General features: G+C 69.6%; 74 protein-coding genes and 1 tRNA gene. 60 read left to right on the forward strand and 15 right to left on the reverse strand.

Going from position 1 to position 52820, the window contains the following annotated elements:
* Window positions 1-30: 30 nt before the first annotated feature.
* On the reverse strand, window positions 31-1227 hold the full coding sequence (locus AWQ70_RS31755) for a serine hydrolase domain-containing protein (protein ID WP_157530688.1): 1197 nt from the start codon (window positions 1225-1227) through the stop codon (window positions 31-33).
* Window positions 1228-1503: 276 nt separating this feature from the next.
* Here AWQ70_RS31755 and AWQ70_RS31760 point away from each other — a divergent pair, with 276 nt between their 5' ends.
* Window positions 1504-1968, forward strand: coding sequence for a MaoC family dehydratase (locus AWQ70_RS31760; protein ID WP_067184483.1), 465 nt, complete (start codon window positions 1504-1506; stop codon window positions 1966-1968).
* 432 nt (window positions 1969-2400) lie between these two features.
* Here the strand turns inward: AWQ70_RS31760 and AWQ70_RS31765 are convergent, their stop codons facing one another.
* On the reverse strand, window positions 2401-2652 hold the full coding sequence (locus AWQ70_RS31765; RefSeq protein ID WP_067184485.1) for a winged helix-turn-helix domain-containing protein: 252 nt from the start codon (window positions 2650-2652) through the stop codon (window positions 2401-2403).
* A 269-nt stretch (window positions 2653-2921) separates the two neighbouring features.
* Complete coding sequence (locus AWQ70_RS39455) at window positions 2922-3278, reverse strand: hypothetical protein (RefSeq protein WP_157530690.1); 357 nt, start codon at window positions 3276-3278, stop codon at window positions 2922-2924.
* A 251-nt stretch (window positions 3279-3529) separates the two neighbouring features.
* Here AWQ70_RS39455 and AWQ70_RS38165 point away from each other — a divergent pair, with 251 nt between their 5' ends.
* Together AWQ70_RS38165 and AWQ70_RS31770 are read left to right on the forward strand one after the other, a co-directional pair.
* Window positions 3530-3727 carry a GntR family transcriptional regulator gene (locus AWQ70_RS38165; RefSeq protein ID WP_245647241.1) on the forward strand — a complete coding sequence of 66 codons (198 nt, stop codon included), beginning with the start codon at window positions 3530-3532 and terminating at the stop codon, window positions 3725-3727.
* Between the two features lie 489 nt (window positions 3728-4216).
* Entirely contained in the window at window positions 4217-4516 is a 300-nt protein-coding gene (locus AWQ70_RS31770; RefSeq protein WP_067184489.1) for a hypothetical protein, read from the forward strand.
* Here the strand turns inward: AWQ70_RS31770 and AWQ70_RS31775 are convergent.
* Window positions 4513-5103, reverse strand: coding sequence for a hypothetical protein (locus AWQ70_RS31775; protein ID WP_157530692.1), 591 nt, complete (start codon window positions 5101-5103; stop codon window positions 4513-4515). The genes AWQ70_RS31770 and AWQ70_RS31775 overlap by 4 nt on opposite strands.
* A 199-nt stretch (window positions 5104-5302) precedes the next feature.
* On the opposite strand from AWQ70_RS31775, the gene AWQ70_RS31780 reads away from it, so the two are divergent.
* The 22 genes from AWQ70_RS31780 to AWQ70_RS31880 all read left to right on the forward strand — a co-directional run bounded on the left by AWQ70_RS31780 (window position 5303) and on the right by AWQ70_RS31880 (window position 17836).
* Window positions 5303-5542, forward strand: a complete 240-nt coding sequence (locus AWQ70_RS31780; protein WP_067184495.1) for a helix-turn-helix domain-containing protein — start codon at window positions 5303-5305, stop codon at window positions 5540-5542.
* On the forward strand, window positions 5539-5835 hold the full coding sequence (locus AWQ70_RS31785) for a hypothetical protein (RefSeq protein WP_067184499.1): 297 nt from the start codon (window positions 5539-5541) through the stop codon (window positions 5833-5835). The genes AWQ70_RS31780 and AWQ70_RS31785 overlap by 4 nt, the downstream gene beginning before the upstream one ends.
* 76 nt (window positions 5836-5911) lie before the next feature.
* Window positions 5912-6160: a hypothetical protein gene (locus AWQ70_RS31790; protein ID WP_067184502.1), complete on the forward strand. Its 249-nt coding sequence runs from the start codon at window positions 5912-5914 to the stop codon at window positions 6158-6160.
* Complete coding sequence (locus AWQ70_RS31795; RefSeq protein WP_067184506.1) at window positions 6157-6672, forward strand: hypothetical protein; 516 nt, start codon at window positions 6157-6159, stop codon at window positions 6670-6672. The genes AWQ70_RS31790 and AWQ70_RS31795 overlap by 4 nt, the downstream gene beginning before the upstream one ends.
* Complete coding sequence (locus AWQ70_RS31800; RefSeq protein WP_067184510.1) at window positions 6672-7055, forward strand: hypothetical protein; 384 nt, start codon at window positions 6672-6674, stop codon at window positions 7053-7055. The genes AWQ70_RS31795 and AWQ70_RS31800 overlap by 1 nt, the downstream gene beginning before the upstream one ends.
* Complete coding sequence (locus AWQ70_RS31805; protein ID WP_067184514.1) at window positions 7052-7300, forward strand: hypothetical protein; 249 nt, start codon at window positions 7052-7054, stop codon at window positions 7298-7300. Before AWQ70_RS31800 ends, AWQ70_RS31805 begins: the two co-directional genes overlap by 4 nt.
* Window positions 7300-7656, forward strand: a complete 357-nt coding sequence (locus AWQ70_RS31810; protein ID WP_067184516.1) for a hypothetical protein — start codon at window positions 7300-7302, stop codon at window positions 7654-7656. Before AWQ70_RS31805 ends, AWQ70_RS31810 begins: the two co-directional genes overlap by 1 nt.
* The gene (locus AWQ70_RS31815; RefSeq protein ID WP_084518046.1) at window positions 7653-7889 is read left to right on the forward strand and encodes a hypothetical protein; all 237 of its coding nucleotides are present in this window, start codon (window positions 7653-7655) and stop codon (window positions 7887-7889) included. The genes AWQ70_RS31810 and AWQ70_RS31815 overlap by 4 nt, the downstream gene beginning before the upstream one ends.
* The gene (locus AWQ70_RS31820; protein WP_067184530.1) at window positions 7886-8425 is read left to right on the forward strand and encodes a RuvC family protein; all 540 of its coding nucleotides are present in this window, start codon (window positions 7886-7888) and stop codon (window positions 8423-8425) included. Before AWQ70_RS31815 ends, AWQ70_RS31820 begins: the two co-directional genes overlap by 4 nt.
* Complete coding sequence (locus tag AWQ70_RS31825) at window positions 8422-8835, forward strand: hypothetical protein (RefSeq protein ID WP_157530694.1); 414 nt, start codon at window positions 8422-8424, stop codon at window positions 8833-8835. The genes AWQ70_RS31820 and AWQ70_RS31825 overlap by 4 nt, the downstream gene beginning before the upstream one ends.
* On the forward strand, window positions 8832-9206 hold the full coding sequence (locus tag AWQ70_RS31830; protein ID WP_067184537.1) for a YfdP family phage-associated protein: 375 nt from the start codon (window positions 8832-8834) through the stop codon (window positions 9204-9206). The genes AWQ70_RS31825 and AWQ70_RS31830 overlap by 4 nt, the downstream gene beginning before the upstream one ends.
* Window positions 9203-10054 (forward strand): DUF2303 family protein, encoded by an 852-nt coding sequence (locus AWQ70_RS31835; protein WP_084518037.1) that lies wholly within the window; start codon window positions 9203-9205, stop codon window positions 10052-10054. Before AWQ70_RS31830 ends, AWQ70_RS31835 begins: the two co-directional genes overlap by 4 nt.
* The gene (locus tag AWQ70_RS31840) at window positions 10051-10269 is read left to right on the forward strand and encodes a hypothetical protein (RefSeq protein WP_067184541.1); all 219 of its coding nucleotides are present in this window, start codon (window positions 10051-10053) and stop codon (window positions 10267-10269) included. The genes AWQ70_RS31835 and AWQ70_RS31840 overlap by 4 nt, the downstream gene beginning before the upstream one ends.
* The gene (locus tag AWQ70_RS40045) at window positions 10262-10678 is read left to right on the forward strand and encodes a hypothetical protein (RefSeq protein ID WP_067184543.1); all 417 of its coding nucleotides are present in this window, start codon (window positions 10262-10264) and stop codon (window positions 10676-10678) included. Before AWQ70_RS31840 ends, AWQ70_RS40045 begins: the two co-directional genes overlap by 8 nt.
* Window positions 10675-10965: a MerR family transcriptional regulator gene (locus AWQ70_RS40050; RefSeq protein WP_067184545.1), complete on the forward strand. Its 291-nt coding sequence runs from the start codon at window positions 10675-10677 to the stop codon at window positions 10963-10965. Before AWQ70_RS40045 ends, AWQ70_RS40050 begins: the two co-directional genes overlap by 4 nt.
* A gap of 159 nt (window positions 10966-11124) precedes the next feature.
* Window positions 11125-11586, forward strand: a complete 462-nt coding sequence (locus AWQ70_RS31855) for a hypothetical protein (protein ID WP_157530696.1) — start codon at window positions 11125-11127, stop codon at window positions 11584-11586.
* 2 nt (window positions 11587-11588) lie between these two features.
* Window positions 11589-12365 (forward strand): hypothetical protein, encoded by a 777-nt coding sequence (locus AWQ70_RS31860; protein ID WP_084518039.1) that lies wholly within the window; start codon window positions 11589-11591, stop codon window positions 12363-12365.
* Between the two features lie 26 nt (window positions 12366-12391).
* Window positions 12392-12937 carry a hypothetical protein gene (locus AWQ70_RS31865; protein WP_067184555.1) on the forward strand — a complete coding sequence of 182 codons (546 nt, stop codon included), beginning with the start codon at window positions 12392-12394 and terminating at the stop codon, window positions 12935-12937.
* 173 nt (window positions 12938-13110) lie between these two features.
* On the forward strand, window positions 13111-13551 hold the full coding sequence (locus tag AWQ70_RS41665; protein ID WP_067184558.1) for a hypothetical protein: 441 nt from the start codon (window positions 13111-13113) through the stop codon (window positions 13549-13551).
* A complete protein-coding gene (locus tag AWQ70_RS31875; RefSeq protein ID WP_067184561.1) occupies window positions 13548-16103 on the forward strand; it encodes a phage/plasmid primase, P4 family in 2556 nt (851 codons plus the stop codon). Before AWQ70_RS41665 ends, AWQ70_RS31875 begins: the two co-directional genes overlap by 4 nt.
* Before the next feature lie 634 nt (window positions 16104-16737).
* Entirely contained in the window at window positions 16738-16941 is a 204-nt protein-coding gene (locus tag AWQ70_RS39460; RefSeq protein ID WP_169808777.1) for a hypothetical protein, read from the forward strand.
* A 196-nt stretch (window positions 16942-17137) separates the two neighbouring features.
* The gene (locus tag AWQ70_RS31880) at window positions 17138-17836 is read left to right on the forward strand and encodes a hypothetical protein (RefSeq protein WP_067184563.1); all 699 of its coding nucleotides are present in this window, start codon (window positions 17138-17140) and stop codon (window positions 17834-17836) included.
* Between the two features lies 1 nt (window position 17837).
* On the opposite strand, the gene AWQ70_RS31885 is transcribed toward AWQ70_RS31880, so the two are convergent.
* On the reverse strand, window positions 17838-18062 hold the full coding sequence (locus tag AWQ70_RS31885) for a hypothetical protein (RefSeq protein ID WP_067184566.1): 225 nt from the start codon (window positions 18060-18062) through the stop codon (window positions 17838-17840).
* 97 nt (window positions 18063-18159) lie between these two features.
* Here AWQ70_RS31885 and AWQ70_RS31890 point away from each other — a divergent pair, with 97 nt between their 5' ends.
* The 9 genes from AWQ70_RS31890 (at window position 18160) to AWQ70_RS31930 (ending at window position 25552) form a co-directional block, all read left to right on the forward strand.
* Window positions 18160-18384, forward strand: a complete 225-nt coding sequence (locus AWQ70_RS31890; protein ID WP_067184568.1) for a hypothetical protein — start codon at window positions 18160-18162, stop codon at window positions 18382-18384.
* A 92-nt stretch (window positions 18385-18476) separates the two neighbouring features.
* Window positions 18477-18947: a hypothetical protein gene (locus tag AWQ70_RS31895; RefSeq protein ID WP_067184569.1), complete on the forward strand. Its 471-nt coding sequence runs from the start codon at window positions 18477-18479 to the stop codon at window positions 18945-18947.
* A 145-nt stretch (window positions 18948-19092) separates the two neighbouring features.
* On the forward strand, window positions 19093-19542 hold the full coding sequence (locus AWQ70_RS31900; protein ID WP_067184573.1) for a hypothetical protein: 450 nt from the start codon (window positions 19093-19095) through the stop codon (window positions 19540-19542).
* Window positions 19535-20794 (forward strand): PBSX family phage terminase large subunit, encoded by a 1260-nt coding sequence (locus tag AWQ70_RS31905; RefSeq protein ID WP_067184576.1) that lies wholly within the window; start codon window positions 19535-19537, stop codon window positions 20792-20794. Before AWQ70_RS31900 ends, AWQ70_RS31905 begins: the two co-directional genes overlap by 8 nt.
* A 76-nt stretch (window positions 20795-20870) precedes the next feature.
* Entirely contained in the window at window positions 20871-21206 is a 336-nt protein-coding gene (locus AWQ70_RS31910; RefSeq protein ID WP_084518047.1) for a hypothetical protein, read from the forward strand.
* The gene (locus tag AWQ70_RS31915) at window positions 21206-21403 is read left to right on the forward strand and encodes a hypothetical protein (RefSeq protein ID WP_067184583.1); all 198 of its coding nucleotides are present in this window, start codon (window positions 21206-21208) and stop codon (window positions 21401-21403) included. Before AWQ70_RS31910 ends, AWQ70_RS31915 begins: the two co-directional genes overlap by 1 nt.
* A gap of 11 nt (window positions 21404-21414) precedes the next feature.
* Window positions 21415-22959: a phage portal protein gene (locus tag AWQ70_RS31920; protein WP_067184586.1), complete on the forward strand. Its 1545-nt coding sequence runs from the start codon at window positions 21415-21417 to the stop codon at window positions 22957-22959.
* Window positions 22960-23012: 53 nt separating this feature from the next.
* Window positions 23013-25199, forward strand: a complete 2187-nt coding sequence (locus AWQ70_RS40345; protein ID WP_067184589.1) for a phage minor capsid protein — start codon at window positions 23013-23015, stop codon at window positions 25197-25199.
* Between the two features lie 11 nt (window positions 25200-25210).
* On the forward strand, window positions 25211-25552 hold the full coding sequence (locus AWQ70_RS31930; protein ID WP_157530701.1) for a hypothetical protein: 342 nt from the start codon (window positions 25211-25213) through the stop codon (window positions 25550-25552).
* On the opposite strand, the gene AWQ70_RS31935 is transcribed toward AWQ70_RS31930, so the two are convergent.
* Complete coding sequence (locus AWQ70_RS31935) at window positions 25530-26063, reverse strand: hypothetical protein (RefSeq protein ID WP_157530702.1); 534 nt, start codon at window positions 26061-26063, stop codon at window positions 25530-25532. The genes AWQ70_RS31930 and AWQ70_RS31935 overlap by 23 nt on opposite strands.
* A 175-nt stretch (window positions 26064-26238) precedes the next feature.
* Between AWQ70_RS31935 and AWQ70_RS31940 the strand changes: the two genes are divergently transcribed.
* The 21 genes from AWQ70_RS31940 (at window position 26239) to AWQ70_RS32030 (ending at window position 41047) form a co-directional block, all read left to right on the forward strand.
* Complete coding sequence (locus tag AWQ70_RS31940) at window positions 26239-26856, forward strand: hypothetical protein (protein WP_157530704.1); 618 nt, start codon at window positions 26239-26241, stop codon at window positions 26854-26856.
* 9 nt (window positions 26857-26865) lie between these two features.
* Window positions 26866-27870: a major capsid protein gene (locus AWQ70_RS31945; protein ID WP_067184604.1), complete on the forward strand. Its 1005-nt coding sequence runs from the start codon at window positions 26866-26868 to the stop codon at window positions 27868-27870.
* An 11-nt stretch (window positions 27871-27881) separates the two neighbouring features.
* The gene (locus tag AWQ70_RS31950) at window positions 27882-28112 is read left to right on the forward strand and encodes a hypothetical protein (RefSeq protein ID WP_067184613.1); all 231 of its coding nucleotides are present in this window, start codon (window positions 27882-27884) and stop codon (window positions 28110-28112) included.
* Window positions 28113-28128: 16 nt separating this feature from the next.
* Window positions 28129-28533, forward strand: a complete 405-nt coding sequence (locus tag AWQ70_RS31955) for a hypothetical protein (protein ID WP_067184618.1) — start codon at window positions 28129-28131, stop codon at window positions 28531-28533.
* Complete coding sequence (locus AWQ70_RS31960; protein ID WP_067184620.1) at window positions 28533-28847, forward strand: hypothetical protein; 315 nt, start codon at window positions 28533-28535, stop codon at window positions 28845-28847. Before AWQ70_RS31955 ends, AWQ70_RS31960 begins: the two co-directional genes overlap by 1 nt.
* Before the next feature lie 10 nt (window positions 28848-28857).
* A complete protein-coding gene (locus AWQ70_RS31965; RefSeq protein WP_218004735.1) occupies window positions 28858-29211 on the forward strand; it encodes a minor capsid protein in 354 nt (117 codons plus the stop codon).
* Window positions 29208-29639, forward strand: a complete 432-nt coding sequence (locus tag AWQ70_RS31970) for a minor capsid protein (protein ID WP_067184622.1) — start codon at window positions 29208-29210, stop codon at window positions 29637-29639. Before AWQ70_RS31965 ends, AWQ70_RS31970 begins: the two co-directional genes overlap by 4 nt.
* A complete protein-coding gene (locus tag AWQ70_RS31975) occupies window positions 29636-30118 on the forward strand; it encodes a phage tail tube protein (RefSeq protein ID WP_067184625.1) in 483 nt (160 codons plus the stop codon). The genes AWQ70_RS31970 and AWQ70_RS31975 overlap by 4 nt, the downstream gene beginning before the upstream one ends.
* Window positions 30115-30504, forward strand: a complete 390-nt coding sequence (locus AWQ70_RS31980) for a hypothetical protein (RefSeq protein WP_067184630.1) — start codon at window positions 30115-30117, stop codon at window positions 30502-30504. The genes AWQ70_RS31975 and AWQ70_RS31980 overlap by 4 nt, the downstream gene beginning before the upstream one ends.
* 59 nt (window positions 30505-30563) lie before the next feature.
* Entirely contained in the window at window positions 30564-30713 is a 150-nt protein-coding gene (locus AWQ70_RS39480) for a hypothetical protein (protein ID WP_157530706.1), read from the forward strand.
* Window positions 30714-30740: 27 nt separating this feature from the next.
* Complete coding sequence (locus AWQ70_RS31985) at window positions 30741-33923, forward strand: phage tail tape measure protein (protein ID WP_067184632.1); 3183 nt, start codon at window positions 30741-30743, stop codon at window positions 33921-33923.
* 33 nt (window positions 33924-33956) lie between these two features.
* A complete protein-coding gene (locus tag AWQ70_RS31990; protein ID WP_157530708.1) occupies window positions 33957-34238 on the forward strand; it encodes a hypothetical protein in 282 nt (93 codons plus the stop codon).
* Entirely contained in the window at window positions 34235-34651 is a 417-nt protein-coding gene (locus AWQ70_RS31995) for a hypothetical protein (RefSeq protein ID WP_067184640.1), read from the forward strand. Before AWQ70_RS31990 ends, AWQ70_RS31995 begins: the two co-directional genes overlap by 4 nt.
* A complete protein-coding gene (locus AWQ70_RS32000) occupies window positions 34651-35094 on the forward strand; it encodes a hypothetical protein (RefSeq protein WP_067184643.1) in 444 nt (147 codons plus the stop codon). The genes AWQ70_RS31995 and AWQ70_RS32000 overlap by 1 nt, the downstream gene beginning before the upstream one ends.
* 12 nt (window positions 35095-35106) lie before the next feature.
* Window positions 35107-36912, forward strand: coding sequence for a phage tail family protein (locus AWQ70_RS32005; RefSeq protein WP_067184645.1), 1806 nt, complete (start codon window positions 35107-35109; stop codon window positions 36910-36912).
* A gap of 15 nt (window positions 36913-36927) precedes the next feature.
* Window positions 36928-38817, forward strand: coding sequence for a hypothetical protein (locus AWQ70_RS32010; RefSeq protein WP_067184648.1), 1890 nt, complete (start codon window positions 36928-36930; stop codon window positions 38815-38817).
* A complete protein-coding gene (locus AWQ70_RS32015; protein ID WP_067184651.1) occupies window positions 38810-39202 on the forward strand; it encodes a hypothetical protein in 393 nt (130 codons plus the stop codon). Before AWQ70_RS32010 ends, AWQ70_RS32015 begins: the two co-directional genes overlap by 8 nt.
* A gap of 429 nt (window positions 39203-39631) precedes the next feature.
* Window positions 39632-39874, forward strand: coding sequence for a hypothetical protein (locus AWQ70_RS32020; RefSeq protein ID WP_067184654.1), 243 nt, complete (start codon window positions 39632-39634; stop codon window positions 39872-39874).
* A 2-nt stretch (window positions 39875-39876) separates the two neighbouring features.
* On the forward strand, window positions 39877-40002 hold the full coding sequence (locus AWQ70_RS42160) for a hypothetical protein (protein WP_281197155.1): 126 nt from the start codon (window positions 39877-39879) through the stop codon (window positions 40000-40002).
* A complete protein-coding gene (locus AWQ70_RS32025; protein ID WP_067184657.1) occupies window positions 39989-40717 on the forward strand; it encodes a CHAP domain-containing protein in 729 nt (242 codons plus the stop codon). Before AWQ70_RS42160 ends, AWQ70_RS32025 begins: the two co-directional genes overlap by 14 nt.
* Window positions 40718-40777: 60 nt before the next feature.
* Window positions 40778-41047 (forward strand): hypothetical protein, encoded by a 270-nt coding sequence (locus AWQ70_RS32030; protein WP_067184660.1) that lies wholly within the window; start codon window positions 40778-40780, stop codon window positions 41045-41047.
* Between the two features lie 76 nt (window positions 41048-41123).
* On the opposite strand, the gene AWQ70_RS32035 is transcribed toward AWQ70_RS32030, so the two are convergent.
* On the reverse strand, window positions 41124-42104 hold the full coding sequence (locus AWQ70_RS32035) for a tyrosine-type recombinase/integrase (RefSeq protein WP_084518041.1): 981 nt from the start codon (window positions 42102-42104) through the stop codon (window positions 41124-41126).
* A gap of 140 nt (window positions 42105-42244) precedes the next feature.
* Here AWQ70_RS32035 and AWQ70_RS32040 point away from each other — a divergent pair.
* The 3 genes from AWQ70_RS32040 (at window position 42245) to AWQ70_RS32050 (ending at window position 44059) form a co-directional block, all read left to right on the forward strand.
* Window positions 42245-42320 (forward strand) — tRNA-Arg (locus AWQ70_RS32040).
* 216 nt (window positions 42321-42536) lie between these two features.
* On the forward strand, window positions 42537-43058 hold the full coding sequence (locus AWQ70_RS32045) for an RNA polymerase sigma factor (RefSeq protein ID WP_067184663.1): 522 nt from the start codon (window positions 42537-42539) through the stop codon (window positions 43056-43058).
* The gene (locus tag AWQ70_RS32050; RefSeq protein WP_067184666.1) at window positions 43055-44059 is read left to right on the forward strand and encodes a hypothetical protein; all 1005 of its coding nucleotides are present in this window, start codon (window positions 43055-43057) and stop codon (window positions 44057-44059) included. Before AWQ70_RS32045 ends, AWQ70_RS32050 begins: the two co-directional genes overlap by 4 nt.
* A gap of 227 nt (window positions 44060-44286) precedes the next feature.
* Here AWQ70_RS32050 and AWQ70_RS32055 read toward each other — a convergent pair whose 3' ends face one another.
* The 8 genes from AWQ70_RS32055 to AWQ70_RS32080 all read right to left on the reverse strand — a co-directional run bounded on the left by AWQ70_RS32055 (window position 44287) and on the right by AWQ70_RS32080 (window position 51457).
* Window positions 44287-44685, reverse strand: a complete 399-nt coding sequence (locus AWQ70_RS32055; RefSeq protein ID WP_157530710.1) for a hypothetical protein — start codon at window positions 44683-44685, stop codon at window positions 44287-44289.
* A gap of 141 nt (window positions 44686-44826) precedes the next feature.
* The gene (locus AWQ70_RS32060) at window positions 44827-46980 is read right to left on the reverse strand and encodes a peptidase domain-containing ABC transporter (protein ID WP_067184670.1); all 2154 of its coding nucleotides are present in this window, start codon (window positions 46978-46980) and stop codon (window positions 44827-44829) included.
* Window positions 46977-48119 carry a TIGR04500 family putative peptide maturation system protein gene (locus AWQ70_RS32065; protein WP_084518043.1) on the reverse strand — a complete coding sequence of 381 codons (1143 nt, stop codon included), beginning with the start codon at window positions 48117-48119 and terminating at the stop codon, window positions 46977-46979. The genes AWQ70_RS32060 and AWQ70_RS32065 overlap by 4 nt, the downstream gene beginning before the upstream one ends.
* Window positions 48109-49110, reverse strand: coding sequence for an MvdC/MvdD family ATP grasp protein (locus AWQ70_RS32070; protein ID WP_157530712.1), 1002 nt, complete (start codon window positions 49108-49110; stop codon window positions 48109-48111). The genes AWQ70_RS32065 and AWQ70_RS32070 overlap by 11 nt, the downstream gene beginning before the upstream one ends.
* A gap of 174 nt (window positions 49111-49284) precedes the next feature.
* On the reverse strand, window positions 49285-49434 hold the full coding sequence (locus tag AWQ70_RS39485; RefSeq protein ID WP_157530714.1) for a hypothetical protein: 150 nt from the start codon (window positions 49432-49434) through the stop codon (window positions 49285-49287).
* Window positions 49435-49940: 506 nt separating this feature from the next.
* Window positions 49941-50453: a DUF6461 domain-containing protein gene (locus AWQ70_RS32075; RefSeq protein ID WP_067184683.1), complete on the reverse strand. Its 513-nt coding sequence runs from the start codon at window positions 50451-50453 to the stop codon at window positions 49941-49943.
* Window positions 50454-50480: 27 nt separating this feature from the next.
* Entirely contained in the window at window positions 50481-50918 is a 438-nt protein-coding gene (locus AWQ70_RS42490; RefSeq protein ID WP_218004736.1) for a LuxR C-terminal-related transcriptional regulator, read from the reverse strand.
* A complete protein-coding gene (locus AWQ70_RS32080; protein WP_067184686.1) occupies window positions 50915-51457 on the reverse strand; it encodes a TIGR03086 family metal-binding protein in 543 nt (180 codons plus the stop codon). The genes AWQ70_RS42490 and AWQ70_RS32080 overlap by 4 nt, the downstream gene beginning before the upstream one ends.
* Here AWQ70_RS32080 and AWQ70_RS42290 point away from each other — a divergent pair.
* Together AWQ70_RS42290 and AWQ70_RS32090 are read left to right on the forward strand one after the other, a co-directional pair.
* A complete protein-coding gene (locus tag AWQ70_RS42290) occupies window positions 51456-51881 on the forward strand; it encodes a helix-turn-helix domain-containing protein (protein ID WP_084518044.1) in 426 nt (141 codons plus the stop codon). The genes AWQ70_RS32080 and AWQ70_RS42290 overlap by 2 nt on opposite strands.
* Window positions 51882-52207: 326 nt before the next feature.
* Window positions 52208-52711, forward strand: a complete 504-nt coding sequence (locus AWQ70_RS32090; protein WP_067184693.1) for a SigE family RNA polymerase sigma factor — start codon at window positions 52208-52210, stop codon at window positions 52709-52711.
* Window positions 52712-52820 lie beyond the last annotated feature (109 nt).

Below are 52820 nucleotides of genomic sequence, written 5' to 3' on the forward strand. Positions count from 1 at the left end.
ACGCGCGGCCGGGGCGGAGCGGCGCCGCCCCTATTCCGCGAAGGCCGCGGCCGCGATGCCGAGGCCGCGCTGGTTCTGGCCCGAGGCCTTGGCGTCCGTGGAGTTGATCGAGTAGACGACCGTACGGCTCAGGTCGCGGGTGGCGCCGACCCCGGCCGCGCTGCCGTACCTCGCACCGGTCTTGCCGAAGGCCACGATGCCGCCCGGCAGCTCGATCCTGGTGAGGCCGGAGGTGTAGTGCGCGGGCTCGTCGCTCCCGTACATCGCGACCCGCGGCACCGTGAACATGGGCGTGAGCTGGGCGGCCGGGACGACCTCGCCCCTGAACAGCGCGGTGATGAACCTCTCCAGGTCCGCGGTGGTCGAGATCAGATCGCCGGACGCCCAGGTCGAGGTGACGCTGGTCTCGGTCATGTCCACGACGTACTGGTCGCCGTACTTGATCGAGTCGGGGAACCCCTTCGGAACCACCTGGTAGCCCTGGTTGTGCCGCCCCCTGATGCGGATGGACGCGCCGGGCAGATAGCTCTCGCGCATCCCGACGGGCTTGAGGATGCGGGTCGTGACCTCGTGCTCGTAGGACCGGCCGGTGATCTTCTCGATCAGCAGGCCCGCCACGAACGTGTTGGTGTTGAGGTAGTGCTGCCGGGTGCCCGGCGTGAACTCGATCGGGTTCTCCACGGCCCTGGCCACGTACTCCCGCGGGGTCCACTTGTCGAACCTGGTGGCGTAGACCCGCTCGAAGCCTCCGTCGAACACCGGCGAGGGGAGCCCACTGGTGTGGTTGAGAAGCTGTCCGACCTTGATGGCCGGATAGCCGGCGGGCAGCAGGCCGGGCAGATACTCCTGTACCGTGCCGTCGAGCGAGACCTTGCCCTCGGCGACGAGCTGCAACACGACCGCGACGGTGAAGATCTTGGTGACGCTGCCCGCGCGGAACCTGGCCCCCTCCTTGGCCGGCCGCTTCGTACGCAGATCGGTCACCCCGGAGACGCCGTGCCAGGAGCCCTTCGAGCCGCCCACCCGCACCTCGGCGGCGGTGGCGTCGGGAGCGGGCAGGCCGGCGATGCTCCGCTTCAGGGCCGCCTCGTTGATCGGCGGCACCTCGCCCGGGGCCGTGGCCGAATGCGCCGTCACGACGCCGGTGCCCGCGAACGCCGGGGCGCTCACCGTCGAGACCAGGGCGGCGAGGGCGAGTCCGGCGGCGGCGATGCGGGTGCGCTTCATGTCGTACATCTCCAGGTGAGAGGGATTCCGGGTGATGTCTCAGATCCTGTCGACCGGGCCGGGCCGAGGGATCGCCGACGCAGGCGATATCCCGCCTCCCTCCCGCGGGGGAGCCCCTCACCCGCGCGACCGGTCGCGTTCACCGCGCCGAGACCACCCCACCCGCGCGGCACGCGAGATCAGCGCCGCCGCCGAGCCCGCCCGCCAGATGGTCCATGTGACCGCGAGACCCGGCGCCTTCGGCCGCCTCGAGCGGCAACCGTAAAGTGCTGGCTTATGCGAATCTTCACCAGTCTCGCCGAGCTGAAGGCCGCCAAGGGCGAACACCTCGGGCACACCGCATGGCGCCAGATCACCCAGGAGCAGGTCAACCTGTTCGCCGACGCCACCGACGACCACCAGTGGATCCACGTGGACGTCGATCGGGCGAAGGAGGGCCCCTTCGGCGGCACCATCGCCCACGGGTACCTCTCCCTGTCGCTGCTCCCGTCCCTGATGCAGGAGCTCTACCGGGTCGAGGGCCTGCGCATGGCCATCAACTACGGGCTGAACAAGGTCCGCTTCCCGCGCCCGGTCCCCGTGGGCGCGCGCGTCCGCGCCGGCGCCGAGATCCTCGACGTGAAGGGCACGCCGTCCGGCACCCTCTCCATCATTCGGGTCACGATCGAGGTCGAAGGCTCGGACCGGCCCTCCTGCGTCGCCGAGTCGCTCTCCCTCTACGTCCCGGCCGAGGACTCCTGATCTCCCGTCCCAGCCTCACGCCCGCCTTCGCGCTTCACCTGCCCGTACCTGTTTTCCGGTGCGGGCATCGGCGTACCCGATCCCCCGCCCACCCCGCTGACCAGCCCGGAAACCCCGCCCCGTACGGCCCGGCCCTGAGGACGGAGGGCACGCGGGGGCGGCCCGGAGACGACGCGCCGCAATTCCGGTTCGGAGCACGCGCCAGAACCCGCTATGCTTACTGACGTCAGCGAGCGGCCGTAGCTCAATGGATAGAGCATCTGACTACGGATTAGACCACATTTACCTGTGTAGAAACCGCATTTCGCCGAGATTCGCAGCCACCAGTATTCAAGCCGAATCAGATGGTTTATCTCCGGCGGTCTGATCAAGGACTGAAACCCCACGTCACCCCCGTTGCGGGCCCTCCGCACGGGGGTTTCTTCATGCCCTCTATTCCTCGCCGTCGTCCTCGGGTTCGGGGCCCACGAACGATCCGAGGTTCGGCCGCGTATAGATGAGCGCCTTCTCCTCGCGCAGCCAGACGATTGTCTTGCGAGCGGTATTGCGCGCGACGCCGAATTCCTGCATCAGGCCGTTCTCGGAAATGAGCCGGCCGGGCGGGTATTCACCGGACGTGATCCTCCGCTGGATCACGGTTGCGATCTGCCGCCATCGCGGGAGGTCGTCACGCCACTCGATCATGATCCGGAGCGTAGGTGATCAGCCGTAAGGGCCCTCAGGCGGCCGTACGCACGCGCACCTATGCCTCGGCATAGAGCGGGGTGAAGCGGCCTCCGTAGACTGCGGTCAGGCGCGGGGGTGCGACACCACTCGCATCCCCGCGCCATCGAGCATCAGAAGCAGTTGAAGGGCGGCCCCACTACGCGCGCTTCGCCCCCATGCGAAGCAGCGGGGCCGCCCGATCCAGCGCGACGGGCCTGCGCGCCCCGCCCACTGGACGATCGGTGAGATCAGCGTGCTCGTCCCGACAGCAACCGGTGCCACCATTCGTAGGCGTCACTCCGACGCCATCGCTCGGCGGTCCACGACAAGGCTGGTACACCAGCACGCGGCAGGGTGCGGCGGCAGATCTGGTAGACCCCGGCGTGGGAGATCAGTTCGTAGCTGGTCATGGCACAGCCGCAGGTGTGCTCGACGACACGGCCCGGCCCGAGGCTTTCCGTGATCCACCGGAACTCGTGACGGCCGACCAGTGGGATGGCGGGGTGAGGCGCTACCCCCGGGCAGTCCTCGCCTTCATCGACGATGCCGAGTGTGAGGGCTGAATCGGCCGGCGCGGAGGCTCGGCGGATGGGATGCACGGTCACGCGTCGCCCCCTCGGACCAGGGGCCTTGCCTGGCAGACCAGCGCGCCGAGTGGCGTGTTTTGGCTCGTCACCGGCACTGCGTCCTCCTACAGAGCGGCCAGACGGTGAAGCCAAGATACGTTCTACTCGTATCATACGTCTAGCCTGTATGATACGGATGGCCGTTGTGACCGGTTTAGGAGCGCCCTAATGTGATCGCATGCCCCTCGACCGGCTCGACCCGACTCCCCTTACCTGAGCAGCTCGCCGCCGTGGTCGAGGCAGAGATCCGCTCGGGCGCCCTGCGTCCGCGCGAGCCCGTACCGTCGGAGAGCGCCCTCCAGGCGGAGCATGGGGTATCGCGCGTCACCGTGCGGCGGGCGATGGCGCTACTACGCGATCAGGGCTGGGTCGTCACGATCCAGGGACGTGGGAGCTTCGTGGCTCCAGAGGAATCCTGGCCGGAGTAGGAGTTGGCTGGGATCTATCTGACGTGCTCGGCATGGTGATGGCTACCATGCGGTGAGTCGTCTCCTCGCAGGGGGTGTAGGCCCCGCACGGCCGGGTGCCCAGCGTTGCAGGCGACGGCGGCCCGGCCGTGCGGCCATCCCAGTCTCGGTCGCGACCCTGGTGGTGCAGGGTCGGGGCCCAGATTGGGGTTCCAGTCTGGCAGCTTGGGGCGCTTGGTATGGACCTATCCGCCGTAGTTAGGGTTCCGTACCCCGAAAACGTGTGCGACTTCTTGGGCAATTCGGGCATATCTATCCGACCCGATGCGCTCTCCGCTACCGTCTGTGAATCATTGGGTGCCTACTGTGCCTCTTGGGGCCTATGCCCGATTGGATCGCGCCAGATCCCCCTTCCACCGCGCCCAGCCGCGACCTAGAGTGTCCAGACCGTCGCCTGCAAACACGGTGTAGTGAGTCAAGTCGGGGGACGACTCACGGAACAGGACGCTCATGCTCAAGCCGCCCCTCAAGTACGTGATCCTCGTCGCCGCCACCCTCTGGGGGGTCAGCGCCGTCACCGCGCTGACCGATATCGGGTCCATGCGGCTGCATATCACGATCCTGATGGGCGCCCTCGTCGTCAGCTTCTGGGCGATCGCCGCCTCGTTCGCTGGCGCGATGAAGGGTCAGGTCCTCAACTTCGACCGCGGCTACACCATTGGAGCCAGGGGCATCGTCGCCGGCCTCGTCGACGCCGCGAATCAGCGTGAAGCCGAACTCCTCGACCAGAAGGCCAGGAACTACAACTAACCGTCTCGGCGCCGCATCGCCTCGGCGACTTCTTGTCGGAGGCTGCGGTACCCCTCCAGGAACTGCTGTCTCAGGTCCTCCGGGAGATCGGGGTCTTCCACGATCTCCCGGACGACCGCATCATGTGCGCCGGCCTCGAAGACGATCTTGCCGCCGCGCTCCTTGGCGAACTCCTCGAGGGCCCTGGTCAGGGCATCGGCTGTGCCGCCGTGCTCGAAGTGCTTGGCCTGGACGATGACGCGTTCTCCGCCGGGCAGTTGAATCACTGCGTCGAGGCCGATGTCCCCGCCGGTCAGCGGCGCGGTCGTTGGCGCGTCTACGAACGATTGGTAGAGCGCATCTTGGTTGTCGCTGCCGAGGATGTCGTCGATCGCGCCTGGCGGCCATAAGAGTGCGCGTTCTATGCCGCTCTTGGTGAGTGGCCGCATTGGGCGGGTCTCGAACCGCACGGTTCGTAGACCCTCTTTGGTGAGTCCGGCTCGTTTGGCGACGGCGTTCCACTGGAGGCCCAGGCGGGTGCGGCGCTGGTCCATGAGGTGGGCGAGTCGCTGCCGGGCGGTCATGTCGGTTTCTGTCTGCCCTCGCACGACCTATTCCTACACGACAGATGGGGACAGGTCTAGGCAGACGACGAATGATAGCGGCAGATCACACACGCTTTGCCCGACACGCTGACTCCAATTTCGCAGGCAGTCAACGGCAAACCGAGGCAGACACGGACAGGCAACTGTCTCCAATCGGACAGATAGGGTTGCTGTCTGTCTCCATCTGTCCTAGCGTTGCGTCATGGCACAACTCACCAAGGTGGACGGACGCAAGATCCGCAGCGTTCGCGAGGCGCGAGAGATGAGCGCCGACGAACTCGCCGACGCCGTGTCCTGCCACCCCGACCACCTCCGCAACATCGAACTCGGCCACAAGCAGCCGTCCATGAAGCTGTTCGGCGCGATCTACCGGGCGCTCGACGTTGAGCGCGCGGAGCTCCTGGCCGACGAGCAGCCCGCCACGGTGGTGGCCGGCCGATGAGCAGCGTCCCCGCCGAGATTTCCGCGCAGCGGAGGATCGCCGTCGATATCTCCTGGGCTCGCACGCCGAACCGCAGCGAGCGGACGGAGGCGGCCCGGCGGGCGTCCCCGATGCGGATCGAGTACTGGGAGAAGAAGATCCGTGAGACCGGGATCGTCCGTGAGGAGGACATCCCGAAGGCCGCGGCGTCCGCGTACCGGGCGCACATGCGGGCCATGTCGCTCAAGGCCGCCAAGGCGCGGCAGGCGCGGAAGGAAGCCCGCCTCGCGCGGGCGCGCAACTCCCCCTCATAGCCGAAGGGCTCCCACGCCATGCGACGACGTGGAAGCCCTGTGTCCCCGCACCCATCCAGAGAAATGGAGCGAGGCAATGTCCAACCCTATCCCCCAGATCACGTTCGGCGAGCTGACCGTCGGCCAGGTGGTGTCGATCCCGCCGGCGATCCCGACCCGGCTCGTGAAGCCGCAGATCGTCGAGGTCGTGACCGCGCCGACCCCGTGCACGAACGGGGCCTGCCGCGCGCTCGTCGCCCTGGTCCGTGACGTGGAGTCCGGCCAGGAGTTCCCCGTCCACCGCCGCGCCGAGCTGCCGGTCGAGCTTGTGAAGAGGTCCGTATGAGCGAGCGCAAGGAACCGAGCATCAAGTCCGCCCTCTGGGCAGGCGTGCTCGCCATCGTCGACAAGCTGCCCAAGGAGACGGGCAACACCGCGCGCAGCATCGGCAAGTTCACCCAGGACGGCGCGAGCAGCAGCGTGCACGCGACCTACGAGATTGAGCAGCCCGACGGCTCGTCAAAGGTCTACACCCTGACCCTGACCGTCGAGGAGTCCCGCGACGACCACGACGGCCGCTGGGGCCCTGGCGGACGCCGCGACCAGGACGACCTCACCAAGCGGGTCGTCGTCGACAACGTCCACTACCTCATCGGCGATGGCAAGGGCAGCTTCCAGGGGTTCGGAGGCCGCCGCGTCGACATCGAGTTCTTCGACGGCCGGAAGGTCACCACGACCGACTTGTGGCATCAGGGCACCGTCCCGCCCAAGTGGCGGCACCGGTTCCCGAACAACGCCCGTTTCGTGCAGCGCGAGATCGACTTCACCGCCCTCTCCCCCACCTCTTCGGAGTCCTGATGTTCACCACCGAGCACACCGAATACCTGCGCGAACAGGTCAAGCGCGCGGAGGAGGTGGCGGCCGGATGGCGGGCGCTGCTCACCTACGCCCAGTCCAACGCGGCCGGCCCCCTCTTCACCGGCAACCCCTACCCGCCGTCCGCCCCCACGGCCGGAGACACGCGCGTCTACCCGACCGGCCAGGAGGACGGCCGCGCCGCGTGGACGTCGCGGCAGGAGGCGCACTTCCAGGGGTTCCAGGCCGCGCACAACACGCTGTGCCAGGACAACACCGGCCCCGACAAGGCGGACGTGTGCGTCCGCGAGGTCGGGCACGAGGGTAAGCACAACGACGGCAACGGCCGCTCCTGGAACGGCACCGTGACCGGGGGCCAGGCGTGAGCGACAACCCAGCCATCCACGGGATGGTGTCCCTCGCCGAGATGTACGAGGACGGCTCCAGCCTGCTGCAGACGTGGCGGATCCCCCCGTCCCTCGTCGCCGAGTTGCGCCAGGTGCTGCGCAACCAGATCGGCACCCCGGACGGCGAGACGTTCGGCACCGCCGAGGCCGTCCGCGCGTCGGCCGCGCACGCCGCCCAGGTGCCCGGCGCCGTCCACACCTTCGCGATGGAGGACGACTCCTGATGATCCTCGCCTTCGTGGCGACCGCGGCCACCGTCGGCGCTTCGGCGCTGGCGGTGGCCGCCCACCGCCGCCACCTTCCCGCCCACCGCACCGCCGCCACTGCCGCGGCCGGCGTGGGCGCCTACACCACCACCCTGGCCGCCCTCGCGGAGACGTCCGAGACCGTACGGATCCTGGCCGGGCTGGTCCCTGACTCCGCCTGGCGTGCGCTCGCGGGCGCCGTTGTGCTCGTCGGCGTGTGCGTCGCCTTCCCGTTGGCGCGGTGGCTCGCCGCCTCGGCCCCGGACCGGCCGGTCGACGACGTCGACGAGGACGGGGATGGACTGTTGGTCGAGGTCCCGAGGTGGGCGCGATGACGGGCCCGGAGCACTACCGCGAGGCCGAGCGGCTCCTCGTGGGCTGCAAGACCCAGGACGGCGCTCTACTGATCGAGGAGGGGACCGCCGAGGTCCTCGCCGCGGCGCAGGTGCACGCGACGCTCGCCCTCGCCGCCGCCACCGCGCTCCTCAGCCCGGTCGCCGCGGGCGGCTACGACGACGACCGCGACCTGCGCGCCTGGCGCGCGGCCGCCGGAAAGGACCACCGTTGATCCGCCCGCGTGTAGTCGGCCTCGACCTCTCCCTCACCGCCACCGGCGTTGCCTTCTCCGATGGCTCCGTCGGCACGATCAAGACCCGGCTCTCCGAGCGGGACAGGCGACTCACCGACATCCGCGGTGCGATCGCCGTCGCGGTCGGCGGACCCGAACTCATGGAGTCGCCGACCGCAGTCCCGGCCGCGCTCGTCGTCATCGAGGACCTCCCGACGCACGCGAAGTCCGCCGGGATCACCGGCATGGTTCACGGCGTCGTCCGGGAGCTGCTCGCCTCCGCGCGCGTGCCGTATGCCCTCGTGCCCCCGGCCACGCTGAAGAAGTACGCCACAGGGGCCGGGAACGCGGACAAGACCGCGATGGCCGTCGCGGCGTTCAAACGGGACGGCCGGGAGTTCGCCGACGACAACCAGTGCGACGCCTGGTGGCTCCGCGCCATGGGCCTCGACCAGCTCGGCCACCCGGTGATCGAACTGCCGAAGGCGCAGCGCGACGCGCTCGCCAAGGTGGCGTGGCCCGAGGCGGCGGGATGAGCCTGCCCCCGCCCGACCACGTTCTCGTCCTCCTCAAGGCCGGCCGCCCGATCCCCGCCGTCGAGCGGGCGACCGGATGGCCCGCCGCCGCGATCCGCCGTCTCGTCGCCCGTCAGCGTGGATGGCTGATCGGGCCGAACGGCCACGTCTACGACCCGACCGAGATCCGCGGCGGCAAGGCGCCGTCGATGGGCGCGGACGCCGCGCGGGAGCTGCACGCGCGGCTCCAGGAGCGCCGCAAGCTGCTCGGCCTGACCTGGCCGCGGGTCGCCCTCCAGATGCACCTACCGCTGTCCCGTCTCGACGGGCTCCGGGAGGGCTCCGGGAGCGTGCCGACCCAGCGGCGCGCCGAGGAGTGGCTCACCAAGACCTCCCGTTTCCTCCTCGAAGAGAAAGAGATCCCAGCGTGACCGCTGCAACCACCGAGACCGAGCCCGGCCGGGTTCGTCCGTTCGCCGACATCCTGCGCGACCTGAAGCGCGGCGAGGTCATCGACGAGGCCGCGATCCTGCTTCAGGACCTGGTCCGCGCCGTCGTCGTGAACGGCAAGAAGGGCACCTTCACCTTGAAGGTCGAGGTGTCGCCGATGAAGGGCGACAGCACGGCGCTCGTCGTCGCCGCCCAGGCGTCCATCTCCCCGCCGAAGGGCCAGCCCGCGGAGGCCGTGTTCTTCGCCGACCGCGACAACAACCTCGTCCGCGACGACCCCAACCAGATCGCGTTGCCCGGCCTGCGCCGGGTCGACATCGACTCCCCCTCCCCGAAGGAGATCGCCAAGTGACCCTCCCCACTGAGCGCCGTACGGAGAACGACGCCCTCATCGACGCCCTCACCGACGCCCAGCTCTCCGAGCGCCTGGAGCCCGGCGGCTTCTACGCCTTCAAGCACAACGGGCACGTGACGCAGATCGACCTGCTCGACCGGAATCTGGAGGCGCCGCGGCGGAAGACCGGCACGGTCCGCGTCGAGGACATCGCGTCGTTCGTGGCCTACTACCGCAAGCACGCCGATCAGTTCTCCGAGACGTTCGTAAACGTCGAGGCCGGGACGGTCACCGCGGTGCTGAATGCGCACATGTCGACGGTGGAGATCGACGGCGACATCCTCGACTGCGGGGCCCGGTGGGGTGACCACCGCCTCGTGCTCACCCTCGCGAAGACCGACGCGTGGAAGCGCTGGACCGCCAACGATCGGAAGCTGATCCGGCAGGCCGAGTTCGCCGACTTCATCGACGACAACCGCGCCGACATCCGCACGCCCTCGGCCGCCGACATGCTGGAGCTGGTCCAGCAGTTCCAGGCCATCCAGAAGGTCACCTTCCAGTCGTCGGCCATCCTCGCGAACGGCGACCGGCGCCTGTCGTACGTCGAGGAGACGGAGGCCGGTGCCGGGGCCAAGGGCCAGCTCACCGTCCCGTCCGTGCTGGAGCTGGGTATCGCGCCGTTCGAGGACAGCGAGCCGTACGTCGTGACCGCGCGGTTCCGCTACCGGATTCAGGGCGGCGGCCTGCTCATGGGGTACCTGCTCGATAACGCCGACGACGTCGCGAAGGACGCCGTGAAGACCGTCGTCGCGCGGATTCAGGAGGAGCTCGGGATCACGGTGATGCGGGGCACGCCCGCGTCATGACGAGCACGAGCACCGAGGCCCTCGCCGGCACGTCCGGCGGGGGCCTCCCCACACCCGCCCCCGCTCTCCCGCGCCGTTCGGCGCAGATCACCGTCACGACACGCGACGGCGACCGGGTCACCGTGTCCACCTGGTCGACGTGCGCCGGGGTCGGGGATTTCGTTTCGATGCTGCTCGGGGAGCCGGGCAGCCGTGTGGAGGTCGACCATGCCTGAGATCACTCCGAACCCCTACAGCCCGTACGCCGACGCCGATCCCAAATGCCGACACCTCATCCCCTGTCTGTTCGGGCTCTCCCCGGAACCCGGCGTGCTCGCCCTCGCCGCGTGCGAGCGCATGGCCGTCGTCCCTGACGGGTCCCTGACCGACGTCACCGAGCTGCTCATGGCGGGCCGCACTGAAAACCTGCCTCCCGGCCTGTGCCCGGCTTGCATCACCGTCGCCACCTGCAAGGGCACCCCGGACCGTCAACCCCCGGCCACGTGCAGGGAGTGCGACGGCGGCAGCTCACACGGCGACCTGTGCGCTTTGTGTCGTCAGGACCTTCACGAGCAGTGGTGGCCGACGAGAAGCCTCGCCACGCTGCAAGCGGCGAACGTGGCCGCCGACCGGGCGCCGCGTTGAGACCTCGCCCGGCCGTCGGCACACAGCGCGTCGCGAAGCTCGCGGGAGTCACCTTCCGCCAGCTCAATCACTGGTGCGTCCGCGGCTTCCTGCTTCCCAAGCACGACGGCGGCACTGGACACGATCGGGAGTGGCCGGCCGCCGAGGTGGCCGTCGCCCGGCTGATGGCGCGTCTGGTGGCGGCGGGGTTCCGGCCGGAGCACGCGGCGTCGATTGCCCGTACGGCGGTCGTGTTCGACGTGACTGAGGTCGAGGTCGGGGAGGGGCTCACGCTCACGGTCAAGTGAACTAAGGACAGATGGAGACAGATAGCTGTTGCTATCTGTCTCCATCTGTCTTAAAGTTCTTCTCAGACCGAGGCGGGCGCGTCAGTCTGGTCAGTCTGAGAAGCGGCAGTCAGTCACTAATGCGCCCCCTGTGATGAATGAAGAAAGAAGAGAGAACAGATGGGCACCCCTTCCCCCGTGACCATCGCCGCAGGCGGCCCGGTCACCCTGACCGACGCCCAGCGCGACGGCCGCGCCTGCGTCAACTGCGGCAGCGAAAACGGCGCGATGATCCCCGCCGGGCTCCTCGGCGGCGTCCAGATCTTCCGCCACCAGGTCTGCCCGGCCAAGCCGGTCGAGCTCGACCACGTCGGCGCGCAGCTCTACACCGCGTACAAGAACCTCGGCGAGCAGATCGCCGACCTGACCGAGAAGCAGAAGCGCGTCCGCGAGCAGCTTGAGGCCCGCATCGGCGACGCCCCCGGCGCCACCATCGGCGGCGAGGACGTCATCACCTGGAAGTGGTCCAAGCCCGGCGGCGGCCTCGACGCCAAGGCCCTGGCCAAGGACCACCCCGAGATCTACGCCAAGTACTACAAGCCGAAGAAGGCGTCCCGCCCCTTCAAGATCCTCGGCGAGTAGCCGTGACCGTCGCGTTCCAGCAGCCGACCGCCGGCCAGTTCGCGCCCCCGCTCGACGGCCTCGCCGGACAGATCGCCACCCAGGTGATCGACACCGTGAAGCGCGCCGCCTCGGGCGCCGCCCGCTCGCAGCAGGTCGCGCTCGGCCCGTCCGAGTACGGCATCCCCTGCACGAGGCGGTTGGCGTACAAGCTGCTCGACTGGCCGACGGTCAACGCCGACACCGACCCGTGGGCGTCCATCATCGGCACCGCCGTACACGCCTGGATGGACACCACCTACCGGGCCGAGAACCGGCGGCTCGGCCGCGAGCGGTACCTCATCGAGCGCACCCTCCAGATCACCCCGGCCCTGCGCGGCCACTCCGACCTGTTCGACCGCGACCACGGTGCCGTCATCGACTGGAAGGTCGTCGGCCTCGACCAGCTCAAGAAGTACCGCGCCAACGGGCCCGGCGACCAGTACCGCAAGCAGGCCCACCTCTACGGGCTCGGCCAGCAGCTCGCTGGCGAACGCGTCGAGCACGTCGCGATCGTGTTCCTCCCCCGCGGCGGCCAGATCAGCGGCCTGCACGTGTGGACCGAGCCGTACGACTATCGCGTCGCGATCGACGCCATCAAGCGCCTCGACACGATCCGAGACCTGGTCCTCCACGCGGACCCGGAGGCCAACCCGGGCGCGTGGGCCCTGTTCCCCACGGCAGACGCGCACTGCACGTACTGCCCCTTCTACCTCCCCGGCAGCACCGACCTGGCGGTCGGCTGCCCGGGCCACAAGTAACACCCCGAAAGAAAGAGAGAAAGACCATGTTCCAGCAGCCCACCGGCGGCGGCGACTCCTTCAAGGCCGCCGAGCACCTCGGCCGCCTCGTCGTCATCTACGCCAAGGACTACCGCGAGAACATCCCCACCACCTTCGGCGCGTCCAACGCGATCAGCGCCGACATCCACGTCGTCGACGCCCCCGGCGGCCCCCAGGTGTTCAACAACGCGCTGCTGTTCCCCCGCGCCCTCGTCGCGTCCCTGCGGGACGCCGTCGGCGGCCAGCCGGTGCTCGCCCGGATCGGCCAGGGCGTCGCGAAGCCCGGCCAGTCCGCGCCGTACATCCTCAACCCGTTCTCCGACCAGGACGCGGCGGTGGCGACGGCGTACGTGAACAGCCTGCCGAAGCCGTTCCAGGCGGCCGCTCCCGCGCCGCAGAGCGCCCCGGCCGCCCCGGCGCCGGTGCCCGCGCAGGCCGCGCCCGCTCCGGCAGCGGCGGCCGCCGCTCCGGTGATCGACCCGAACAACCTCCCCGCCGACGTCGCCGCGCTGCTCGCCCAGCTCCAGAGCCAGCAGGCCGCGACCGCCTGACCTCCTCCCGGCCCAGGGCTGCCGTTGTGCTCGCGGACGCGGCGGCCCTGGCCGGGAGGACCAGGTCCCGTCCTGGAGGGGAAGCCAGGCGGGGCCGACCACAGCCCGCCCCGAGCCCACCGGGTTCCGGGGCGGGCTTCCCGCATCACCAGGCACAACCAGGAGGGGCCACCATGGGCGCAGACCTGAAGATCCGGATCCCATCCGTACACGAGCCCGCGGCCGAGCCCCCGTTACCCTGCGCGGAAACCTGCCTCCTCTGCCACGGCCGCGCGCTGCCCTGCCCCGAGCGGCCCGGCTACTGCGCCCCCGTCTGCATGCGCACCATGCGCCGCCGCGGACCCGTCCACGTGTGCATCGCCACCACCACCGTGGCCGCCCGGCTGCTCGTCCGCCCCTCCGACTCCTCATCGGCGTACGTCACGCCGTGGGGCGACATCCAGAAGCCGCGCCCCTCCCTATGGCCGTGGCTCGTCGTCGACCACTGCCCCCGCTGCGGCGGCATGCACTGGCACACAATCACCCGCCCCGAACAGCGCTGGTACCGGACCGCCCCGTGCGGCCTGCCCTACGTCCTCACCCTCGCCCCCGCACTTCTCGGAGCCACCGCGTGACCATCCTGGCTGCTGCTCTCAACCTCCACGCCGCCGGACTCTCCGTCATCCCGGCCGCGATCGACGGCAGCAAATCCCCCCTCGGCTCCTGGAAGCGCTACATGCGCGAACGAATGAACGAGGACGACCTGCGCGGATGGTTCACGGCCGGGCACCCCGGGATCGGTGTCGTCACCGGCGCCATCTCCGGTCAGGTGGAGATGATCGAGCTGGAAGGCCGGGCGATCGCCGAGGGCATCCTCGGCCAGCTCGTCGAGCTGCTCGGCGCGGCCGGCCTCGGCGACGCCTGGACGCGGATGACCGGCGGTTACCTCGAACAGAGCCCGAGCGGCGGCCTGCACGTCTTCTACCGCCTGACCGACGGCCCCGCGCGCGGAAACGTGAAGCTGGCCGAGCGCCCAGCCCGCGATGGCGAACTCACCGACGAAGAACGCGCCGTCCTGGCCGAGCATCCCGACAAGGTGTTCCGCCGCGGCCTGATCGAAACCCGTGGCGAGGGCGGGTTCGTCGTCGTCGCCCCCTCCGACGGCACGACACACCCGAGTGGAAAGCCGTGGCTGCTCCTCGCAGGGGGCCCGTACAGCATCGCCCCCATCACGTGCGCCGAGCGGGACGCCATCCACCAGATCGCCCGGCTCTTCGACCAGACACGCCCACAACCGGCCGACGTGCAGGAGCCGCTCCCCTTCACCCAGCCCGGCCAGGCCGAGAACCGGCCCGAGGGCGGCGTCTCCCCCGGCGACGACTACGAGCAGCGCGTCGACTGGGCCGACCTGCTCGGATCCCACGGCTGGACCCTCATCCACACGCTCGGCCGCACCCGCTACTGGCGCCGCCCCGGCAAGAACCAGGGCATCTCCGCGACCACCGGCCGGGCCGACGACCGCGACCGCCTCTACGTGTTCACCACCAGCACCGAATTCGAGCCCGAGGTCCCGCACACGAAGCTCGGCGCGTACGCCGTACTCGAGCACGGCGGCGACCACAGCGCGGCGGCGAAGGCGCTGCACGCCGCCGGTTACGGCCGCCCCGCCCCCGAACCGGCCCGGCCTGCCCGCTTCACTCAGCCCACCGAAAACCCGCAGGTCGCCCAGCTTACGGAGCCGGGTAACTTGGCCCCGGCCGCGCAGGTCACCGAGCCGGACACCTACAGCCTCACCGACGACGGCAACGCCCTCCGCCTCGTCGACCAGCATCACGGCGCGCTCCGCTACTGCCCCCAGCGCGCCTCCTGGCTCACCTGGGACGGCCACCTCTGGCGCTGGGACCAGGCAGGCACCGCCCAAGAACTCGCCCGCGGCATCGCACGCGGCCTGCCCGAAGACGACCTCGACCAGCGCCGCCACCGCAAGACCTCGCTGTCCGCGCGCGGACTGAACGCGATGCTCGTCGTCGCCCGCACCGACCCCCGCATCGTCGTCCCCCTCGACCACCTGGACGCCCAGCCGTACGAACTCAACACCCCCTCCGGCGTCGTCAACCTGCGCACCGGCCAGATGCGGCAGCCCGACCCCAGCGCGCTGCACGCCCGCACCGCCACCACCGGCCCCGACTTCACCACACCGCCCGAACGCTGGCTGCGCTTCCTCGCCCAGACCTTCGGCGACGACGTGGCGATGACCACCTACGTGCAGCGGCTCCTCGGCGTCTCCCTCGTCGGCACCGTCCTGGAGCAGCTCCTCCCGTTCTGCTTCGGCGAAGGCGCCAACGGCAAGACCACCTTGCTCGGCGTCATGCAGCGGCTCCTCGGGATCGGCGCCGACGGCTACGCCCTCAGCGTGGGCTCCGACCTCCTCCTCGCCACCCAGCACAACGGCCACCCCACCGAACTCGCTCAGCTCTCCGGGGCCCGGCTCGTCGTCACCTCCGAACTGGAGGACGGGCAGCGGTTCGCCGAGGCCCGGGTCAAGATGCTGACCGGCCGCGACCCCATCTCCGCGCGGTTCATGCGCGCCGACTTCTTCACCTTCCGGCCGACGCACACGCTGTGGCTACTCGCCAACCACCAGCCGCAGGTGCGCGCCGGCGGCCCCGCCCTCTGGCGCCGGTTGAAGCTCCTCCCCTTCCTCCACGTCGTCCCGCCCGAGGACCGCGACCCCCACCTCGAAGACACATTGGTGGATAAGGAAGGGCCGTCCATTTTGGCGTGGGCCATTCAAGGCGCGGCCGACTATTTCGCCCACGGAATCGCCGAACCCGAATCCGTGAAGACCGCCACCGACGCCTACGCCAAGGATCAGGATTCGATCGCGCGTTTCGTCGAGGAAATGTGCGAAATCGGCAGCCCGGCCGCGCCGCACATGGTCGTCAGGGTGGCCGAGCTGCGCGCCGCGTACGAGGCGTGGTGCCGCGGCGAGGGCGAGCAGGCGGCGACCGCGAAGGGCTTCGGCATGGCTCTCCAGCGCCGGTTCGGGATCGTAACGGAGCGGTCCGCGTCGGCCCGGTTCTACCGCGGGATCCGGCTGACGGATGCGTCATCGGACTCGGCGGATGCGTCATCCGAGGGCGGGGATGCGTCACAGGGTGAGCGGTGGGGCGGGCCCGGATGGTGACACCCGACCAAGATCATGACGCATGTGGGGGCCTGGATGACGCATTCGTGACGCGTTCCCACACGGATGCGTCACAGCTTTCGGGATGCCGGGAGATCGCGTCACATTCGTCAGACCAGCAGGAACGCGAGGGCGACGCGTCATCGTTGATGATCTTCGCCAAGATCATGACGTGTGTGACACGTTTTTACGTCCTATCCGCTGCTACGCGCGCGCATACACGCACACGGGGACTCAACCGGAGAAAACGTGTCATGCGTCATACGCGTCATCGCTCCCCCGGACGGTGAAGTGATGCCCCGCCCCCGCTGGATCCCCGAACGGATCTCCACCACCGCCCGCTTCGAGCCCTGCCCAAAGTGCCACGCCCTCACCATCCGCGCCCTCGACAACCCCGTCGCCGGCATCGACACCCGCCTCGACCCGACCCCCCTCGACCTCGTCGCCGAACTCCAGGCACGAATTTCGGGGCGGTGGACGTACGACCTGATCGGAATCGGAGCAAGGAAAGAAATCGCATTCCGAGACCAATGGCGAATCAAGAAAAGAAATTGGCCCGTCCTGCCGAGACACCAATGCCCCGGCCCGGTGCCCACGACCGCGCTACTCCGCACCCGCCGAAAGAGAGAGGTCGATGATGAGCCCCCGTTCTGAACACCCCCGCCGCCCGGCCGGGTCGATGGTCGAGCGCGCTATCCCCGGCGCCGACGCCGGCCACTGCCGCCTCTGCGAACGAAACCTCCTGCTGATCGTGCGCGGCGGCTGGACCGCCTGCCCGCACTGCGACACCAACGCGGGCTGGCTCACCCCGCAGCAACGCGCCTGGGGCCCGCAATGACCCGCCGCTGCCCGCCCGGTCATGTCGGAGGCAGACAGTAATCGGGCCCGGCCGCCACCCTGCCCGAGTGAACGACACGCCGCCGCCGCAGACGCGTCCCACCGCCGGATCCTCGCCCCGCCGAGGCTCGAAGACGTTAGTCGCGATCTATGGCACCCTCCGCGGCGACCGACTTGGAAGATCGAAAGGACACGTCGTGAGCCACCTCCCCTCGGAAGTCGCCGACGACTTCGCCTCGGCGGCCGTGTACTGGCTCGACTTCTTGGAGGCCCGCTTCCCCGGCACACCACGCCCCTCGCATCCGCGAGTCCTCACCCGGGAGGATCGGGCCCGGCGCGACGAGCTGGCCCGCGTCGAGCGGGCCGAGCGCGTCCTGGTGATGCCCGGCGAGCACCCGGCTCCGCTCCATCTCGACGTGTCGCAGGCGGCGGACGAGCTGGCCGAGTGGGCGTACTGGTGCGCTGTCCGCGTGGCCGAGGCCATCATGCGCCCAGTCCCAGCGCCCCCGCAGGGCCTGGAGGACGTCCAGCAGGTGCTCGACTTCGCGGCCCGCCTCATCGTTGAAGCCGACTTCGTCTGCGCGGGCTTGGCCGAGGAGCTCGCCTCGACCGCCCGGTGGATCGCGGAGAGCATCTATCACCACCTGCACCTGCGGCCGGACGGCCAGGTCATCACCGTCATCTGTCCGTGGTGCAAGGGCATCACCGAGGACGAGCCGCTCGGCGGGGCGTACACCTGGCGCGTCCGCGTGCTGCCCGGCGACCAGGTGGCGATCGTGTGCGAGTCCGGGTCGTGCGAGCCGCCGCTGCGGGAGGTGGGGACGTGGTGGGGCGGCCGCCCGTGCTGGCCCCTCCCGGACTGGGGGCGGCTCGCCCGGTTCATCGCGGCGCGCTGATCTACTCGGCGGCCGGCTGCTTCGGCGGGCGGCCGCGCCGCTTCTCGGCCGGCCAGTGCGGGCCCAGGACATCGAGGAGCCGCTGCGGGTCGGCGGCCAGGGCGCGCAGGGTCGCGCGGAGCAGGCCGTCCATGGTCTTACCGGGCGGGACGAGGGGGCGGGCGTCATCGAGTTCGGCCTGCTCAGGCCGGAAGGTCGATGTGGTCAGCTCGTGTCGGGAACTCATACGAAAATCCTGGCATAAGTGGCTTCCTATTTTCTAGGGGGCGTGCTACTGTCGTCTCAACAGAAAAGAGAAAGCCACTTTTAACAGGGAGAACGACATGACCGCCACCGCCACCGCCGCCCAGATCGTCCCTGCCGAGCGCATCCGCCCCGGCGTCGCCGTCCAGCGCGTCAACCACTTCGACCGCGACGGCCGTTTCCTCCGCCAGGTCCGCCACTACGGCACCGAGGAGCAGGCCCGCGCCTGGGTCGAGCTCTTCTCCACCCACGACACCGACCCCAGGCACGCGGAGCTGCGCGCCATCGTCCTCGGCCAGAAGTAGCCCAGACACGCGAACGGCCCCGCCCAGGCGACTGCAACGCCAGGCGGGGCCCTGGACCCCCACCCACCAGACGACACCCGGGAGCGAGATCCGTGCCCCACCACCGTACCGACTTCATCACCACCATGACCGCCGACGAGGCCCGCATGTTCGCCGTCTACGTCGCCGGCCTCGACCGCGCCGTCTTCCGCCAGGCCGCGCGCCTGATCGAGCGCGACCGCGTCGCGCTCGCCCACAGCCTCACCGCCCGCCCCACCGCCGAGCCCGACGCCCTGGTCCCCGCCCCGCGCGGGGCGACGGCGCTCTACGACTGGGCCAGCGACGGCGCCTTCCCCGCGGGCGAGGCCGAGGCCGCCGAGGAGCCCGACACCGCGGCCGCCGACGCCGGGTACATCCCGGAGCCGCTCCCCGACGAGCTCGTCAAGCAGGCGACCGCCCGCTTCCTCGGCGACGTCCTGGCCGGCACCGTCCCCGGCGTCCGACAGATCAAACGGGAGCTCGGTGTCGGCCAAGACCGCGCGCAGCAGGTCAGGGGCGTACTCGGGAAGCTCGCCGACGTGTGACCCCCGTACCCGTCAACCTGGCCCGCCCGGGGGGAAGCGGACCAGGTTGACACCCGCCCTGTGGATAACCCATGATCAGAGCTACGCGAAGCATGCCCGCACCCCACCGGTGGCGGGCTTTTTTCATGCCCGGGGAGGTGACCGTGTGCCCCGCCCCCTCGACCCCACCGTGCGCGCCGCGATCCTCAACGACATCCGGGCAGGCCAGAAATCCGCACGCCAGATCGGACGTGACCACGGTGTAGCCACCTCAACCGTCTCCCGCCTCGCCAAGACCACCGGCGAAGGCGACGGATGGCAACGTTCGCAGACGGAAAAGGCTACGCGCGCGAAGCAGGCCGACAACCGATCCCGCCGCGCCCACCTCGCCAGCCTCGCCCTGGACGACGCCGACGCCATGCGCCGCCGCGCGCTCACCTCCGAGGCCGGCCGCGACGCCCGAGACTTCGCCACCGCCTACGGCATCTTCATCGACAAGCACGCCACCCTCGAACGCTTCGACCACGACGGCGGCGCCGACCACGCCAAGTCGATGATCGGCGAACTCGCCGACGCCCTCCGCACGGTCGCCGACCAGCTCCCCGACGATGCTTGACGCCGTCTTCCGGCTGCTCTCGCCCAAGCAGATCCGCTCCATCGTCTCCGCCCTCGACACCCCGCAGATCGCCCTCTGGGCCGGCGCGGTGTCGAGCGGCAAGACCATCGCGAGCCTCCTCGCGTTCCTGATCGCCGTCGCCCGCGCACCCGACCACGGCCTGGTCGTCGTCGTCGGCCGCACCCTCCAGACCATCGAGCGGAACCTCATCGACCCGCTCCAGTCCTCCCACCTGTTCGGCCCGTTCGCCGCCCAGGTCCACCACACGACCGGCTCGACCACCGCCACGATCTTCGGCCGCACCGTCCACCTCGTCGGCGCGTCCGACGTCCGAGCCGAAGCCCGCATCCGCGGCGCCACCATCGTCCTCGCCTACGTCGACGAGGCCACCCTCGTCCCACAGAGCTTCTGGATGATGCTCCTGTCCCGGCTCCGCGTCCCCGGCGCGAAGCTCCTCGCGACAACGAACCCCGACGGGCCGGCGCACTGGCTTCGCCGGGACTTCATCCTCCGTGCCGGCCAGGTCGGCATGCGCCACTGGCACTTCACCCTCGACGACAACCCGAGCCTCGCCGCCGACTACGTCGCCCGCCTCAAGGCCCAGTACGTCGGGCTGTGGCACCGAAGGTTCATCGCCGGGGAGTGGTGCCTCGCGCAGGGCGCCGTCTACGACATGTGGGATCCGGACCGTCACGTCGTCCCCGCCACGCAGATCCCGCAGATCATCGCGTGGATCTCGGCGGGCGTGGACTACGGCACGACCAACCCATTCCACGCCGGACTGCTCGGCCTGGGCGCCGACGGCCGCCTCTACATCACCCGCGAGTGGCGGTACGACTCCAAGCGCGAGCGCCGCCAGCTCACGGACGTCGAGTACTCCGAGCGGTTCCGCGGCTGGCTCGGCCAGGGCGAGCGCCCGCAGTACGTGATCGTGGACCCGTCCGCGACGTCCTTCCGTGTCCAGCTCCACCACGATGGCGTCACGGCGACGCTCGGCGACAACGAGGTGTTGCCCGGGATTCGCACGACCGCCTCGCTCCTGGCGACCGGCCGGCTTCTCGTCTCGGACGCCTGCCCGGACGTGATCGACGAGTTCCCCGGCTACTCGTGGGACGAGAAGGCGGCCGAGCTCGGCGAGGACAAGCCGATCAAGGCGAACGATCACGGCCTGGACATGGTCCGGTACGCGGTTCATACGACGCGGGCGGTGTGGCAGCACCGGCTCGCGTCGCCGGTCCTCGCCGCAGCGTGATCACTGCTCTACCCGCTGGTTACTTGCGGGAATAAGCCTTCTCGCAACCTTCCCACGACCCCTCTTGGAGATCATCGTGAGCCACCAGAAGCCGAGCGTCGGCCGCATCGTCCACTACGTGTCGTACGGCACGCCCGGCGGCGAGTACAAGAGCGAGTGCCGCGCCGCCATCGTCACTGAGGTCCTCGCGGATGGATCGCAGGGCGCCGAGAACAATGTCGGCCTGGCCGTGCTCAACCCGGAGGGCGTGTACTTCAACCGCGCAGTCCCCCAAGACGAGGGTGCCGAGACCCCCGGCTCGCCCGACTGCCCCAACAAGGCGGGGCACGGCAGCCCGTTCCGCTACTGCGGGTGCGGCTGGATGGAGGCGGGCCACTGCGGCGGTACGTGGCACTGGCCCGAGCGCGTCTGATGATCACCGCGAGCACCGAACAGGAAGCGCGCAGGACGATCACCCTGCCCCCGGGCCCCGCGCTCCTGTACGTAACCGAGGGCGACGCGCCCACCATCACCATCCTCGACAAGGCCGTCATCGACCAGATGCCGAGCCGCGACCGCGCGCTCTGCCGCGCGCTGCTGGCCTACGTCACCGAGCAGTTCGACACCTGAGAGGACCTGCGATGCCGCTGCCCAGCGGCGGCACCTGGCCGCCCAAAAACCTCCGCGACATCTACGACACCTACACCGTCCTCAACGCCTGGTACCGAGGCGACCGCGACGAACTCGCCACCGCCTACGGCGACACCACCGACAACCGGCCGGCCAACCGCCCCACCCAGTACCGCGGCGGCCTCGTCGGCAAGATGGCCCGCTGGTTCTGGGGCGCCCCCACCCCCGCCGGAGAGAAGCGCACAAAACTCCACGTGCCCGTCGCATCCGACATCGCCACCATGTCCGCCGACCTGCTGTTCTCCGAGCCGCCGTCGCTCCTGGTCCAGGACCCCGGCACGCAGGCCCGGATCGAGGACCTCGTCGAGAACGGCCTCCAGGCCACCCTGCTCGAAGGGGCCGAGGTCGGTGCGGCGCTCGGCGGCTACTACCTGCGCAGCGTGTGGGACAACGAGGTGTCGCCGCGGCCGTGGCTCTCTGTCGTTCATGCCGACGGCGCTGTCCCGGAGTGGCGGTGGGACAAGCTGCACGCCGTCACGTTCTGGCGCGTCATCGAGCAGGACGACAAGGGCAAGTGCCTGTACCACCTGGAGCGGCACGAACCCGGGTGGATCCTGAACCGCCTCTACCGGGGCGCCCCGGGCAGCCTCGACCAGGAGCTCCCCCTCACCGCCCACCCTGAGACGGCGAACCTGAAGCCCGCGATCGAGACCAAGGTCAAGCGCTGCACGGCGGTGTACATCGCGAACATGCGCCCCAACCGGGACTGGAGGCGCAACCCCGTCGGGGCGAACCTCGGCCGCTCGGACTTCGCCGGCGCGGTGCTCGGCCTCATGGACTCGCTGGACGAGACGTGGACGAGCTGGATGCGTGACATCCGGCTCGCCAAAGCCCGCCTGGTGGTCCCGCGCGGCTACCTCACAGACAACGGGCCCGGCAAGGGCGCATCGTTCGACCTCGATCGTGAGCTGTACGAAGAGGTCAGCAGCCTCCCCGGCGAGGGTCTCGACCTCAGCGCGCACCAGTTCGCGATCCGGGTCGAGGAGCACAAGGACACCGCGGCCGAGCTGCTCGCCGCCATCCTCCGCGCCACCGGCTACAGCGCGCAGTCCTTCGGCCTGTCCAACGAGGTCGCCGTCACCGCGACGGAGATCATGGCCCGGGAGCGACGCAGCCTGGTCACCAAGGGCAAGAAAGCGCTCTACACCAGGCCGGACCTCGCCGACGCCATCGAGACGCACCTGGAGCTCGAAGCCGCCCTCTTCAATTCCCGGATCGCGCCGGAGCGGCCGACGATCGTCTTCGGCGACTCGATCGCCGCGGATATACAGCAGCTCGCCCAGACGGCCATGCTCATGCGGCAGGCCGAGGCCGCCTCGGACGACACCATCGTCCGTCTGCTGCATCCGGACTGGGACGAGACGGAGATCCAGGCTGAGGTGGCTCGGATCGTTGCGGGGCGGCCGGAGCCGGTGGCGGATCCGTTCGCGTTGCGGCCGCCGGCCGACGACCAGGACGGCGAGCAGCAGGACGGCGAACCATCACCCCTCGATTGATCGTTCAAGGCGACCAACCATTTCCGATCCGGAAATAGTTCGAGGAGGTCGCCGTGGCCGTCGACCAGGACCTCCTCGACCAGATCGCCAACTCGGTCACCGACCTGTACCGCGAAGTCGAGACCGCCCTCATCACCACCATCGCCAAGCGCCTCCAGCAGGACCTCCCCCTCCCCTCGCCGTACCAGGAGGGCAAGCTCGACGCCGTCCAGAAGCTCCGAGCCGCCGCGCAAGCCGTCTACGAACGACTCCAGAAGACCAAGAGCGCCGCCGTCAGGGAGGCGATCCGGCAGGCGTACCGATCCGGCACCGCATCCGCGCTGACCGACATGCCGGCCTCGAAGCAGATCAAGGCCGACGCGAAGCAGGCGCTGGCCGAGGTCCCGAACGCCGCCGTGATCGAGAACCTCGCCGCCGCGCTGCACCGCGACCTCGGCCGCGTCGAAGGCAACATCCTCCGCGCCCCGCTCGACGCCTACCGCGCCGTCCAGGCCGCGACCGCCGCGCGAATCGCGACCGGCGCCGAGACTCGGCTCCAGGCGTCGCAAGCGGCGTGGCAGCGGCTCATCGACAAGGGCATCGTCAACTTCACGGACCGAACTGGCCGCGTGTGGCGGCTGTCGTCGTACGTGGAGATGATCGCGAGGACGAACATTGCCCGCGCTGCGATCCAGGGCCAGACCGACCGGCTCACGTCCATCGGCGTGGACCTCGTGATCGTGTCCGACCACGGCCAGGAGTGCAAGCTGTGCCGCCCGTACGAGGGCAAGGTACTCGCCGTCCGCGGGCCAGTCGGCGAGGTACGCGTCGAGCACGCCACCCGCGACGGCGAGTACGTCACGGTCCACGTCGTCGACACCCTGGACGGCGCCCGCGCCAAGGGCTTCCAGCACCCGAACTGTCGCCACAGCTTGAGCGCGTACCTGCCAGGCGTCACCCCCGTACCCAAGCGGGAGACCGCCGATCCGGAAGGCGACAAGGCGCGGCAGCGGCAGCGGTATCTCGAACGGAAGATCCGCGCCGCGAAGGAGCAGGCCGCCGGCGCGCTCACCCCCGAGGCGAAGAAGGCCGCCAACGCCCGCGTCCGGGCGACGCAGGCCGCGCTCCGGGAGCACCTTGCCGAGCATCCGAAGTTGAAGCGCCTGCCGTACCGGGAGCAGATCGGCGCCGGGAGCATCCCGCGCAAGGGTGGCCCGGCTGGCGGCCCTGTGGGCGACCTGGAGCCGCCCGTCCAGCCGACGCTCGACGGCGCGGCGGCCGTGCCTCCGTCCAAGCCGCTCACGGTGAAGCCGGTGCAGCCCGCGCCGAAGTCCGGTCAGCTCGACCACGACCAGGCGGCGGCCGAGAAGGCTGCGGCGGAAGCCAAGGCGGCAGCCGAAGCTAAGGCGGCAGCCGAAGCTAAGGCGGCTGCCGAAGCCAAGGCTGCCGCTGAGAAGGCGGCGGCCGAGAAAGCCGCAGCGGAAGCCAAGGCGGCAGCCGAGAAGGCAGCGGCCGAGAAGGCCCGGAAGAAGGCCGAGCTCGCCCGCCTCGCCGCAGAACGAAAGGCCCGCGAAGACGCCGCCCGCGCCGCAGCACCCGGTATGCGCGCCGCCGTCCGCCACCGCACCAACGATGACGGCCTGGCCTGGGCCCGCACACGCCTCCCCATGCCCGACACCCTCACCCGGGACGAGAAGACGGGCCTTCGCACCTACACCGGCAGCCTGTACGAAGAGATCAACAAGTACCTCCGCGGACAGCTCGACCTCGCCGATCTGGACCCGAGCACCCGCGACGAGGTCCTCACAGCCATCCGCCAGTGCGACACCGCCTTCGCCAAGTCCAACGTGCCCGAAGGCGTCATCGTCCACCGCGGCGTCGGAAAGATCACTGCCGACTTCATCGGCGGCGATTCCAACGACCTCACCAGCCTCACAAAACTCGTCGGCACCGTATACACTGATAAGGGATACGTATCAACGAGCGTCGGCAAGGACGCGGCGTTCTACGACAACATCCACATCGCCATCCGCCTCCCGCCCGGCACCGGACGAGCCGTCAACGTCATGCCGATCAGCCAGTACGGTGAGGGCGAACGCGAGATCCTGCTCAACCGCGGCACCAACTTCCTCGTCCACGCCGCCTACCAGCGAGGCAACACGTGGTACTTGGAGGTCGAGGTCGTACCGGACGGCTGGACGACACCGCCCGGGTGGAAGCCTGACCCCCTCGGGGACGTCGACACTGGATACCGGATTTGAAGGGCGTGACCATGAGCGACAAGCCTCAGCGGCCCTACGGCCGGTGGGCCGACTCCGGCCCCGTCACCGTCACACCGCCGCCCGCCGGCGGATACGCGGACACGCCTGCGGGTAAGGTGCGCCGCGCCGAGCTGCGCGACAACACGGGCCAAGTGCTCGGCCATCTATGGACCGACGACCGCCAGGCAGCAGGCTTCATTCCTGCTGAGCAGGCCGGGGCGGCGGGGGTGCGCGCTGGAGCGGAGATCTGGGCCATCCTGCGCGACGCCCACGCCGTCGGCATCGACGCTGCGGACCTGCTCGACCCCGACCTGTACCCGGACTACGCGCTCACGCTGGGCACCACACCTTGACGGCCTTGATCACCTCGTACGCCTGAGCCTGGTTGATGGTCGCGTTCCCGCCGGACAGCTCGGCCACCGTGTACTGCGCGAGCGTCATGTTCTTGCCGCCGGGCGGGTTGATGATCCGATCGCAGATCGCCCGGCCCCGCCGAATCGCCCGCTCCTCGTTCACCACCAGGCCCGGATCGATACCGCGTAACGCCTCCAGGTAGGCCGCGGCCTGTCCGGCGTCCGGCGTCGGCACCCCGCCCCCATCGGGCTTCGCGGCCTCGCTCGTCTTCGCGGCCGGCTTCGCCTCTTCCTCGCCGCCTCCGGTGAGTTCGATGATGCCGCCGCCGAGCGCGAGCACGCCCACGACAGCGATGATCATGACCAGGGTCTTTCCACCGCTCCCCTTCTTCCGAGGTGCGGGCGGCTGGTGCATGGGCGGCTGGCCGTACGGCTGCTGGTGTCCCTGCCAAGGGGCGGGCGCCTGCTGCTGGGGATTCCACTGCGGGGGCTGCTGCTGCGGAGGGTGCATACCCTCGGACCATACGCCCCGCCTCGCCGCTTTCCTCCGGAACGTTCCGGAAGGACGCCCGAAATCGGGCAAATCGCACCACCGAAAACGGTTCGCCCGGTGCGAGCCGCCGCTCCATCCCGTCGCCCGGCCAGGTGCCAGGCGCCAATCCCCGCGAGTCCCCAGGAGGGTCCGCATGACCACACCCGCCCCGTCGCCCGCGCCGGCACCTACGCCCGGCCCGAGCCAGCAGGCACCGCAGGGCCAGGCGCCCGCGGCCGCGCCCCCGGCACCGGAACCGACCCAGCAGCAGGCACCGGCCCCCGTGCCGCAGCCACCGACCTGGACGCCACCCCCGCCCGTCCCACACGCCTCCGCCCCGGTCCCCGCCGCGCCGCCGGCCGACGACGGTAGCCGGGACGTCTCCCGGCTCCCCCAGTGGGCGCAGAAGGAGATCGCCGACCTCCGCAAGGAGAACGCCGACCGGCGGGTCGCCGCCCGCACCGCGGTGGTCGCGCAGCACGCGTTCGCCGCCGCGCCCACGCTCGGCGTCAACGGCCACGCGCTCCTGTCGTCCCTCCCGTTCCAGGCCGCAGCCGCCGACCTCGACCCGGCCGCGCCGGACTTCAACACGCAGCTCGCCACGAAGGTGCAGGAGATCCTCGCGGCGAACCCGTGGATGGCCGCCCAGCCCGCGGCCGCACCTCCGCCCCCGCCGCCTCCCCCGGCGTCCGGGGCGCCGATGGGCGGCACCCCGCCGCCCGCCAAACCTCAATCGTTGGAGGCCGCCATCGCGGCCAAGTTCGGAAAGTAGGAGCTCACCATGGCTGTGTCCCTGGCCGAGGCCAGCAACAACGCGGTCGACGACATCGACGTCGCCGTCATCGACGAATTCCGCAAGGAGTCCGCGGTCCTCGACTCGCTGCTCTTCGACGACGTGGTCAACCCGGCCGGGGGCGGCGCCACCCTCACCTACGGGTACCGGCGCCTGGTGACCCAGCCCACCGCCGCGTTCCGCGCGCTCAACTCGGAGTACAGCCCGGCGAACGTCACCACCCAGCGGTACACCGTGGACCTGGCCGTCCTCGGCGGCAGCTTCCAGGTGGACCGGGTGATCGCGCAGATCGGCCCCGCCGCGTCCGGCGCCGTCAGCCTGAACATGTCCCAGAAGATCAAGGCCGCGAACACCCTGTTCCAGGACGCCGTGATCAACGGCGACACCGCGACCGACGCCAACGCCTTCGACGGCCTCGACAAGGCCCTCGTCGGCAGCTCCACCGAGTTCAACGCCGGCAAGGTCACCGACTGGACCAACATCGCCAGCGGCAATGACACGGCGTTCGCCGCCCTCGACGCCCTCGACGAGTTCCTGGCCCTGCTCGACGGCACCCCCACCGTGATCCTCGGCAACGCCAAGGCCCTCGCCAAGGTCCGTGCCATCGCTCGCCGGGCCGGGATGTACACCCGCAACCCGGTCGACGGGCTGATCGGCGCCGGTGGTCGCCCGATCGAGCGGGAGACCTACGGCGGGATCATCTTCGCCGACCCGGGCAACAAGGCCGGGTCCAACAACCCGATCATCCCGATCGCGACCCGCACCGTCGGCGGCACCTCCACCACCGGCCTCACCGACCTGTACGCGTACCGCGTCGGCCTCGACGGATTCCACGGCGTGTCCACGGTGGGCGGCCAGGTGGTCCGCCAGTGGCTGCCGGACTTCAACTCCGCCGGCGCCGTCAAGACCGGTGAGGTCGAGCTCGGCCCGGTCGCGGTCGCGCTGAAGGCGACCAAGGCGGCCGCGGTCTTCCGCAACCTCAAGGTCCAGTAAGGGGACAGAGCATGACGTACGAGATCACCGCGCCGGTCGAGGAGTTCACCGGCGAGGTCGCCGGTCTGGCGTTCCACGCGGGCAAGGCGACGGGCGAGCCGACGGAGGCCGCGCTGGCGTACTTCGAGCGGCACGGCTACCAGGTCCAGGCGGTGAAGACCGCCGAGCCCGAGCAGGACCAGGAGCCCGAGCAGGACCAGGAGCCCGGACAGGGCGAGCAGAAGAAGGCCAGCAAGAAGTAGCCGAGGGGAGGCCGGGATGCCGTACGCCACCACCGACGACCTCGCCGACTACATCTCCCCGGCCCCGTCCAACGCCGCCCTGCTCCTGACCCGGGCGTCCCGGCTCGTCGACCGGGCGCTGCTGTGCGCGGTGTACGACGTCGACGAGCAGGGCCAGCCGACCGACCCGAAGGTCGCCAAGGCCTTGCGCGAGGCGACGTGCGAGCAGGTCGCCGCCTGGGACGAGGGCGGGGAGACCGGCACGGGGGCGGCTGACCAGTACTCCAACGTGTCGATCGGCTCTGTCGCTCTCGGCCGGGCCGGAGGCGGCTCGGCCGGCGGGGGGCGCTCGGCGGCCGAGGATCTGTGCCCGCAGGCGGTCATGATCCTGCAGCAGGCCGGGCTCACCGGCCACGAGCCGAGAACGCGGACGTACTGCTGATGGGCGCCATCCCGCGATTCCTGCTCCGCCACACCGCCATGGTGGAGCCGCTTATCGGTGAGGGCCCGTTCGGGCCGGCCTACGGCACCCCGGTCGAGGTGCGCTGCTTCATCGACGAGAAACGCAGCCTGGTCCGGGACGCCGAGGGCTCCGAGGTCGTCTCCTCGACGACGGTGTACATGCCGATCGACACCGTCTGCCCGGTCGGCTCCCGGGTGAGCGCGAACGGCCGTACGTCGACCGTGCTCACCTCGTCGCGGCGGGACGGCGGCGGCCTCCCGACACCGGATCACCTGGAAGTCGCACTCCAGTAGAGAGGGGATCGTGGTGCCGCAGAAAGCCACGCTGAAGCTGAACCTCGGCGCGGTGAAGAAGGCCGAGCGGGCGGGAGCCGTACGAGGGCTACGGCTCGCGGCCGAGCACCTCCTCAAGGTCTCCCGAGACCTGGTCCCCCACGAGGAGGGCACCCTCGAACGCTCTGGCGTCGCCAGCGTGGACGAGGGCGAGCTGCGCGCCGCCGTCTCGTATGACGCGCCGTACGCGGTGCGGCAGCACGAGGACCTCACGCTCAAGCACGACGAGGGCCGCCAGGCGAAGTACCTCGAAGAGCCGATGGATACCGAGCGGCAGACGATGCTCGACCTGGTCGCCGCCGAGGTCCGCCGGAGCCTGCGATGACCCTCCTCGAAGAGTTCGCCGCGCTGCTCGCCGCACTCGGCCTCGGCACGTACAAGGCCGACGGCAGCACGGGCGGCACGATCTTCCTGACCGTTCTCCCCGCGTCGCCGGATCGCGCGATGGCGGTCGCCCGGTACGGCGGCCCCGAGAGCGCCGCGACGGACGACTACGACGAGCCGTCCATCCAGGTGCGCGTGCGCGGACCTGCGACGGACGCGCGGATTGCCGAGCAGGACGCCCAGGCCGTCTACGACAAGTTGCACGCGATCGGCTCCCGTGTCCTCGCAGGCGGGACCTGGCTTCAGGACGCGATCGGCGTCCAGTCGGGGCCGATCTACGTCGGCCGCGATCAGAACGGCCGCCATGAGTACACCGTCAACCTGCGCTGCGAGATCAGCCGACCATCTGTGAATAGGAGTCACCAATGACGCAGCGGAAGATCAACGCTCGCGACATCATCGTCGAAGTCGAGGACCCTACCGCGACTCCGGAGCCCTACCGGAAGATCGAGAACCTCGCCAGCGTGACCGTGAACCTCGGTGAGAACGAGGAGACCGTCGACACCACCGACTACGACAGCGAGGGTGTCTACGAGCAGGAGATCATGCAGCGCGGCGCGAGCATGGCCCTCGAGGGGCAGGCGAAGAAGGACACCACCACGGGTGCCCTCCAGCCGGGCCGCGCCCGCGTCGAGGAGATGGCAGGGGAGGACAATGTCGGCTACGACTCCCTCGGGAAGATCCGCTTCCGCCACCCCATGGACGAGAAGTGGACGAACTGGAACGCTACCTTCTCCCTCGGCGAGCAGGGCGGCGGCCCCAACGACAAGGTGAGCTGGTCGGCCACCATCACCAAGTCGGGCAAGAGCTGGAAGACGGATGTGACGCCCGCCGGGGGTGGCTCGTGACCGAACAGCCGACGTGGGTCGATGCCGACGACTTCGACGGCGACCTCGACCACGACTTCGACGCCGCTTGGGCCGAGCACAAGCCCAAGCACGTCCGCATCCGAGGCAAGGTCTATCGGCTGCCGCCGGAGGTCCCCGCCACCGTCCTGCTTCTCCTCGCCCGGCAGAAGCGCGCGAAGAACAGCGACGAGGGCGTGGCCTTCTTCGAGAAGATCCTCGAGGGCCTGCTCACCCCGGCCGGATACCAGCAGATCCTTGCCGACGGCATCGGCCTGACCAGCTTCAAGGACGTCGTCGACTGGTGCCTCAAGGTGTACGACCTGGCGAAGGACGACGGCGAGGGGGAAGCACAGCCCCCGACGACGGGGGCCACTGGACCGGCCTGATCATCCGCAACTGGACGCTGATCGAGGCCGACTTCCAGCGCGAGTACCGCATCGATCTGATGCCGGCACTCCGCGCTGGAATGCCGTGGCGGCGGTTCTCCGCCCTGCTCGTCGGCCTGTCTCCAGAGTCCATGTGGCGGCGGGTCTCTTCGTCCCAGCCGATCGAACTCGTCGGCGAGCAGGCCCAGTCGTTCATCAACACCCTCTGATCCGAGCGCACGGGAGGTGATGCTCCCGTGGCTGCCCTGACGATCGGCGAGCTGGTCGGCTTCATCGACATCGAGGACAAGGGCTTCGGCAAGGGGCTCAACGCGGCCGGGAAGGGGCTCGACAAGCTCCAGGCCGAGACGACCGGTTCCATGTCGTCGATCGAGTCGACGGTGTCCTCCGCTCTGTCGAAGATCGAGCAGGAGATCGCTGACGGGCTCGACCCTGCGAAGGCGATCGCCAACCTCGACAAGCTGGAGAAGGCGCTCGACGACGGCCTCGCCGAGATGCTCGACGAGGCCGATGCCTTCGCGGCCGAACTCGACAAGGCGATCGACGACGCGTTCGACGACCTCGACGACAAGGCCCGGCGCGGCGGCGAGGACGCGGCGAAGGGCCTCGGCGACGGCCTGGACGGTGCCGGGAAGTCCCAGCTCCCGGCCATCGGCGGCGGCTTCATGACCGTGCTGAAGGGGCTCGGCTGGGCGGCCGCGGGCGCGGCCATCGGGCAGATGCTCATGGCCGGCCTGTCGTCGGCGATGGATGCCGAGGACGCCAAGGCGAAGCTGTTCGCCCAGTTGGGCACGACCCCGGCGCAGTCGGAGCGGATCGGCAAGGTCGCGGGCAAGGTGTACGCGGACGCGTACGGCGAGTCCATGTCGGACGTGACGGACGCGATCAAGTCGGTCGTGCAGAACATCGACGGGATGCGCGGCGCCTCCGAGGCGAGTCTCACCGCGGTGTCGAAGCGCGCGATGGACGTCGCCACTGTGATGGACGAGGACGTCGGCGCCGTCACCCGGGCCGTCTCCCAGATGCTCCGCACCGGCCTCGCGCCTTCTGCTGAGGCGGCGTTCGACGTCCTCGCACGCGGCGCGCAGCTCGGCGCCGACAAGAGTCAGGACCTCCTCGACACCTTCAACGAGTACTCGACCCAGTTCCGCGACCTCGGGCTGAACGCCGACCAGGCGCTCGGCCTCATGGTCCAGGGGCTGAAGGCCGGCGCCCGCGACTCGGACACCGTCGCCGACGCGCTCAAGGAACTGAACATCCGGGTGCAGGACATGACCGCCGCGCCCGCGCTCAAGGAGCTCGGCCTCAACGCCAAGGACATGGCGGCCGCGTTCGGCGAAGGCGGCGCCAAGGCCAGCGGGGCGCTTGACACGATCCTCGACCGGCTGCGGGCGGTGAAGGACCCGACCGAGCGGTACGCGCTCGCGCAGCAGATCCTCGGCACCAAGTCGGAGGACCTGGCGAAGGCGCTGCTCGGCATGGACCCGTCGGCGGCCGTGGGCGCGCTGGGGAAGGTCGACGGCGCGGCAAAGACGGCCGGGGACACGCTGCATGACACCGCCAGCAACAAGCTGGAAGCCTTCAAGCGTGGGCTCCAGGCCAACGTCGTGGACTTCCTCGGCGGGACTGTCCTGCCCGCCGTCGAGGAGTTTGCGGACAAGTTCGACTTCTCCGCGATCGGGGACAAGATCGGGCCGATCGTCGAGAAGGTGAAGAGCTTCTTCGGCGGGATGTTCGAGTCGATTCAGGGCTGGATCGACAAGAACCGCGACAAGATTCAGGGCTGGGTCGACAAGTTCGAGACCGGCTTCCAGGCCATGTCTGACACCGTCGGCGCGGTCCTGGACGTGATCAAGGGCCTCTGGGATCTCTTCGGCGACGACCTGCTGAACATCCTCGGCATCCTCGTCGACACCTTCCTCGGTATCTGGTCCGGCCTTTGGGAGGCTCTGAAGGGCGTTTGGGAGACGTTCGCGGGGATCTTCACCGGCGACTGGAAGCGCGCGTGGGAAGGCGTCAAGAGCATCTTCTCCGGCGTGTGGAACGCCGTGAAATCGATCCTGGTCGGCGCACTGGAGCTGGTGAAGGCTCAGATCAGCAAGGCATGGAACGCGGCCACAGAGTTGACGTCGAAGGCGTGGAACGCGCTCAAGGACGCGGTGTCGAAGGCGATCGACAACGTGATCGACTTCGTGAAGAAGCTCCCGGGCAAGATCCTGACCGGGCTGGGGAACCTCGGCAAGCTGCTGGTCAAGTCCGGGAAGGACATGATCACGGGCCTGTGGTCGGGTATCCAGGCGATGGCCGGGTGGATCAAGGACAAGGTCACCGGCTTCTTCGGTGGGCTGCTCCCGGATTGGGTGAAGTCGGCGATCGATGCCCACTCTCCCTCGAAGGTGTTCGCCGAGCTGGGCAAGTGGACGATCCAGGGCTTCGTCGTCGGTATGCAGGGCGAGCAGGGCAAGGCCAAGACCACCGTCGACAACCTGGTCGCGATGGTGAAGGGCGCCTTCAAGCAGTCCCCGGGCGCGCCTGACGCCCTGGTCGACTGGGTCGGCAAGGAGACCGACCGGCTCCAGACGATCGCAAAGAAGCGTGAGCAGATCATCCAGGCGATCGCGGACGCGAAGAAGTACGCCGACGACATCGCCAAGCAGGCCGCCGACTTCGCCAACCTGTCCAACCTCGGGTTGGGCGAGGGAGCCGGTGCGGGCGACATCATCAGCGGCTTGCAGTCGAAGTTGTCCGCGCTGACGCGGTTCGCCGACGACATCAAGAAGCTCGCCGCGAAGGGCCTGAACAAGACGATCCTGCGCCAGATCATCGAGGCCGGGCCCGACAAGGGCCTCGACCTCGCGGAGATGCTCGTCGGCGCGGACGGCAGCGAGATCAAGGCGATCAACAAGGCACAGGCGAAGATCGACAAGGTCTCGAAGCAGATGGGCAAGAACAGCGCGGACGCGCTGTACGACACCGGCAAGCAGGCTGGAAAGGGTTTCCTGCGTGGGCTGGAAGGCCAGCTCAAGGAGATGGAGTCGATGATGGCGAAGATCGCGAAAGCGGTCGTCGCTGCCGTCAAGAAGGAACTTAAGGTCGCCTCGCCGTCCAGGGTGTTCATGGAAATCGGCGACAACACGATGTTGGGCTTCATCGAGGGCGTGCTCGGCCAGTCCACGGCGGCCACCGCGGCCGCGGCCGGCGTCGTCGGCCAGGCCGTCGCCGCCGCCGCGTCCGTGCCCGCGCCCGGCGTCCCCTCGCCGATATACGGGCCGAGCGCGGCGCCCGCGTACGGCGCAGAGTACGGCCAGGCAGCCAGCGGCGGCGTGACAGTGAACATGTACGACGCGGTGATCCGCGAGGAGGCCGACATCGGCCGCCTGGGCGCTGAGTTCGGGTTCGAGCTCACGGCCCGCGGCTGACGTCGCGGGCCCTCCCCTATCCCCTTTACGACGATGAGAGGCGGTGACGCCATGCCCGGATACGACCCCACCCGGGACGGCCCGTACGGCGAGTGGCTCAAGAGCAAGGGCGTCCAGACCAACGCGGGCCAGACGGTGCCGCGCCGGCGGGAGACCCTCGACGCGGCCGGCCGGCGAGTCCGCACCGTGGCGGAGCGGACGGAGTCCGGCGCGGTCACCGTCACCCGGAACCGCACCAGCGAGCGTGGTGAGCACCAGGACGTTCACGTCCACGCCCCGCTCCTGACCGGCTCGGGTCGGGCGGTGACGCCGTGAGCGGCCGTGCCCGCCTGGAGGCGGCGAGGCTGCGCACGGAGGCGGAGATGCTCGACGCCTGCGCCGCCCAGCAGGAGCAGCTCGACGAGGCGAAGGCCGCGTACGAGGCTGACCCGACCCCGGAGCGCGAGGCCGCGCTGAACGACGCGATGCGGGCCATGTACGAGTTCCGCGGCTGGGTCCGCTCGATCGCACGCCTGCGCGCGGTCCGCGCCGAACTCGTCGGGCTTCCGGAGGATCACGAGCGGCGACCGGGCCTGGAGGCCGAACTCGCCGACCTGGAGCACCGGTACGGCGCGTTCGCGGCCGACCTGGAGGCCCTCGCCGGGCCGGACCTGCCGCCCGGCAGCGTCCACGTCACCCCGCAGCCCGTCCGCGCCAAGGGCCGGATCAAGCGACCTGGAGGTGCCTGATGGCGTGGTCTGCATCCGGTCTGTTCGTCCAGACGCACGTCGGCCAGTGGGGGCCCGCCCAGGTCGGCATCAACCTCGCGGCCGCGGACCTCAAGCTCGCCCTGTGGGGGTCGGCGATCACGCCGAACTACGACTCGCACACCGCCTATGGAACGGCGCCGTGGAACTCGGGCGAATGCAGCGGTGCCGGCTACACGGCGGGTGGGCCGACGCTCGCGGGGACCACGCTGACGCCGGGCGGCGGCGGGATGGCGTGGGACGCCGACAACGTGCAGCTGAACAACACGACGATCACGTCCGAGGGCGGCGTGATCTACGCGCCGAACAAGGGCAACCGGTTGATCGCGGCGATCTGGTGGGGCGGCGTCAAGGAGACCCAGGACGGCACGTTCCTGATCACCTGGCACAGCAGTGGGATCGCGGTCCTGGACCTCACCCCGTAGAAGGAGGGCCGGATGCTGGTGCTCAAGAACGGGTTCGACGGCGGAACCCCGAACGCCGCGATCACCCCCACCAACTCCGGCGGCGCGTCCGGCAGCCCGTTCGACGTCGCCGCCTCTTATAACGAGTTCGGCACCGCCATCACCTACTCCTCCGTGCGGGCAGCACACGGCGCCCTGTCGGCGAAGATGCCGCTGTTCAGCGAGATGGAGTGGTGGCTCCCGGAGGAGGACACCAGCACCGGTCCCCGCTGGATGCGAGCGTACTTCTGGCTGCAGAAGCCGACCGTCGCCGGTGAGGAGTACGACGCGGCTCTGCGGCTGCTCGCGGGCGACAACATCAGGTGGCAGGCGACAATCCGTCTGACCAGCGCAGGCGCGAGCCTCATGCTGCAGGCGTACGACGACACGGAGTTCGAGCTCGTCACCCTGGGCACGACATCCGTCGCCCCGGCGCTCGGGCAGTGGATCCGCGTAGAACTCAGAGGCACCAACGCCTCCGGGACCGCAGCGGGCGAGGTCCGCCTCTACAACAACGCGGACTCGACCGGCACGCCGACCGCCACGGTGACGGGCAGCGTGCACCAAACCGGAGAGCCGTGGGTTGTCGCCAACATCAGGTACGACGGCTCCACCACAGGTGGGGTGACACCGCCCGACATCTGGGTGGACGACATCGGCTTCTCGGACGTCACCTGGCTGGGCGTCGCCTCGATCTCGCAGACGGTCACCCCGGCCGCGATCGCCGCGACCACGTCGATGCCGACCCCGTCGATCTCAACGGGCCGCACCGTCCGGCCGGACCTGATCGTCGCGCCCTGGTCGCTCCCGGAGCCGGAGGTGACGACCGAGGGCAGCCCCATCGTGGCGGTCGACCCGGACGCCATCCGGGCCACCTGGAGCCTGCCGAGCCCGCTCGTGCAGGCGTTCAAAAACGTCACGATCTCGCCGGATCCGATCATCGCGCCGTGGACGATCCCCGCCCCGAGCCTGGAAGTGCCGATCAACCCCGGCGACAAGATCACACGCACGGGTCAGATCGAGTGGAACGGCTTCCTGCTCGGCGGCGGCACCCGCTACCGGTGGCAGCAGCTCGACGGCTGGATCACCGACCTCCCGGGGATCGACAGCGGGAACGTCCCGCACCCGACCAGGCACGGCAGCTATCCGGGCAGGAAGCTCGCCCAGGAGCGGAACGTCACCTTCACCGGGCTCATCCGGGCCCGGCGGGAGGACATGCAGGAGGCGATCGACGAGCTGCTCGCGGCCACGCCGATCCTCGAAGACGACACGGAGCTGCCGCTCGCGATCCGGATCCTGAACACGACCTACATCGGATACGGCAGCATCATCCGGCGGGCGGTCCCAGTGGATAAGCAGGTCCGGCTCGGCCTCGGCCGGGTGACTCTCCAGTGGGTCCTCTCCGACCCCCTCCTGCTGTCCCGAGAGCTCAACAGCGCGGTGATCTCAGATGGCACCTGGCAGACGGTGACCAACCTCGGCAACGCCGTCACCTACCCGACAATCCGCTGCCCCGGCCCGGCGACCGACCCGACCGTCATCGTCCGCCGCAACACCTCGCTTGGCGTCGAAGAGCGCGTGCTCGAGTTCGGCCTGACCGTGGACACCGGCAAGATGCTCGTGATCGACACCTACTACGGCACCGCGACCATCGGCGACACGAACGTCATGGACAAGCTGTCCGGCTCCTCCGTGCCGGTGCCTGACCTCGTCCTCCCCGCCGGCCAATCCGATATCGGCTACGCCACCGCCGGCGGCGCGCAGGCCGCGACCGTGCTGTGGAGGCACGCCTACCTGTAAGGGGGGTGACCGCCCGTGGTTGCCCTGATCAGGGACGTCACCGGCATCACATACGCGGCCAACGACGACCAGCCCGTCATCCCGCGCCCGCAGGTGCAGGCCGGGGACATCCTGCTCTGCTATCACGCCTGCGACGAGGGTCCGCTCTCGGACATGGGCATCCAGGGGCAGGGCTGGACCACCGTCGCGGAGCGCGGGGACGACAGGCCGTTCGGCAATGGCGGCGGCTCGAAGATCTATCGGAAGGTCGCCACGGGCAGCGAGCCGAGCAGCTACACCCTCGTCCAGGACCGGAACCCGGGCAGGCTGGCGGACTCGACCGTGGTCATGCTCTCCGTCAAGGGGGGCGACCCGAACAACATCGTCGCCCGCCACGACGGCGACACCAGCTTCCCGCCTTTCCTGGTGCTGCGCGAGGCCATCACCCCGGCGGCGACGCCCCCGTCCGGGAGCGGCCTGGAGCTGCGGATCGCCACCGGCTGGGATCCCAGCGGGGGCGTCTCCTGGTCGACCCCGGCCGGGTACCTGCCGGTCACCTCCTCCACGCAGCAGTCCCGCGGCTTCGTGGCTACGACGATGGTCGCGCGGACGCTGGTGACGTCGGCGCCGCTCGGGTCGGTGACCCTCACGTCCAACGTCACGCTGGCCGCGTCGCACGGCTTCACGGTCATCGTGCCGTCCGGCGACGGCGGGGGCGGGGATGTTCCGACGCCCCCCTCGTTCCCGGCCTTCACACCGGCCAAGGGCAGCGCGCTGTACCGGTACACCGTCCACGACATGATCACCGGGGCGTACCGGCAGGACATCTACCCGACCGACGTCACGTTCGATCGCCGGATCGGCGAGCCCGGGACCTTCTCGGCGACGTTGCCGATCCCGAACGCTCGACGCGCGGACGAGGTCGCCCGGATCATCCCCCGCCACGCCTCCGACCTCACGTCGGGGCCCGGCCGGATCATCGTGCATGTCTGGCGCGCCGGCGTGCTGTGGGGGATCTACTGGATCCACGGGGCCTTGATCAGCAAGAGCCGGAGGGGCACGGTCTCCATCCAGCTCCGCGGCTCCACCTTGGACGCGTATCTGCTGCACGTACCGGTCGAGTCCGACCTGTCGTGGACCGGCGAGCAGATCGACAACGCCCGCCAGCTCCTGGCCCACATGCAGGCCCTCGATGGCGCGAACATCGGCCTCGCCCCGCGCCCCGGCACCAGCGGCCAGGTCCGGCCGCTCGAAGTGAAGGCCGAGGACCGCACGACGTACGGCGACGCGCTCAAGGGCTACGCCGAGGCGTACGGCGGTTTCGAGTACGTGATCGACCCGGTCATCGGCCGGTCGGGGACCGAACGCCGGTGGAAGTGGGGCGCACCGAAGATCACCAGCAGCAGGCGGCACGTCTTCACCGAGAGCCCGCACGGGGGCGACATCCTCGACTGGGGTGAGGAAATCGACGCCCTGCGCGGAGCGACCCGGGCGCGCGTCATCGGCGGCACCCCGGAAGCGACCGACGCAACCGAGGGCGCCACGCCGGTCCTCAGCGGCTGGGTGACCGCGACGGCGCACCGGGCGGCCGGCTGGCCGCGCTACGGCCAGACGGTGGAGCACCCGGGCGAGTCCCTGCTCCAGTCCCAGCTCGACCAGTACGCGGCCCGCTGGATCGCGACGTTCGGCGGCTCGCTGCGCGTCTACAGCGCGACGGTGGCGCTCGGCGCGAAGCCGACGATCTCACCGAGCAGCCTGGGCGACCAGGTCCGGCGGGTGATGGTCAACGTCTGGCACCCGAGAGTCGCCGGCGGCGCGAGCTTCGACGCGTCCCAGCGCCTGATCGGCATCGGCATCACACCCGTCTCGAAGCAGACCGGCAAAGAGGAAGCGCAGCTCATCTTGGAGGAGGCCAGCGTTGAGTGATCAGTTCCCGGTCAAGCAGGGCCGGATCATCCGGGCGATGCAGCGCGATATCGAGCGGCTGTCCACGCTGGCGAAGACGGTCGCCCCCACGCCGGTCACGAAGTCCAGCGGCGCGTTTCACGTGCCCAGCACGGCGGCACCGGACGCGCCGGCGAGCGGCTTCAAGATCTACTCGGATGGCGGGAACTTCAGGATCCGGAACTCGAACGGGACCGTCCGCGGCTTCCCCGGTAGCAACGTCTTCGACCACTCCATGACCAGCAGCACCATCGGCTCGGCGCCCACCGCGAGCGACTACAACCGCCTCCGCACGGACGTCGCCAACCTCAGCCAGACCGTCAACAACCTGCTGTCCAGCCTGCGCAGCGTGGGGCTGATCGGCTGACGGATGCGTCACGGCCCGGCGGGGATGCGTCATCGGATGCGTCACCCGGGAGGCCCGGAAAGCGCCGTACGGCCGCGTACGGCTCGTGATCGTGACGCATGTGAGGGCCGGATGACGCATTCGTGACGCGTTCCCGGCCGGATGCGTCACAGCTTCCGGGATGCCCGGAAAACCTGTCACATCCGTCAGACCAGCGAAGACGTGACGCCGATGCGTCACCGTTGGCGATCTTCGGCCCCCTGGTGACGTGTGTGACACGTTTTTATGTCCTATCCGCCCCTACGCGCGCGCATACGCGCACACGGGGACTCAACCGGAGAAAACGCGTCATGCGTCACACGCGTCACCGCCCACCACGTGCCGCCGGTCCGAGGCTCGGATCGGACCCCGCGGCACCCCTACCAACCGCCGAGCAGGAGAGCGAAAGCGATGCTTGACCCGCTCGGCCCCGTGACGATCGGAGCCCGCGAGATTTACGACGAGCTCAAGACCGTCGGATCCAAGCTCGACAAGGTCGACTCGAAAGTCGACGGGATCGTCACCGACGTCACCGACCACGAGACCAGGATCCGCGCCCTGGAACGCGCACGGTGGCCACTCCCATCACTGGCCGCGCTCGTCGCGCTCGGCTCTCTCATCCTCGCCATCATCTCGTTCACCCGAGGAGGCTGACCGTGTCCGAACCCCTCCCGCCGGCCCCGTACAACCGGGCCGACGTCACCCCCGACGACGGCGCCCAGGACGTCAGCCAGGACCCGACCGTGACCTACGAGAGCGAGGTCGAGGATGGCGACGAGTAACGACGTCCTGCGAATCGCTCGCGCGCAGCTCGGCACCGGCGAACGCTCGGACGGCACCAGCATCTACGGCTCCTGGTACGCCCGGCTCGTCAAGAACCAGGCGTTCGCCGCAGCCCCGTGGTGTCAGGCATTCGTCTCCTGGGTCGCCCGGGAGGCCGGCATCCCGACCAGCGTGATCCCGAACGGCGCCTGGACGGTCGCCGTCGCTGACTGGTTCGCCAAGCAGGGCCAGTTCTCGCAGACCCCGCACCCGGGCGACATCGTCTGGTTCGACTGGCAGGGGTCGAAGAACGTCCCGGCGATCGACCACGTCGGGTTCGTCGAGTCGATCCTGTCTGACGGCCGGATCGTCACGATCGAGGGCAACACCGCGAACGCCGTACGGCGGCGCGTCCGCTCTCGCTCGTGCATCGCCGGGTTCGGCCACTGGGCGCGCACAACGGCGACGCCGAAGCCCGCACCGAAACCTGTCCTAACGCCGACGGAGGTCTTCGTGAAGCAGCTCCCCACGCTCAAGCCCGGCACGAAGGGCTGGCACGTCAAGACGGTCGTGCACCTGCTCGCGGCCCGCGACTACGCGGTGGGCCCGGGCGTGGACGACACGGTCTTGTCCCCGGCCGTCGTCGAGCGGCTGCGCGCGTTCAAGAAGGCCGCCGGCCTCCCAGAGGGGGACACGGTGGATCTCGACACCTGGGCGAAGCTCCTCCGCCTGTAGCCGCCCGACCCCATCCGCATCCCCGCCGTCCCCTGGCGGGCCAACCCCCGGGAGGGGAACATGAAGCAGTTCGCCGTACGGAACCCGCTGCTGCTGCGCGGCGCCATCGCCCTCGTCGTCATCGGCATCGCCCGGATCCTCATCGCGACCGGGCTCATCCCGGCCGACTGGGATCTCGACGAGGCGCGCGTCGAGCAGGTCTTCGACGGGTCGGTCGCGGCCTGGGCGTGGTTCTCGGCCCGGCGCAAGGTCACCCCGGTCGCGGATCCGCGCGACGACACAGGCCGGGTGCTGACGCCGACGGCGGTGTATCCGCCTCGGGTCGTGTAAATCGAGCGCCTCGTCGAGCCGCCCCCGCTCCCCTCTTCGGAGGGTGGGCGGGGGCGGCCTTTCGTCGTTCCCGGGGTCAGATCCGGTCGCCGGGGGAGAGCCGGGCGTGCGTCTCCCGCGCCCGCTCGGCCGCCAGGTCCTCCGTGTAGTGCTGGACCATGTCGCGGGTCTTCCACCCCAGGATGTGCTGGACATCGCCGTCGGATGCTCCGGCGGCGAGCAGGTTGTGTGCGGCGGTGCCTCGGAAGCGGTGCGGGTGGACCTCCTCGAGGCCGGCTTCCTGACCACGGCGGCCGAGCATGGCGCGGACGCCCCAGTGGGTGAGGTGGTGGGTACCGCGCCCCTGGATTCCGAGCCACAGCCAAGGGCTGTCGGCCTTGGGGTGGGCGGCGCGGATGCGGAGGTAGCGGTCGATCGCGCTCCGGGCCTTGGCGCCGATCGGTAGCCAGAGCTCGTCGCCGCCCTTGAGCCGGATGCGGATGCGCTTGCCGGGGAGGTCGAGGTCTGCGGTGCGCATGTCGGCGAGGCCCGACACGCGGACGCCGTTGTCCATGAAGATCCGGATGATCGCGGTGTCGCGGCGGTCCTCGAACCCGTTGCCCTTGCAGGCGGCCAGGAGCGCGGCGAGCTGGAGGTCGGTGAGGTAGGTCCTCACCTTCTTCGGCACCTTGGGAGCGTCCCCCTTCTTCACGGGCGATTCCCAGGTGCGCTCGCCCTCCTCGATCAGCCAGTTGAACCAGACGCGAAGGTTCCGGTAGTGGACGGCGGCGGAGGCCGCCGAGGTTCGTTCGCGCTCGGCGGCGAGGAATCGACGGACGTGTGCGGCTTCGACGCCTTCGGCGTCGGTGGGGCAGCCGTTGAGGTCGAGCCAGGTGCGGAACATCTTGGCCGTGTCGATGTAGCTCCTGATCGTCTTGGGGGACTTGGCGGCGGCTTCGAGGCTCATCTGCCAGGAGTCGATCAGCGCGTACAGGGGGGCGCCGCGGGGGACGAGGGGCTTGCGTTTGCTCGCGCGCCGGTTTCCTGCGGGGGTGAAGGGGACGAGGGTTTCGGTCATAGCCAGCGCCTTCCGGGCGGGGAGCCGGGGGCTGCTCGGTGTTGCGGCCCGCCCGGGGCAATCATTGGGTCTATCACCTGTGTACGGTCTGGTAGAGTTCTCTACGTCGCGCAGACCGGCAGGTCAGGGCGGCAAACCAAGCGGCCGTAGCTCAATGGATAGAGCATCTGACTACGGATCAGAAGGTTAGGGGTTCGAGTCCTCTCGGCCGCGCCAGACAAAGAAGGCCCGTCACCAGGGAAACCTGGGAACGGGCCTTCTTGCTTTCTAGATCATCCAGGCCGCTTGCTGACGCCCTTGCTATCAGCGCGGCTCCCCGGTGGCTCCCGCTACTCGCCGATCGCCTGGGCGAAGACCTCCGCCGCCGAGGCTCTGCTGCTATCGAAGAGTCTGTGCGCCAACTACTCAAGATTTCTTGGAAGGATCGCATGCTTGCGGGCAAACAAGGGTGTGATCACTGCTCCTGACGTCTTCGAGGCCGTCTTCGAAGCCCATTACGAGGAGATCCGGCGCTACATCGGGCGCAGGCTCGACCTCGACGTGGCCGAGGATCTCGCCGCGGAGACGTTCCTCATCGCCTTCAGGCAACGCGAACGCTTCGACTCGGCCGTGGGCGGGGTCAGGCCATGGCTGTACGGCATCGCGACCAAGCTCATCGGCCGCCACCGGCGCGCCGAGGTGCGCAGGTACCGCGCCTTGGCCAGGACGGGGCCGCCACATGACGACGAGGGACACGATCAGCGGATCGTGGACAGGCTCAGCGCGAGCGTGACGGTCGACCGGCTGGCGGGGGCGCTGGCGCGGCTGTCAAAAGGGGAGCGCGACGTGGTGCTCCTCATCGCGTACGGCGGGCTGGGCTACGACGAGGTGGCGGCGGCGCTCAGGATCGCCTCGGGGACGGTCGCGTCCCGGTTGAGCAGGGCCAGGACCAAGCTGCGTGAGGTGTTGGGATGAACGAGTTCCAGGTCATCGACTCGGTGATGCCCGATGTGCCGCCCCCATCGGCCGAGCAACTGGCGGCGGCGCGCAAGCGGGTACTCGCGACTACACAGGCGCCCCCGGTGTCCCCGGTGCGGGCGGGCAGAAAGCCGTGGACGGGGACGGCGCTCGTCGCGGCGGCCGTCGTGCTCGTGGTCGGCGCGGTGGTGGCCCTCGTACCTCGACGTGCGGTGGAGCCAGTCGCGGTCACGCCCATGCAGAAACTGGAAGCCGCGGCCGCCAGGCTGGCGGCGACACCGGAGGCGAAGGGCCGCTACTGGCGACGTGACACCGAGCACGTCTTGCGGACGAAGAGCGTCCACCCCTACCAGGTCGAGGAACGGGCCATGGAAGTGCTCGCCTTCGGGCCCAACCGCGAGGTCTACGGCTGGCGCGAGCCGATATCGGCGAAGCCGTACACGGACGAGGGCCTGAAAGCGTGGCGACGGGACGGCTCCCCCCAGCTGTGCCCCGCGCGGGGGTGCGACAAGAACATGCCCGCATATCCCTCGGCGGATCTGGGTTTGGGGCTGAAGCTCGCCGATGGGCTGAAGCTGACGCTGACGGAGCTGCGGAGCCTCCCCAAGGAGCCAGCGGCGCTCAGGGCACGGCTGCTGGACAGCTACGACCCTCAGGTGGCCGTGGAGCGCGAGCCATGGCTCGAGGGGGCCGCCTCGCGGCTCATCAACTCACCAGCGACGCCTGGCACCAGGGCTGCCGCCTATCTTCTCCTGGCGAATGCGCCGGGCATCAAGGTGGTCGACGATATTCCCGGGACGTTCGGGCTCGACGGGCTGGCCCTCCAATTCGCGGGAGGGCAGATCGTGATCGACCGCAGGACTGGCCAGTTGCTTGGGAAGCAGGGGCTGACTCCCGAGGGCGTCGCCTGGAAGGCCGAGATCGTCAGGAAGGTGGGCTGGAGCGATGTGCGGCCGGTGCCGCCTGCCAAATGCGTCCGCTGTACGGCCCGGCTCTAGGACACGCGCACTGGATTGCAGCGCGGCGAGCACGGAGAGCGCTTCTGGGCGGCCGCTCGCAGGTGATCCGAGCACGATGGGAGGGAATCGTGGCAGCTGTTCCTTTGAGGAAAGATCGAGACATTCATCTGGTCACCGACCGGGATTTCTGATGTCCGCCAGCCTGGACATCTGTGTCCGTCTACCTGGACACAGATGTCCGCTGACCAGGACTTCCTCATGGCCGCTTACGCGCCGGCATTTTGTGGTTGAGCAGCCGCGCAGATGCCCGTATGCGAAGGAACCCGCGATGCAGCGTTGGCCTGCCGCAGCGTTTCCGATAGGTCATCTGGAGCATCGACGCTGAGGCCGAGAACGGTGGCTCCGTCGCGGGTGATCGTGATGATGGCCTGATAGTGGTCTCGTGCCCTCAGGTAGAGCCTGAAGGCATCTTCTCCTTCGAGGCGCAACTCATCAAGGGCCTTATTGTCCGCGCCGTTCGCAATACCCAGGACATAGACCCGCTCGAAGGCGTGGAACCGCTCGTCACCGGGGTCGTCCACGTTGACGTAGCTCTCAATGAATCGTCCGAGGACTTCGGGACCACGCTCTGGAACCCACACGTAGACGTCGAGACATGGCGGCACGGGCCTAGCGTAGATCTCCGCGCTCCGGTGGCTCGAAGAGGCCGGCTTCCGACGCTGGGAGGAGGTCTTGCCAACGCTGGTGCTATGCCCCGGGACGCGCGACGACCTCCCATCCGGATCTCCTGGTCACCTGCCGGCGGTTCAGCGGGGGCCGGGGACGGTTGTCAAGGTGGGGCCGATCGACTGGTGCTGGTAACGGACCAGGTCGGCGTAGTGCCCGCCGTAGGCCATCAGCTGGTGGTGGGTGCCGGCCTCGATCACCTGGCCGCGGTTCAGCACGACGATCAGGTCGGCGTCCTGGATGGTGGACAGCCGGTGGGCGATGATGATCTGCGTCTGCCCGAGCCGCAGCAGGTTGCGGCGGATGCGCTCTTCGGTGACCGCGTCCAGGCTGGCGGTCGGCTCGTCCAGCAGCAGGATCCGCGGGCGGCGGACGAGCGCGCGGGCCAGGGCCAGACGCTGGCGCTGCCCTCCGGACAGGCGCCCGCCGCCCTCGCCGATGTCGGTGTCGTATCCCTGCGGGAGCCGCACGATCTCGTCGTGGATCTCGGCCATACGGGCGGCGTACTCGACCGCCGGTCTGCTCAGCCCGGAGAATCCGGCGATGTTGCCCATGATGGTGCCGGCGAACAGGTGCGGCTGCTGGGTGACGACTCCCACCTGCCCGCGTAGCCATTGCCGGTCGAGCTCCTCCAGCGGTATCCCGTCGAAGTAGACCCGTCCGGCGGTCGGCTCCACCAGCCCGACCAGCACACGTCCGAGGGTGGTCTTGCCGGATCCGGAGGCTCCGACGATCGCGACCCTCGAACCCGGCGGAATGCGCAGGGAGATGTCGCGCAGCACCGGCGTGCGGGCGTCATAGCCGGTGCTGAGCCCGGCGACGGCGATCCCGCCGCGCAGCCGGCCGTCCGGCCGGACGCCGCCGACGCGTTCCGGCGCGGTGCCCATCAGGTCGGCGATCCGCCCGATGTGCGCGGCGGCGAGCTGGAGCTGGTACACGATGCCGAGCAGCGACGCGAGCGGGGTGGTCGCCGCGATGGCGAGGGACACCAGGGCGAGCTGGTCGCCCAGCGTCGCATCACCGCCGGTGGTGGCGAACACGGCGACAAGCAGCCCCAGGTGGAGCGCCGTCCGCAGGGCGGTGCTCACCGCCTGCACCCCGGCCACGTGCCGGTCGCGGGCGGCGCCGGTGGTCAGCTCATCGTCGTGATGGGCGCGCCATCGGGCGACCGCGGCGGCTTCGCCGCCGGAGGCTTTGATGGCCTCGATGCCGGCGAGGCTGTCGACCAGGGTGGACTGGGTGGTGGCGTTGGTGTGCAGCGCGGCGAAGGCCAGGTGCATTCCGCGGCGGGCCGTGGCCAAGACCACGGCCCCCTGGGCGGCCGCGGCCGCGAGTGTCAACAGCGCCAGGCCGGGCGAGGCGATGAAGAGCAGCGTCAGGTACGTGACGGCGGTGAACAGGTCGAAAAGGAAGGTGAGCGACTGTTCGGTGAGCAGGTCGCGCAGCATCGCCACCCCGCTGAGTCTGCTCAGCAGGTCGCCGCTGGAGCGGCGTTGGAAGAAGCGGTACGGCAGGGCCAGCGTGTGGCCGACCAGCTTGCGCATCACCTCGGCCGCGACCGAGGTCTGCAGCCTGATCATCACCCAGGCGCGTACCCATGACAGCAGGGCGTGGACGAAGACGACGCACGCCGCTGCCGCCGCGAGCGCCGCCGTGTCCAGGGCCGCCGGCCGGTCCACCACCAGTTTGGTGAACAGCGGTACGGCCAGCCCGAGAAGCTGTGTACCGAGCGAGGCCAGCACCACGGCGACGATCAGCCCCCTGTTGGCCAGCGCGGGCGCGACCAGCGGGCGCAACACCCGCCACGGCCGGGACTTGGCGGCGGGGGCGAGCCCGGCGGGAGCGTCGGCGAGCAGCACCTTGTCTGAGTACCCGGCCCTGAACTGGCGCTGCGACAACCGCCGCCGTCCCCGCGCCGGATCCAGGACGGCCACGGCGCGCGGAGTGACCCGCTCGACCACGACGAAGTGGTTGTTCTCCCACAGTGCGACGAACGGCGTGGGAAGGCCGGAGATGGTGTCCATCGGGGCGCGGCAGGCGCGCAGCCGCAGCCCGAAGCGGGCACCGGCCTGGATCATCTCGCGCATGCTCACGCCGTCCACGCCTTCGGCGAGATGGCGGCGCACCTCGGCGGGGCTCGTACGGCGCCCCAGGGCGCCGAGCACCATGGCGAGACAGGCGGCGCCGCAGTCGCTGCGGTCGAGCTGCATCCGCAGCGGCACTCGCCTTCTCACAGCCAGAACCACCTGATGTGCGATGTGCGCCGCCGCTCGTCCAGCCACGCCTGGAACGCGGCGTCGCGCGCCGCGTCGAGCACCTCCTGAGCCTCGGGATCCGGCGGGAGCACCTCGTACACGACTCCGGCCAGGTGGCCGCCGTCGTAGGGGACCGGCCCGATCGCGGTCCCCGCGGGCAGCCCGCGCAGGGGTTCCGGGAGCCGAGGGGTGAGCGTCGCGGCGGCTTCGAGGTGGAGTCGCCGATCCTCGGCACCCGCCACGGCGGGGTGTCCGGCGTGCCGCGTGGGCAGCAGGGCCGTGGTGACCCGGTCGGTGAACTGCGCCACCGGGCCGTCGAGGAGGACATGCAGCGCCTCCGGCCGCGGTCCGGTCACCCACGCGGCAGACCGTACGGTGAATTCGTCCGGGTGTTCGGCGAGATAGCGCCGGGCGGGTTCACCGGCGAAGCGCTCGCGGACCCGGCCGATGAGCGCCTGCGTCTTGACGTGGCTCCAGAACGCCTCCTCCGACATTCCGGCCTCGGCGAGCCAGTCCAGCGTCCGCGCCCGGCCGGTGAGCCCGCGCCTTCGGCGGAACTCGTCGGCGGCCCGCTGGGTCTCGGCGACCGTCAGCGGCTCGGTGTCGCCATCCATCTCGGTGAGGAGGATGCGGTGGTCCACCAGCCGCTCATGGAGTTGCCGATCACGGGCGCCGAGGGCGCGGATGGTGGAAAGCGCGGCCGCGATCGACAACCCGATCCCGTCGACGCTGAGGACGTTCGCCGCCGCCCAATGGGTGGAGTGGTCGACGAGCCAGGGAACGCCGTCGGCCGTCTCGGCGGACAGCGCGACGGAGCCGTCCTCGGGATGCTCCAGAAGCAGGTCGTAGCCGACCCGGGCCGTCCCCGGCGGCTCATCGACTACGAGCTGGGCGCGCAGCCACGGCCGCCGGGAACTCCAACCTCGCACCAGGTCGTACGCGTCGCCCACCATTTCAGGGGTGGTGGGCAACCCGCGCAGCAGCGTGACCGCGTCGGCCAGATCCGTCCCGAAGGCGGCCCGATCGTGCGTCGGGTCACCGAGAGCCACGCCGACGGGTCCTGGCTCGGCGGGTTCCGGATCGCTAGCGGAGAAGTGCGTGCTCTGGTCAGTCGGCATCGATGCGGTCCTTGACGTCGGGGCGGGCGGCGGCCTCGGCCAGCCAGTCGGCGATCGCGTCGCTGATGGGCAGGCCGGTCAGCATCTCGACGAAGGCCCACTGCCCGTTGATGTTGAGTTCCAGGAAGACGTGCCGGCCGTCCGGCGTCACGATGAAGTCCAAGGCGCCGAAGGTCAGACCGAGCCCCGCGACCAGGCGCACACAGCGGTCCGCGATGTCCGGCGGCAGGCTGTAGGCGGAGTAGCCCACGTTGGGATCGTCGTAGTGTCGCCAGTCGACGGCGGTCAGCCGCGACACCTGGGAGTCGATGCGGGCGGCGAACACCCGCTCGCCGACGACGGTCACCCGCAGCTCGTACGCCTTGGGCATGTTGGGCTGCAGCATCGCCGGGCCGTACCGGAGCCGGTGCCGGCCCGTCAGTCGCCGCCGGGGAACCACGGCCGTGAAGAGATGGCGATCCTCGCCGTCCATCGTGAACGGGTGATAGCCGAGCGCCTTGGTGATGAGACGGCCGCCGGCCCGGTTCCACGCCGGGACGAGCTCGTCCGGATCGTTCGTCACGACCGTCTCGACGATGGTGAACCCGAGTTCGGTCGCCCGGTGAAGGTGCAGCAGCTTGTTGTCCATCGCCACGGCGTGCTGCGGCCGCGCCGGCATCCACCGCGCCCCCACCATCAGGTCGTACGCGCCGGCGAGCGCCAGCTTCGCCGCGTGCTCGGCGAACTCCCGCTGCGACGTCTCCCGCACCTCAGGGGAGGACGGCCTGTCGGGGCGGCGGTCCCAGACCGCGGTGACCCTGGACAGGTCGTACGTCTCGCCCCGGCGCGTCAGCACCTGTCGCCAACGGCCGTCGAGATAGGCGGTGGTGAGGGTGCACGCCCCGGGGTACTCCGCCTCGTCCCACCACAGCAGGGGCACTCCACGCTCGCGAAGCTTGGGCAGCACGGTATGAACCGAGTCGTCGCGGGCACTGCTGATGATCAACAACACGGTGGAGTGCTCCTTCTCCGTCATGAGTCAGCGAGCCGGCGTCCGCGGACGCCGGCTCCCCGTCGTTCACTTCGCCGTCCGGTGATCAGGCTCGGCCGTACCTGATCGACCGGTCGCCGCCGAGATCCGGATCGCGATCATCGCGGCGATCGCGATCCGGAGTCACCGCAACGATCAGGTGTTCTTGCAGTCCTGGCCGCTGGCGGCGGAGCTGCAGGCGTAGCCCGAGCCCGGCTTCATCTCGGCCCGCACGCCCGCGACGATCTCCAGGTCGTCACCAGCGAGCTCGGACACCCCGGCGGGAAGGTCGTCGATCTTCAGCATGTCCCTCATAGGACACCCCCATCTGGTTGCACAGGACCGTCATCTACGGCCCGGTACGAAATGGTGGTGATCATGGTTTGTACATTTCTTGGATTTCGCTAGGACGCCGGTGCATCCCGATGCCGACCCGCCGAAATGACTCAAGAGCAGGCGAAGGCGATAGGGAGCGGAGGGAGCCCTCGACGAGGCGGCGCGAGACCACCGGAATTTCGCCCGCCATGCGGCCGTCGAGTCGATCTTCGAGATCCGTGAGCGCTTCGGCCTGCCTGACCCCGCCGAGGAGCCATGGGACCACTGCCGGAGGCGGATGCCGCACCTCATGCGTTGCCGGCCCGAGATGCTGGACGATCACGTCGTCGCTGATGTACTCCCGGCCATATGGATCTTGAATCGAGAGCCGTGGACGGAAGAACGACTTCGCGCAGGCGGCTCCGGGCTCGAACAGGCTTCAGGGCCGCACTGTCGAGTCGTGGAAACAGGGCGGAAGCGGCTCAGTGCTCGAGAACTCAGTACTCGAGAACGCCGTGGGCGGCCACGATGTCACTTGAAGTGCTCGGCCGCACCTCGGTGATGCGCTCGGCCAGCAGCAGCGCAGCGGCAAGCCCGCCCTCCGACTTGTCGCCAACCAGCCCGAGCTCGACCCGGTCGGCCAGGTAGTCCTCCGAGATGCCATCCTCGTCGCCGGGGAACAGCGGATCGAAGGACAGGATCCTGCGGCCGTCCACGTAATGGTCGAAGGACGCGACCCTGTTCACGTTGACGAAGACACTCGCCGTGACCGTCCCGGCCGACAGGGGCCGCAGCACCTCGTCCAGCGTGCCGGCGAAGCCGTTCCACTCGCTCAGAATGGTCCCGCCCTCGGCCGACCGGGCAGAGATGAGGCCCTCCTCGATCTCGCCTTCCTCGTCATCGCCGTCGAATACGTCAATGCCAAGGCGGGCCAGCGCCTCGTGCGGGGTAAGGCCGCGGACGAAGGTCGCGCAGAACGCGTCGTCATCGAGCCAGTCGTAGCCGCTCATGAGAATCCCGTTCTCTCCAGGAGCAGATCATGGAGATCCTGGCATGCGGGTCCGACGAAAAGTCCGTACGACCTTGAGAGGCGACATCGGGGTCATCCTGGCGGGCCCACGTGCCCGGCGGTGCAGGGCATGACCACGCCGTTCGGCGTGTAAACGATCAAGCTCGCTCGAAACGCCGTCAGAGCAGCCCATGTCGGTGGGCCATCGTGGCAGCCTGGCTCGCGGCTGCTCACGCCAAGCTTGGCCGGCATGTTGCCCACATGCGCCCACCGTCTCGACCGAGATGAACAGTTCTTCGGCGATCTGCCGGTTGGTGCGGCCGTCGGCGAGCAGGCGCAGACCGGCGGAGCGCCCCTGCGCCCGCTCGGCGGCCGGGCGTGCGGCCTGGGCGGGCTGCTCGGGCCGCCCGCCGCACACCGACCCCGCCCCACTCGTACGACGTCTTGACAGGGCTGGAGCGATCACGCTGTCCAGGCTGGATCCCGGCCGATGACGCCGAGCAGGCGGTCGAACAGTGAGGCGTCGCCCGGCACTGCCACCGGCGGCCCGAAGGCACCGCGTTGCCTGCCCATCTCCACCATCTGGTCAGTGAACTGCAGCGCCCGCGAGACGGCCTCGGCGTCCGGCTCGTACTCCTGACCGGTGGCCCTGGCCAGGTCCCAGCCGTGCACCACCATATCGACGAGGTACATGTGACCCAGCACGGTCATCGGCAGGCCCATGGCGGGGCTGGTCCCCTCCCATGCCTCGGGCCGCGACCAGGCGGCCAGCGTGCCCTCCGCTCGTTCGGGGAAGTCGCCCGCGTAAGGCCCCTGCTCGACGCTCGGCCCCTTGCGAGCCAGCGACTCGAACATCTCCGCCACCCACTCGAGGTGGTTGATCAGGTCCTTGACGTCGAACTTCGCGCATGGCGTCGAGAACCCGAGCTGCTCCTGCCGCACCGCGCGCACCAAGCTCGCGGTACGTTCGGTGGCCCGCGTCATCAGCGGCATCATGTCTTCCATGGCAGCCAGCGTGCCCCGTGTGCCAGAAGGGCGGCTTGTAGAAACGCGACAGCGCGGCTGGGTCAACCCGTACGCGGGGCTCAGCGCCTTCGATTTCGTCCGGCAGGCGCCATCGCCGGAGATCGCGGCGCATGTGGAGCACTTCTGGGTCGTCACGTGGACCGATCTCGCCGAGCCGTACGAACAGCGCATCATCTCGCACCCCACGGTGAACATGTTCCGGGACTATGTCGGCGTCGGCCCCAAGTGGGTGATCCGCCGCTTCCGGCTGCACGAGGCCGCGGAGCGGGTCTACCAGGGCCTCGACCTCGCCACGCTGGCCGCCGAGCTCGGCTACACCGATCAGGCCCACCTGACCCGTGACTTCACCGCTGCGGTCGGCATGCCCCCCGCGGCCTACGCCCGGCTCAGAAGCCAGGCCTGATCCCGACGTTCACTGGGAGTCCGTCTCCTTCGGCGGGGCGGCGGTAACGGATTCCAGAGGAGCGGTTCTGAGCGGTTCTGAGCGATCCTGAAGATCGTTTGAGGGCCTGCGGATCAGAAGGTCAGGGGTTCGAGCCCTCTCGGCCGCGCAGCAGGTGAAGGCCGCCGGTTCCACCGGGTCGGCGGCCGCTACTCGCTCGCCGTCCGGTCCCGATGCATGCCGGGTCCCCATCACGTGTTCTCCCTCCTGCGGCCGGGGCTGGGAGACCGAGGCAACCTTCGCGGCGTGCTGTGCGTGTATGGGGTCATGATTTCGAAGGGCGTCCAGTGACGCCGCATACGGACGGTTTCACGGAATTCGTGGCCGCCCGCAGTACAAGCCTGTTGCGCACGGCGTACCTGACCTGCGGTTCGCTCGGGGAAGCCGAAGATTTGCTGCAGACCGCGCTGGAGCGGGCGTGTCTGCGTTGGGACAGGCTGTGCCGTGGCGGCGACCCCGAGCCCTACATCCGGCGGATCATCGTCAATCTGGCGATCAGCCGGGCGCGGCGTCTGGCGATCATGCGATTGATTCCGACGCACACCCCTCCCGAACTGCCCGCCGCGCGGGAGGACATCGAGTTACGGCACGTCGTCATGGACGCCTTACGGGCGTTGCCGCCCCGTCAGCGGGCTGTGGTGGTGCTCAGGTTCTGGGATGACATGACCGAGGCCCAGACGGCGAAGATGCTCGGCTGCTCCGTCGGCACGGTGAAGAGCCAGACGTCCAAGGCGCTGAAACGCCTGCGGGCGCTGCTGGGTGAGGAGGTGGCGAACAGTGCGCGGTATTGAGGAACGTCTACGCCAGGGAATGACCGACGCGACCCGGCCAGTGCTGGGGGCGCCGGAGCTGGCCGTACGGGTGATGGCCCGGGTGGCACTGCGCAGAAGGCGGCGCAGA

It is taken from the genome of Microtetraspora niveoalba (assembly GCF_001570405.1).
Lineage (GTDB): Bacteria > Actinomycetota > Actinomycetes > Streptosporangiales > Streptosporangiaceae > Microtetraspora > Microtetraspora niveoalba.

Bases quoted from the DNA above. Each gene is read 5' to 3' on its own strand.
- AWQ70_RS31755 (WP_157530688.1), bottom strand. From the start codon at position 1,227: ATGAAGCGCACCCGCATCGCCGCCGCCGGACTCGCCCTCGCCGCCCTG.
- AWQ70_RS31760 (WP_067184483.1), top strand. From the start codon at position 1,504: ATGCGAATCTTCACCAGTCTCGCCGAGCTGAAGGCCGCCAAGGGCGAA.
- AWQ70_RS31765 (WP_067184485.1), bottom strand. From the start codon at position 2,652: ATGATCGAGTGGCGTGACGACCTCCCGCGATGGCGGCAGATCGCAACC.
- AWQ70_RS31770 (WP_067184489.1), top strand. From the start codon at position 4,217: ATGCTCAAGCCGCCCCTCAAGTACGTGATCCTCGTCGCCGCCACCCTC.
- AWQ70_RS31780 (WP_067184495.1), top strand. From the start codon at position 5,303: ATGGCACAACTCACCAAGGTGGACGGACGCAAGATCCGCAGCGTTCGC.
- AWQ70_RS31785 (WP_067184499.1), top strand. From the start codon at position 5,539: ATGAGCAGCGTCCCCGCCGAGATTTCCGCGCAGCGGAGGATCGCCGTC.
- AWQ70_RS31790 (WP_067184502.1), top strand. From the start codon at position 5,912: ATGTCCAACCCTATCCCCCAGATCACGTTCGGCGAGCTGACCGTCGGC.
- AWQ70_RS31795 (WP_067184506.1), top strand. From the start codon at position 6,157: ATGAGCGAGCGCAAGGAACCGAGCATCAAGTCCGCCCTCTGGGCAGGC.
- AWQ70_RS31800 (WP_067184510.1), top strand. From the start codon at position 6,672: ATGTTCACCACCGAGCACACCGAATACCTGCGCGAACAGGTCAAGCGC.
- AWQ70_RS31810 (WP_067184516.1), top strand. From the start codon at position 7,300: ATGATCCTCGCCTTCGTGGCGACCGCGGCCACCGTCGGCGCTTCGGCG.
- AWQ70_RS31815 (WP_084518046.1), top strand. From the start codon at position 7,653: ATGACGGGCCCGGAGCACTACCGCGAGGCCGAGCGGCTCCTCGTGGGC.
- AWQ70_RS31825 (WP_157530694.1), top strand. From the start codon at position 8,422: ATGAGCCTGCCCCCGCCCGACCACGTTCTCGTCCTCCTCAAGGCCGGC.
- AWQ70_RS31840 (WP_067184541.1), top strand. From the start codon at position 10,051: ATGACGAGCACGAGCACCGAGGCCCTCGCCGGCACGTCCGGCGGGGGC.
- AWQ70_RS40045 (WP_067184543.1), top strand. From the start codon at position 10,262: ATGCCTGAGATCACTCCGAACCCCTACAGCCCGTACGCCGACGCCGAT.
- AWQ70_RS31855 (WP_157530696.1), top strand. From the start codon at position 11,125: ATGGGCACCCCTTCCCCCGTGACCATCGCCGCAGGCGGCCCGGTCACC.
- AWQ70_RS31865 (WP_067184555.1), top strand. From the start codon at position 12,392: ATGTTCCAGCAGCCCACCGGCGGCGGCGACTCCTTCAAGGCCGCCGAG.
- AWQ70_RS41665 (WP_067184558.1), top strand. From the start codon at position 13,111: ATGGGCGCAGACCTGAAGATCCGGATCCCATCCGTACACGAGCCCGCG.
- AWQ70_RS39460 (WP_169808777.1), top strand. From the start codon at position 16,738: ATGATGAGCCCCCGTTCTGAACACCCCCGCCGCCCGGCCGGGTCGATG.
- AWQ70_RS31885 (WP_067184566.1), bottom strand. From the start codon at position 18,062: ATGAGTTCCCGACACGAGCTGACCACATCGACCTTCCGGCCTGAGCAG.
- AWQ70_RS31890 (WP_067184568.1), top strand. From the start codon at position 18,160: ATGACCGCCACCGCCACCGCCGCCCAGATCGTCCCTGCCGAGCGCATC.
- AWQ70_RS31905 (WP_067184576.1), top strand. From the start codon at position 19,535: ATGCTTGACGCCGTCTTCCGGCTGCTCTCGCCCAAGCAGATCCGCTCC.
- AWQ70_RS31915 (WP_067184583.1), top strand. From the start codon at position 21,206: ATGATCACCGCGAGCACCGAACAGGAAGCGCGCAGGACGATCACCCTG.
- AWQ70_RS31920 (WP_067184586.1), top strand. From the start codon at position 21,415: ATGCCGCTGCCCAGCGGCGGCACCTGGCCGCCCAAAAACCTCCGCGAC.
- AWQ70_RS31930 (WP_157530701.1), top strand. From the start codon at position 25,211: ATGAGCGACAAGCCTCAGCGGCCCTACGGCCGGTGGGCCGACTCCGGC.
- AWQ70_RS31935 (WP_157530702.1), bottom strand. From the start codon at position 26,063: ATGCACCCTCCGCAGCAGCAGCCCCCGCAGTGGAATCCCCAGCAGCAG.
- AWQ70_RS31940 (WP_157530704.1), top strand. From the start codon at position 26,239: ATGACCACACCCGCCCCGTCGCCCGCGCCGGCACCTACGCCCGGCCCG.
- AWQ70_RS31945 (WP_067184604.1), top strand. From the start codon at position 26,866: ATGGCTGTGTCCCTGGCCGAGGCCAGCAACAACGCGGTCGACGACATC.
- AWQ70_RS31950 (WP_067184613.1), top strand. From the start codon at position 27,882: ATGACGTACGAGATCACCGCGCCGGTCGAGGAGTTCACCGGCGAGGTC.
- AWQ70_RS31955 (WP_067184618.1), top strand. From the start codon at position 28,129: ATGCCGTACGCCACCACCGACGACCTCGCCGACTACATCTCCCCGGCC.
- AWQ70_RS31960 (WP_067184620.1), top strand. From the start codon at position 28,533: ATGGGCGCCATCCCGCGATTCCTGCTCCGCCACACCGCCATGGTGGAG.
- AWQ70_RS31970 (WP_067184622.1), top strand. From the start codon at position 29,208: ATGACCCTCCTCGAAGAGTTCGCCGCGCTGCTCGCCGCACTCGGCCTC.
- AWQ70_RS31975 (WP_067184625.1), top strand. From the start codon at position 29,636: ATGACGCAGCGGAAGATCAACGCTCGCGACATCATCGTCGAAGTCGAG.
- AWQ70_RS39480 (WP_157530706.1), top strand. From the start codon at position 30,564: ATGCCGGCACTCCGCGCTGGAATGCCGTGGCGGCGGTTCTCCGCCCTG.
- AWQ70_RS31990 (WP_157530708.1), top strand. From the start codon at position 33,957: ATGAGAGGCGGTGACGCCATGCCCGGATACGACCCCACCCGGGACGGC.
- AWQ70_RS32000 (WP_067184643.1), top strand. From the start codon at position 34,651: ATGGCGTGGTCTGCATCCGGTCTGTTCGTCCAGACGCACGTCGGCCAG.
- AWQ70_RS32005 (WP_067184645.1), top strand. From the start codon at position 35,107: ATGCTGGTGCTCAAGAACGGGTTCGACGGCGGAACCCCGAACGCCGCG.
- AWQ70_RS32020 (WP_067184654.1), top strand. From the start codon at position 39,632: ATGCTTGACCCGCTCGGCCCCGTGACGATCGGAGCCCGCGAGATTTAC.
- AWQ70_RS32025 (WP_067184657.1), top strand. From the start codon at position 39,989: ATGGCGACGAGTAACGACGTCCTGCGAATCGCTCGCGCGCAGCTCGGC.
- AWQ70_RS32030 (WP_067184660.1), top strand. From the start codon at position 40,778: ATGAAGCAGTTCGCCGTACGGAACCCGCTGCTGCTGCGCGGCGCCATC.
- AWQ70_RS32035 (WP_084518041.1), bottom strand. From the start codon at position 42,104: ATGACCGAAACCCTCGTCCCCTTCACCCCCGCAGGAAACCGGCGCGCG.
- AWQ70_RS32050 (WP_067184666.1), top strand. From the start codon at position 43,055: ATGAACGAGTTCCAGGTCATCGACTCGGTGATGCCCGATGTGCCGCCC.
- AWQ70_RS32065 (WP_084518043.1), bottom strand. From the start codon at position 48,119: ATGCCGACTGACCAGAGCACGCACTTCTCCGCTAGCGATCCGGAACCC.
- AWQ70_RS39485 (WP_157530714.1), bottom strand. From the start codon at position 49,434: ATGCTGAAGATCGACGACCTTCCCGCCGGGGTGTCCGAGCTCGCTGGT.
- AWQ70_RS32075 (WP_067184683.1), bottom strand. From the start codon at position 50,453: ATGAGCGGCTACGACTGGCTCGATGACGACGCGTTCTGCGCGACCTTC.
- AWQ70_RS42290 (WP_084518044.1), top strand. From the start codon at position 51,456: ATGGCAGCCAGCGTGCCCCGTGTGCCAGAAGGGCGGCTTGTAGAAACG.
- AWQ70_RS32080 (WP_067184686.1), bottom strand. From the start codon at position 51,457: ATGGAAGACATGATGCCGCTGATGACGCGGGCCACCGAACGTACCGCG.